Origin of the sequence: Bradyrhizobium sp. CCBAU 65884 (assembly GCF_028128835.1) — a bacterium.
Classification (GTDB): Bacteria; Pseudomonadota; Alphaproteobacteria; order Rhizobiales; family Xanthobacteraceae; genus Bradyrhizobium; species Bradyrhizobium ottawaense.
Genome location: NZ_LBJU01000120.1, coordinates 1 through 57,671, shown reverse-complemented (window position 1 = coordinate 57,671; position 57,671 = coordinate 1). Strand labels below are relative to the sequence as shown.

The 57,671-nt window shown below is 58.1% G+C and carries 45 protein-coding genes and 1 pseudogene (1 of these 46 running past the window's edge); 26 read left to right on the top strand and 20 right to left on the bottom strand.

What is annotated here, in order from left to right; translation table 11 throughout:
- Nucleotides 1–91, top strand: the end of a protein-coding gene (locus XI03_RS21320) for a hypothetical protein (RefSeq protein WP_271593212.1). 428 nt of this gene lie to the left of the window's left edge; the window shows 91 of its 519 coding nt (coding positions 429–519); its start codon lies off the left edge, out of view; it ends in the stop codon at nt 89–91.
- Nucleotides 92–497: 406 nt separating this feature from the next.
- On the opposite strand, the gene hemN is transcribed toward XI03_RS21320, so the two are convergent.
- Nucleotides 498–1,835: an oxygen-independent coproporphyrinogen III oxidase gene (gene hemN, locus XI03_RS21315; RefSeq protein ID WP_271593211.1), complete on the bottom strand. Its 1,338-nt coding sequence runs from the start codon at nt 1,833–1,835 to the stop codon at nt 498–500.
- Nucleotides 1,836–2,129: 294 nt separating this feature from the next.
- On the opposite strand from hemN, the gene XI03_RS21310 reads away from it, so the two are divergent.
- The 4 genes from XI03_RS21310 (at nt 2,130) to XI03_RS21295 (ending at nt 4,835) form a co-directional block, all read left to right on the top strand.
- A complete protein-coding gene (locus XI03_RS21310; RefSeq protein WP_271593210.1) occupies nt 2,130–2,357 on the top strand; it encodes a hypothetical protein in 228 nt (75 codons plus the stop codon).
- 47 nt (nt 2,358–2,404) lie between these two features.
- Nucleotides 2,405–2,608: a hypothetical protein gene (locus XI03_RS21305; protein WP_271593209.1), complete on the top strand. Its 204-nt coding sequence runs from the start codon at nt 2,405–2,407 to the stop codon at nt 2,606–2,608.
- A 1,185-nt stretch (nt 2,609–3,793) separates the two neighbouring features.
- Entirely contained in the window at nt 3,794–4,123 is a 330-nt protein-coding gene (locus XI03_RS21300) for a hypothetical protein (protein ID WP_271593208.1), read from the top strand.
- Nucleotides 4,107–4,835: a LuxR family transcriptional regulator gene (locus tag XI03_RS21295; protein WP_271593207.1), complete on the top strand. Its 729-nt coding sequence runs from the start codon at nt 4,107–4,109 to the stop codon at nt 4,833–4,835. The genes XI03_RS21300 and XI03_RS21295 overlap by 17 nt, the downstream gene beginning before the upstream one ends.
- Before the next feature lie 339 nt (nt 4,836–5,174).
- Here XI03_RS21295 and XI03_RS21290 read toward each other — a convergent pair whose 3' ends face one another.
- From XI03_RS21290 to XI03_RS21280, 3 genes are all read right to left on the bottom strand, one after another.
- On the bottom strand, nt 5,175–5,900 hold the full coding sequence (locus XI03_RS21290) for an outer membrane protein (protein WP_271593206.1): 726 nt from the start codon (nt 5,898–5,900) through the stop codon (nt 5,175–5,177).
- A gap of 488 nt (nt 5,901–6,388) precedes the next feature.
- Nucleotides 6,389–6,634 (bottom strand): hypothetical protein, encoded by a 246-nt coding sequence (locus tag XI03_RS21285; RefSeq protein WP_271593205.1) that lies wholly within the window; start codon nt 6,632–6,634, stop codon nt 6,389–6,391.
- Between the two features lie 1,043 nt (nt 6,635–7,677).
- Nucleotides 7,678–8,055, bottom strand: a complete 378-nt coding sequence (locus XI03_RS21280; RefSeq protein ID WP_271593204.1) for a NolY — start codon at nt 8,053–8,055, stop codon at nt 7,678–7,680.
- Nucleotides 8,056–9,299: 1,244 nt separating this feature from the next.
- Here XI03_RS21280 and XI03_RS21275 point away from each other — a divergent pair.
- Together XI03_RS21275 and XI03_RS21270 are read left to right on the top strand one after the other, a co-directional pair.
- Nucleotides 9,300–9,452 carry a hypothetical protein gene (locus tag XI03_RS21275; protein ID WP_271593203.1) on the top strand — a complete coding sequence of 51 codons (153 nt, stop codon included), beginning with the start codon at nt 9,300–9,302 and terminating at the stop codon, nt 9,450–9,452.
- Between the two features lie 144 nt (nt 9,453–9,596).
- Complete coding sequence (locus XI03_RS21270) at nt 9,597–9,953, top strand: hypothetical protein (RefSeq protein WP_271593202.1); 357 nt, start codon at nt 9,597–9,599, stop codon at nt 9,951–9,953.
- A 3-nt stretch (nt 9,954–9,956) separates the two neighbouring features.
- On the opposite strand, the gene XI03_RS21265 is transcribed toward XI03_RS21270, so the two are convergent.
- From XI03_RS21265 to XI03_RS21245, 5 genes are all read right to left on the bottom strand, one after another.
- Nucleotides 9,957–10,988, bottom strand: coding sequence for an LLM class flavin-dependent oxidoreductase (locus XI03_RS21265; RefSeq protein ID WP_271593201.1), 1,032 nt, complete (start codon nt 10,986–10,988; stop codon nt 9,957–9,959).
- Between the two features lie 590 nt (nt 10,989–11,578).
- A complete protein-coding gene (locus tag XI03_RS21260) occupies nt 11,579–12,409 on the bottom strand; it encodes a branched-chain amino acid ABC transporter substrate-binding protein (RefSeq protein WP_271593200.1) in 831 nt (276 codons plus the stop codon).
- A gap of 368 nt (nt 12,410–12,777) precedes the next feature.
- Entirely contained in the window at nt 12,778–13,494 is a 717-nt protein-coding gene (locus XI03_RS21255; RefSeq protein ID WP_271593322.1) for a MerR family transcriptional regulator, read from the bottom strand.
- A gap of 121 nt (nt 13,495–13,615) precedes the next feature.
- Nucleotides 13,616–13,825 (bottom strand): hypothetical protein, encoded by a 210-nt coding sequence (locus tag XI03_RS21250; RefSeq protein ID WP_271593199.1) that lies wholly within the window; start codon nt 13,823–13,825, stop codon nt 13,616–13,618.
- A gap of 560 nt (nt 13,826–14,385) precedes the next feature.
- Nucleotides 14,386–15,375, bottom strand: a complete 990-nt coding sequence (locus XI03_RS21245; protein ID WP_271593198.1) for a LysR family transcriptional regulator — start codon at nt 15,373–15,375, stop codon at nt 14,386–14,388.
- A 393-nt stretch (nt 15,376–15,768) separates the two neighbouring features.
- Here XI03_RS21245 and XI03_RS21240 point away from each other — a divergent pair, with 393 nt between their 5' ends.
- Complete coding sequence (locus tag XI03_RS21240; protein WP_271593197.1) at nt 15,769–16,002, top strand: hypothetical protein; 234 nt, start codon at nt 15,769–15,771, stop codon at nt 16,000–16,002.
- A gap of 2 nt (nt 16,003–16,004) precedes the next feature.
- Here XI03_RS21240 and nodD1 read toward each other — a convergent pair whose 3' ends face one another.
- Nucleotides 16,005–16,949 (bottom strand): transcriptional regulator NodD1, encoded by a 945-nt coding sequence (nodD1, locus tag XI03_RS21235; RefSeq protein ID WP_271593196.1) that lies wholly within the window; start codon nt 16,947–16,949, stop codon nt 16,005–16,007.
- Nucleotides 16,950–17,778: 829 nt separating this feature from the next.
- On the opposite strand from nodD1, the gene XI03_RS21230 reads away from it, so the two are divergent.
- The 9 genes from XI03_RS21230 (at nt 17,779) to XI03_RS21190 (ending at nt 28,129) form a co-directional block, all read left to right on the top strand.
- Nucleotides 17,779–18,405, top strand: coding sequence for a NodA family N-acyltransferase (locus XI03_RS21230; RefSeq protein WP_271593195.1), 627 nt, complete (start codon nt 17,779–17,781; stop codon nt 18,403–18,405).
- Nucleotides 18,402–19,061, top strand: coding sequence for a chitooligosaccharide deacetylase NodB (gene nodB, locus XI03_RS21225; RefSeq protein ID WP_271593194.1), 660 nt, complete (start codon nt 18,402–18,404; stop codon nt 19,059–19,061). Before XI03_RS21230 ends, nodB begins: the two co-directional genes overlap by 4 nt.
- A 15-nt stretch (nt 19,062–19,076) precedes the next feature.
- Nucleotides 19,077–20,423, top strand: coding sequence for a chitooligosaccharide synthase NodC (gene nodC, locus XI03_RS21220; protein ID WP_271593193.1), 1,347 nt, complete (start codon nt 19,077–19,079; stop codon nt 20,421–20,423).
- A 17-nt stretch (nt 20,424–20,440) separates the two neighbouring features.
- The gene (gene nodS, locus XI03_RS21215) at nt 20,441–21,076 is read left to right on the top strand and encodes a nodulation methyltransferase NodS (RefSeq protein ID WP_271593192.1); all 636 of its coding nucleotides are present in this window, start codon (nt 20,441–20,443) and stop codon (nt 21,074–21,076) included.
- A 9-nt stretch (nt 21,077–21,085) separates the two neighbouring features.
- On the top strand, nt 21,086–22,795 hold the full coding sequence (gene nodU / locus XI03_RS21210) for a nodulation protein NodU (RefSeq protein WP_271593191.1): 1,710 nt from the start codon (nt 21,086–21,088) through the stop codon (nt 22,793–22,795).
- Between the two features lies 1 nt (nt 22,796).
- Complete coding sequence (nodI, locus tag XI03_RS21205) at nt 22,797–23,717, top strand: nodulation factor ABC transporter ATP-binding protein NodI (protein ID WP_271593190.1); 921 nt, start codon at nt 22,797–22,799, stop codon at nt 23,715–23,717.
- A 3-nt stretch (nt 23,718–23,720) separates the two neighbouring features.
- Entirely contained in the window at nt 23,721–24,509 is a 789-nt protein-coding gene (locus tag XI03_RS21200) for an ABC transporter permease (protein ID WP_271593189.1), read from the top strand.
- A 313-nt stretch (nt 24,510–24,822) separates the two neighbouring features.
- Nucleotides 24,823–26,850: a carbamoyltransferase family protein gene (locus tag XI03_RS21195; RefSeq protein WP_271593188.1), complete on the top strand. Its 2,028-nt coding sequence runs from the start codon at nt 24,823–24,825 to the stop codon at nt 26,848–26,850.
- 166 nt (nt 26,851–27,016) lie between these two features.
- Nucleotides 27,017–28,129, top strand: a complete 1,113-nt coding sequence (locus XI03_RS21190; RefSeq protein ID WP_271593187.1) for a nodulation protein NodZ — start codon at nt 27,017–27,019, stop codon at nt 28,127–28,129.
- A gap of 65 nt (nt 28,130–28,194) precedes the next feature.
- Here the strand turns inward: XI03_RS21190 and XI03_RS21185 are convergent, their stop codons facing one another.
- Nucleotides 28,195–28,431, bottom strand: coding sequence for a hypothetical protein (locus XI03_RS21185; RefSeq protein WP_271593186.1), 237 nt, complete (start codon nt 28,429–28,431; stop codon nt 28,195–28,197).
- Between the two features lie 468 nt (nt 28,432–28,899).
- Here XI03_RS21185 and XI03_RS21180 point away from each other — a divergent pair, with 468 nt between their 5' ends.
- The 7 genes and pseudogenes from XI03_RS21180 (at nt 28,900) to XI03_RS21150 (ending at nt 37,618) form a co-directional block, all read left to right on the top strand.
- Complete coding sequence (locus XI03_RS21180; protein WP_271593185.1) at nt 28,900–29,736, top strand: SDR family NAD(P)-dependent oxidoreductase; 837 nt, start codon at nt 28,900–28,902, stop codon at nt 29,734–29,736.
- 257 nt (nt 29,737–29,993) lie between these two features.
- On the top strand, nt 29,994–31,745 hold the full coding sequence (nifA, locus tag XI03_RS21175) for a nif-specific transcriptional activator NifA (RefSeq protein WP_442869730.1): 1,752 nt from the start codon (nt 29,994–29,996) through the stop codon (nt 31,743–31,745).
- Between the two features lie 579 nt (nt 31,746–32,324).
- A complete protein-coding gene (locus XI03_RS21170; RefSeq protein WP_271593183.1) occupies nt 32,325–33,167 on the top strand; it encodes an electron transfer flavoprotein subunit beta/FixA family protein in 843 nt (280 codons plus the stop codon).
- 1,293 nt (nt 33,168–34,460) lie between these two features.
- Complete coding sequence (locus XI03_RS21165; RefSeq protein WP_271593182.1) at nt 34,461–35,633, top strand: GFA family protein; 1,173 nt, start codon at nt 34,461–34,463, stop codon at nt 35,631–35,633.
- Nucleotides 35,614–36,300: a 2OG-Fe(II) oxygenase gene (locus tag XI03_RS21160; protein ID WP_271593181.1), complete on the top strand. Its 687-nt coding sequence runs from the start codon at nt 35,614–35,616 to the stop codon at nt 36,298–36,300. The genes XI03_RS21165 and XI03_RS21160 overlap by 20 nt, the downstream gene beginning before the upstream one ends.
- 296 nt (nt 36,301–36,596) lie before the next feature.
- Nucleotides 36,597–36,704 (top strand): annotated as a pseudogene (locus tag XI03_RS21155) (transposase domain-containing protein); the annotation flags it as partial.
- A gap of 332 nt (nt 36,705–37,036) precedes the next feature.
- Nucleotides 37,037–37,618, top strand: coding sequence for a hypothetical protein (locus XI03_RS21150; protein WP_271593180.1), 582 nt, complete (start codon nt 37,037–37,039; stop codon nt 37,616–37,618).
- 778 nt (nt 37,619–38,396) lie between these two features.
- Here the strand turns inward: XI03_RS21150 and XI03_RS21145 are convergent.
- From XI03_RS21145 to XI03_RS21115, 7 genes are all read right to left on the bottom strand, one after another.
- A complete protein-coding gene (locus XI03_RS21145) occupies nt 38,397–39,713 on the bottom strand; it encodes a peptide ligase PGM1-related protein (protein ID WP_271593179.1) in 1,317 nt (438 codons plus the stop codon).
- A gap of 228 nt (nt 39,714–39,941) precedes the next feature.
- Nucleotides 39,942–40,205, bottom strand: coding sequence for a hypothetical protein (locus tag XI03_RS21140; protein ID WP_271593178.1), 264 nt, complete (start codon nt 40,203–40,205; stop codon nt 39,942–39,944).
- Between the two features lie 973 nt (nt 40,206–41,178).
- Complete coding sequence (locus XI03_RS21135; protein ID WP_271593177.1) at nt 41,179–42,306, bottom strand: M20 family metallopeptidase; 1,128 nt, start codon at nt 42,304–42,306, stop codon at nt 41,179–41,181.
- Between the two features lie 1,877 nt (nt 42,307–44,183).
- Nucleotides 44,184–45,194: an anthranilate phosphoribosyltransferase gene (gene trpD / locus XI03_RS21130; protein WP_271593176.1), complete on the bottom strand. Its 1,011-nt coding sequence runs from the start codon at nt 45,192–45,194 to the stop codon at nt 44,184–44,186.
- A gap of 557 nt (nt 45,195–45,751) precedes the next feature.
- Nucleotides 45,752–47,359, bottom strand: a complete 1,608-nt coding sequence (locus tag XI03_RS21125; protein ID WP_271593175.1) for an acyl-CoA carboxylase subunit beta — start codon at nt 47,357–47,359, stop codon at nt 45,752–45,754.
- The gene (locus XI03_RS21120) at nt 47,360–47,866 is read right to left on the bottom strand and encodes an acetyl-CoA carboxylase biotin carboxyl carrier protein subunit (protein WP_271593174.1); all 507 of its coding nucleotides are present in this window, start codon (nt 47,864–47,866) and stop codon (nt 47,360–47,362) included.
- 1 nt (nt 47,867) lies between these two features.
- The gene (locus XI03_RS21115; RefSeq protein WP_271593173.1) at nt 47,868–49,337 is read right to left on the bottom strand and encodes an acetyl-CoA carboxylase biotin carboxylase subunit; all 1,470 of its coding nucleotides are present in this window, start codon (nt 49,335–49,337) and stop codon (nt 47,868–47,870) included.
- 3,467 nt (nt 49,338–52,804) lie between these two features.
- Between XI03_RS21115 and XI03_RS21110 the strand changes: the two genes are divergently transcribed.
- Together XI03_RS21110 and XI03_RS40565 are read left to right on the top strand one after the other, a co-directional pair.
- Complete coding sequence (locus XI03_RS21110; protein WP_271593172.1) at nt 52,805–52,966, top strand: hypothetical protein; 162 nt, start codon at nt 52,805–52,807, stop codon at nt 52,964–52,966.
- A complete protein-coding gene (locus XI03_RS40565) occupies nt 52,948–53,367 on the top strand; it encodes a DUF7694 domain-containing protein (protein ID WP_442869729.1) in 420 nt (139 codons plus the stop codon). Before XI03_RS21110 ends, XI03_RS40565 begins: the two co-directional genes overlap by 19 nt.
- Nucleotides 53,368–54,932: 1,565 nt before the next feature.
- Here XI03_RS40565 and groL read toward each other — a convergent pair.
- Both groL and groES read right to left on the bottom strand, forming a co-directional pair.
- Entirely contained in the window at nt 54,933–56,573 is a 1,641-nt protein-coding gene (groL, locus tag XI03_RS21105) for a chaperonin GroEL (protein WP_271593171.1), read from the bottom strand.
- An 84-nt stretch (nt 56,574–56,657) separates the two neighbouring features.
- Nucleotides 56,658–56,972, bottom strand: a complete 315-nt coding sequence (groES, locus tag XI03_RS21100; protein WP_271593170.1) for a co-chaperone GroES — start codon at nt 56,970–56,972, stop codon at nt 56,658–56,660.
- Nucleotides 56,973–57,671: the final 699 nt, after the last annotated feature.

The window sequence follows — 57,671 nt, the reverse complement described above, 5'->3', positions numbered from 1 at the left end:
CAGGAAACGTCTCGGGCCGTCCAAACCACAGGGGCCTGTTTCCGTCGGAGGCGCGCCAGTCATCGCAGGATCGAAGACAGCCGAGCCTTGAGTTCTCAGGTCGCTGCAGGGGTGGTCGAGTCTCCAACTGCGCTCGATGAGGTGGACCGTAACTTCCCAAACCTGGCTCCGGCCGTAACCTACCGAAGCTTGTGCGGCCGCGGGCGTTTCCAGCGGCATATCGCTGAGATCCTCACCATCCTCGAGAGCACTCCGAAGAGAGGTGGGCAGAGCCCTTTTCGCATGATCCAGGCGTGCCCTGAACGGCGGAATCCGCTGCGCTTCTCCTCTAAATCTGCTTCCTTCTAATCAGCCCCGCCGGTTTGAGGCTGCATCTGAAGGTCGTGTCATAACACCGCCGCTGCATCCTCGAAATCTGGCCTGTCTGCCGGAGGCGCCTCTTCGGATCGTTCGCTCGCGAAGAGCTTAGGTGTTTCGGCTCTGCTCACATGCGTCGCTTAGTTGATAGGGGTACGGTCGAGATAAGTGTCGAATGCGGCAGCAACAGCACGAATGACAAACCGGTGTTCCCGCTTGACCCGAATGAATCCCTCTTCAATGTCCACTATCCCGTCTTCGGCAAGCATTCCCAGGCGGTCCGCCGAATCGAGAAGAGGAATGGGATCAAATCCGTGAGCAGCACAGATCTCTGGCACGTCGACCTGCAAATCGCACATCAGACGCTCGATGATCGCGGCGCGGAGGCGATCTTCGGCGGAGAGGCAGTAGCCTTTTGAGGTTGCCAGACGACCGGCCTGAATGTGTCGGTCATAGGAAGCGGTTGCGATCTCGTTTTGGACGTAACCGTCACGCAGACGGCCGATGGCCGACGGACCCAAGCCGATCACGGTTTTGCAGGTATCAGACGAATAACCCAGGGAGTTGCGGTGAAGCTCACCGGCTTTTTGCGCCAGCGCGAGCTCGTCGTGGGGCAGGGCGAAATGGTCGAGCCCGATCTGGCGGTAGCCGGCCGCGACCAGTGTATCTGCAATGGCCTCGGCTTGCTCAGCGCGGGCGACATTGTCCGGTAGCGCCGCCTCATCGATCTGGCGTTGACGTTTCATATAGGAGGGGACGTGCGAATAGCCAAAAACCGCAAGCCGGTCTGGCCGCATGGCCAGAGCCGTTCGCGCGGACTCCACGCAGGACCGTACCGACTGACGCGGCAGTCCGAAGAGAAGGTCGAAATTGATGCGGTTTATCCCATGCTGGCGAAGACTTTCGACGGCAGAAGCCGTCTGCACCTCGCTCTGGACGCGGTTGACCGACCTTTGAACTAGGGGGTCGAAGCTTTGCACGCCGATGCTCGCGCGGTTGACGCCTACCTCTCGTAACGTCTCGGCCATCCCGGCGGTGAATGCACGCGGGTCGATTTCTATAGCGATGGTGGCTGATTTGCTGAACGCGAAGCGGCGGCGCAGGAGCTCCATCAAGGCCAGGAAATCGGTTCGCGCAATGGTAGTCGGCGTCCCGCCGCCGAAATGCAGGTCGCTCACCGGCAGAGCGCGCGGCGCTTGCTCTGCGACCAAGCGTATCTCCTCATGCATCGCCGCCAAGTAATTGCGGATAGGTCGCTCGCTGCGAGCGAGGCTTGTAGGGAAGCCGCAATACCAGCAGATGGAGCGGCAGAACGGAACGTGGACGTAGAGCGATACGGGTTCGTCCGGCGGCAGCCGCCTCAACCATAACTCATAAGTCTTGGCACCAAACATCGCGGAGAAATCCGGTACGGTTGGGTAGATGGTGTACCAAGGCAGGCGAGCATCGCAGTACTTGTTCAGGAGCGAGGTCTGCAAGGCTTAACTTTCTCATGCTCAAACAGCATGAAGGTGACCGAGGCCCTTTCTTGAGTCTTTGCGTTATGTCAAACGCGCCTAGCTGTTCCTGAGATCTGGTCCCGCTCTCGATGTGACTGCCAACGAAGCTTAGGCGCCCGGACTGACAGCGGGGGTGGGAGCCGCTCATTGGCGACTATCTCGATGCTTGGGGGTAGAATGAACGTTTCGTATGGGCACGCTTTCAGGAAAAATCGGCAGACAAGGATGTCGAGCTTGCCCGCAAGGCCGAAGCCTCGGGCCAGGAGGAAGGCCATGCAGCGCGAGCCGATCGAGGACCAGGTCGCCTGGCGGTTAGCTCGCCGAGCGAGCCAGCTCGCCTCGATAAAAGCGAAGAAGGCTCGAGACGCTGCGGCGGCCGAGCTGATGGCACAAGCTGCCCGAGCGGCCGAGCTTCGTCAAACCTTGGAGTCCAACAATGCCAAGCTTGCCGAGACGCAGCAGGCTCAAGCCGAGCTGATCCGCAATGCGTGCCCTCGGTGAAGAGAAATGTGAACTCGATCTGACCATCAAACTGCGTACAGGTCTCAATGGGCGACATCCAGGCCATAGCCAGGCAGGAAGCCGACGAAGCCCCGCGCTTGCGTGTGCTCGAGAAGGATCAAACGATTGAGTCAATGGCCCAGACGATCTGGGAGGTGATGCGCAAGGCGGAGCATGCTCGCAGCAATCCCAGGGCGAAGTGCGCGAGCGTGAAGCGCCGTTTCGCAGCCGTTTCCTACGGACACGGCTGAGGCGATCGGCTAAGGCGCGGACGCCGTCTAGCTGCTCGAAGCTTCGATGGGTCGTCCAGCCGGTATCATCCATTGAGAATCAAAGCGCACGAAAGCAGTTTCTAGGGAGGCGACTGGCGTGTCGCCGCTTAGCTTCGATATGCGCAAGCACCTCTCCGCAGGCGCCATGAGTCGGACATTTGCGAAGCCGGCGTGTCCCGGAAATAAGTTGCTTGATAGATGAAGAGCGCCAAGTGCGCGATCGTACAACGTGACACTACGTGCGATTCAAGTGCTTTGGAGTAGATCACGAAAACATTTTTGAATTTCAAGTATAAAGTGCATGAGCCTAAATTCCGCCACGCTGCTTGTCTCATTGCCGCTAGCATCATCACGGATGTACTGATGATGTTGGGGCGGGCCCGGCGCACTTTCACACCCGGCAAAGTGCGTCGGGGCGCCTTGGCTCAGCGTTCCGTGCCGGGTCCAAGGCAGCTCACCAACTCACACTGGCGCAAATGGCCCTGTCGCGTTTCCTCCCGATGTCATGATTGCTTCACGCGCTTACCGGGCGACCACCACCTATCCGACTATAGACCCATGTTCTGAGGGTTGATTTTCGCGAAATCACATTGGTACGAGGCTTGCTAGTCCGTCCGGGATCCTCCTTCTGGAGATGCGCATGCAAAGTGTCCTCTGCATCAAGCAAGCCTCGCGAATGTGCGTATCTCCCGTTGCGCCTTCGACGTGGCCATTTTCTGCCCCTTCGATTCATTCGCACCCGACCTGCCAGACGGCCCCGCTGAGACGCCGGGTGATGATGCGAAGAGTACGGCTTCGGCTGTTGCGTATTGCTCATCGATCGCGTCCCGGACGCCGTCATAGGGCGAAAGTTCTGCCCACTGTTAGCGATGGCGATTCGCAAGATTGGGAAGAAACAAGATTGGGAGGAAACATGACGCTCCTGTTGTCTTCGTCGGCAAGAGAATGGATACCGAGCTGCCGCGGGTCGAGTCCGGCACCGCCAAGCGCATCGCCATCCTCTGCCTTCCCTGTATCGCGGAGTTCAGTGCCCAGGATGTCCTCGTGTTCGGCCTTTAGACAAGGCGAATCGTCGTCCGGACAGGACCCCGGTTGCTCGTCATCGAACAGAGCCGAGCGTGTAGCCGCCGGTGCTGTTTGGTTCGTTTCGGCAGCTGAGTCGCCATGGCTCTCGAACCTGCTATCACGGCCGACATCAGCAAGGCGGTTCAGCGTTGGGTCGGCATCGATGGCACGGCCATCAACACGGATCAGGCCACGGTGATCCCCGATTTGGCCAGCCTGTACCTTGCGTCTGCAACGGCACCTCGATCGCGGCGTGCCGTTCAGCTCGGACCAGGGATGTTGGCGGCATTTCCGCTGTTTGATGGGACGATGAAGCCGACGCATCCGGCGGAGGGGCAACGACGTAGGGACCGGTCTGACGCACCGCGCGAGCGCTCAGAATTCACAAAGAACAAACGCAAGAGTTCAGGTCATGGAACGGCTCTTTAGCTTCACGGAATGTGCGAACCAGACCCGTTCGCTCAAGGCGCTGTTCGAGCTCCTTGTAAGGTGTGCTACCGAAGAAGGATTCAGTGAAGTTGCTTACGGCGCTCTCAACTTCGTCGAGCCACTTCGGCTGGCGGAGTATCCACCCCCGACTGTGGCTGTGAAGTGGCCGGCAGACTGGTGCGAGCGATACTTCAAACGCAAGTACCATACTATTGATCCGGTGGTGCGGCGGACGCCAATGCACAAGCGGCCGTTTTTGTGGGATCAACTCGCCGACCACTACCAACTTCAACCAGACGAGAGACGGGTACTGGACGAGGCGAGAGAGGCGGGCCTGAAACATGGTATGAGCGTACCATTGTTCGGTCCGTTGGGTCGGATATCTGTGGTGTCGTTTGCATCTCCATCCGACGATGCTGATCCTCAGGACCGCATCGGTCATCTTAACGCGCTGGCCTGCCTCTTTCACACCGCCTATGGCGAGATCGCTCCTCCCTCCAACAATGATTGCGACCGAAAAGTCTCACTATCACAGCGCGAGCTCAGCTGCATGCGGTGGGCGGCCGAGGGGAAATCGTCATGGGAAATTGGAAAGATCCTGGGCGTCAGCGAGAATACAGTCAATTTTCATATGAAGAATGCGATGCGAAAGCTGGATGCGACCAGCCGGATTCAAGCGATCGTTACGGCTATTCGCCTCGATGTCATTTGAATTCATCAGTCGAACGGAAGGAGCACCGACGGGCCATTTTTGCTTCCAGATTCTGGCAAGTTCAGCATCGCACTTTTTGACCAGATCGCAGATGCAAGGGTCATCGAGACAAGCGCCAAGCGCAACCGTAGTCGTGTAACTCGAGGACCCTGGACGATGTGTGGAATCGAACGACCTGGTCCGCCAGCGTTGAACTCGCTCCATCCCGGTCACCCGGGCTTAGCCGAGCGCGGAGCCTGGTGCTTCCGAACTACCGCAGGGCTGCGCGGCAGAGGACCTCTGAAGAAGGAGCCCCGAACGTGCTCGGGGCTCCTAATTCACGCATTCGCGTGAAGATCACTATTTGGCAAACGCCGGACCAAACTTGTAATTGAGCCGTCCCGTGATGAGATCGACGTCCTGGTGAACGCGATCGGTGCCAACGGCCGTTGGGAAGCTTACGTTGCCGCGCTGCATGAACAAGTGGACATACTCGACGCCAGCTGACCACTGCGGCGTGATGCTGGCTTCGGCACCGGCGCCCAGCGCGCCCCCCCAACGCACATCATCGCTTTGGGAAAGCTCGGTGCCGGTAGCCACTGAGTTGACGTGATAGGTATTGCTGGTCACCGCAGCACCGCCCTTGGCGTAAAGCAGCACAGCATCGAACGCGTAGCCGATATGGCCGGTGAGCATACCGAATGCATCTGTCTTGGTGCCAATGGTGTTTGCTGGGAAGGCGGTGCTGACATTGGAGCCGCTGAAGTCGGCCCAGTTGCCCTGGCCTTCGATACCATAGACCGTTTTGAAGATGTGCCAACGATAGCCAATCTGGCCGCCAATGGTGGCGCCAGCTGAATTATGGCAACCCTCGGCCGTGACGCCATTGAAATCCCAGCAATTGTGGCTCGTGCCCCAGCCGCCGTTCACACCGATATAGAGGCCAGACCAATCGATAATCGGGGCTGCGACCGGCAGCGGGGATGCCTTGATCTTGACGGGCTGCCCGGCGAGGTCCGTGCCGAATGCGGGAGCGGCCGCACTGAGTGCGCCGATGCTTGCGGTCAGAATCAGAAAATTCTTCATTCGAGTGTCGTTTCCTTGAGCTATCCCCCGGCGGCGTGCGTTTAACAATATGATCGCGAATTGCTGTAGCCGCGGCACAACACGCCCTCGAAAGAAATCGGTGCAATCGCACGCCGCGTCAGATTGTGAAGCGCGCAACCGTGCGATCCGCAGCCTCGACTGAAATGCTGCGGACTGACGGTGGTCACTTGGAAGTTGCGCAAGCTCGTGTCGAGCGCAAAATCGGGAGAGAAGCGGTATGCCCTTTCCCGGCGCCAGCTGGCGGCTGTCCCGTCTCGTCGTCGACCCGCTTCGAGTTCCAGCTTACGGGTGTCGTTCGCACAAGAGTTTCACAGACAGCAGCCGTCGCGAACGTGCTCGTCTTCAGCGGGGCAGAACATGAGTGGAGGACGGTCAGTTCGACCACGCTCTGACCCTGTTGTTTTCCTGCCGCACAAAGTACCCAAGAGCCTTAACCCAACCCATCTGCCAGTACAGGTGCAAACTGCTTATCGCTCGATTGGCGGCGCCAGTTCAGCCCTCAAATTGCGTATCGCCTCGTTTGCCAAGTTTAGGGTATTGCGTTCGCCGTTCCTTATCGAACACTCAAGGACGGTTCGCAACCGGCTATGAAGGACCGTCTTGAGATTGTGCGCCAGCAACGGGTCCTTCTCGACAAATCGCCAAGCCTTATCAAATGCGACGCTCACGATAGCATCTGGCACCTGCACTTGCTCTGGTAAGAACTGATCCATCTCAACACTCCTCGACGCCCTGATAAAAGAATGCATCTTGCCAAACGCTAACCGAGAGTTTGTGGCTTGTCCCAGCAGGTAAGATGTGCGGTCTACAGTCCGTGTGCGTATCGATCTGCTCTCGGCGCTTCAATGAAGGTTATAGATGTTTGTTGAACTTCCGATGACCGAACCTCGTATTCCAGGCCAAATTCGAATAATCATGAAACGCTGGAAATGAGTACGCGTCGTTCGCGCGCTTCGTTGCCACGGTGCTGTTGTTGCTTGGAATCGGACAACATTTGCGGCTCTTCTTCTTGCGATCGGAAGAATCGGTGCCATGCCAATCACGACTAGAACCGAACATGACGACCGTTCGACTCCTTTCGCGGTTATAAGCCCAGAAGCGTTCTAGTCTTAATAGTGCTTGAGATGTCCTTTTTGGGCCGATGTGGCGTGTACGCTGATCGTTGCTTTCTGACATGAGTCCGCGGCCCGTCATCCTGTTGTTCGACCCTGCGCATGGCCTCCTCTAAGTGCGGTTTTGCTCCAGGTGAGTCACACGATGCAGGGCAGGAGATGCATCAGCGATTGCAATGCTCCCCTACCGAATTCATTGTCACGCGGCAGAGGAATGTGGGGCCGTTCGTTGCGGGTTTGTAGGAGCCAATGCCGCAACGAGGGCCGAAACGCATTTGAGCGGTCACAAGCGCGGATAGCCGTGCGATGTCTCGCACCCATGTGTTGGGTTACGCTTCCCCGCTATAAGCCCTCGGAGCGGGCGGCAGGTCGTATAAGACACAATAGCTATCAGGTGCTTCAGGAACAGCAGGGTCTAGCTGGACCAACGTGTCATCTCCGGCGCGAGCTAGGTAATAGGGCGCGCCTTTCTTCGAATTAAGTTGCGAAAAGCCAGCAGAAGCGCCGTCACTTACGGGGCGGTGAGCCCATCGGAACCCAAGCCTTGGGTCCCTGGTGAGTACAGCCGGTGGCACGCCTTTCAGCCAGCGATAAACGTTCAAAAAGCGGCGCCGTCATCCGCCCAGGAAAAGTCCAACGAAATCTCATTCCGCTGCTGCACGCGCCAGAATTAGCTTGGCGATCGTCATTTGGTTAGCGGGAGTTCGCAGCGATGCCGGTAATGCCGCCACTGCCTGGTCGAGAAGGCGACCCAAAACCTGTAGGTCTTCTGGGTAGTAAACGCCACGATCTCGCGACAATCGCCCCACTCGCCGGTCGCCGGCACAGCGACGGGTTCTCGTATCGCCGAGCTGGCCGAGCTCCAGTTCCGCCGTAATCATCTGATCTGTGAGTGCGTTAAGCAGTCGGATCGCTTCGAGCTCGTTGCCTTGTTCGCATATGAGGGCGGCCACGATGCCGAGTTGCAGGTCGATGCGATCCTGGAGATCCTGCATGCGTGAATTGGAAGGATCAAGTTCCACGGTATTGCTCCAAAGTGGTTAGGTTGAGTAACGGTGTTCGTGGTTTCTCGTTCGCGAGACGGCAGACGCGGCGCTAGAATGAATGGCTGCTGCTCCACGGTCCCCGCAAGACCTAGGGGCGGGCATGTGCCTCATAACGACAGCGAAGATCGGAATCGATGGTGTAGGGCGCTGCGAAGAGCGTTGTAGATGGCCTGTCATTTGATTGGACCTTCGAGACGGTTCCGCACATGGGGCAATGGGCGCGGCTCCAGCATCGGGGACGCCGCTAGTGGCCGCAAGTTGCGAAGGGGCTGCCAGAACTGCGGCCGGAGTGCTTGCGGCGTGGTATGGTGATCCAGATCTGACCACAGGGCTCGCCAGGCACAGCACCATACAGAGCGCTTGGCGCTGGATGAAGCTGTTGCTGAAGAGGGGCCGTTAGCGGCTCCAGAACCGGACTCCTCACCACACCTGAGAATGGTGCCCCAGCCCATGCAATGCAACCCAAAACCAGGATCCGCTACATACGTCTGCGGTTTCTCTTTGCCGCCTTTGACTGGAGATGATGCCTGGCACGCTGAACGTGCGGATCGGCTCCTGGAAGCTGCGCGCGCTGAGATCCAGGACCGGTGGATCGCACACGGCCACCATTCGTTCCGATGGTGATGTAGGGACTGCTGACAAGGCAAAACCGCGTCTGGATACCGTCGAGGAGAGTCGGCGCATAGAACGACATGGCGTTGCGTCAGTTTGTAGGCAGCACGTGTGCGCGCGGCCCGCGGAAGAAGACTGAGCGCGCGAGCGGAGTGCGAATTTGCGATCACAAGGTAAGAGGGTGGGTAAGATCGCGAGGCTGGTCTCATTACACGGATCGACATGAGTGACTCGTCTTAGGCTGGAGGATATGTGTCTTGCACTTAGGGTAGTCACATAGCGGGCTGCATTGCTTTGCTTGCAGGCCGCCGTGGCGGCGGATTGTCGACCTCGCTGCTTGGTCAGGGCGACAAGTCCATCCCGCACCGCCGCAGAGGGAGTTTCCCTGCCCAAACTCTATGTCGCGCAGGCATTTTCCCTGGCCGAGCAATTTGCGTGAGAGCCGGCCTTCTTGGAGAGCTTTAGCAAGATGGGAAGGCCGGAGGCGGCAGTGCGATAGATTGGGCGCCCGACGCTGCGAACGGCCATCCCACCGCATTCGTGCTGCACGTGCGTCGATTTGAAACATTGAGGGGTGTCGTTGGGGATGCAGCCACGAGAAGCTTCAAGTGGTCTGGGACCATGCTGAAAGCAAAGAGGATCCATTGTCACACAAGATTCGTGAAATGTGCTTCCCGGAAACCGGCGATCGCGTTATGGGGTATTTGGCTGAAATTGGTAAAATCGAAAGTGTTGATGGCATGCATCAAGTTCGTGGATAGCGCACGAGAGTGGTCTCATATTCTACATCTCAAGCGCTTAACTTGCTTCTTCTCACCGGCTTGGTTCAGTGAGCTTAAGGCTTTCAGGTGAGCCCGCCGATTCGTTGATGACCTGCCAGGATTGAGCACACAAAAGGTCATAAGTTGACCGTTTGGCCGGCGCATATAGCGAGCGCCTTGCTCGATGTAGTTGCCACCACAGCGAAAATTTGCACCGTCGATCCCGAGAATCTTGCCGTTGCCGACGTGGCCGGCGCCGCCACCAGTTCCGCTTCTGCCGACAGAATTCATTGCTTGAAAAGCGCTCACTACAAAGAATTCCCTTTTGAAAGCAGAGTCTCATCCGCCGAAGAAAGAAGAAGCGGGAATGAATGGTACATCGCTGCCATTGAGGCTGACGATCGCCTTTGCGCCCAGCGCTCACAACAACCAAACTCGCAAGCAGATTCGGACAACCTCATGCGCGGGTCTCCTTCCCAAGCACATGAGCCCCGAATGTAGACATTATCCGCCAAAGCGATCGATGATTTCAGCTTTGATTGCGCTTGCCGTGTACAGAGAAATCGCCAGCGGAAGGTTTCCAAATGCAAGCTGGCAAAGCAAGTAGTTGGCACCTGCCTCTTCCATTTGATGAAGAAGCAGCTGCCGGACGGAAGCTGGCGTTCCAACGACGCACAACTCGCTCTCAAGTGCTGCATCGAAGGTCAGCGGAAGGGCGGGCGGCGTCGGAATAGCATTCACGTCATAGAGAAACTTGAAGCTCTGCAGCCACCGTCCATATGCAGTTTTCGCCGCCGCACGAGCGTCCTGGTCAGATTTCGCGATCACGACCATGCGGGTAAGCCCGAGAAATGGCTCGCGGCCGTGTGCGGTTGTATTCCGGGCCCAACGGAAGCGGTAGGCATCCGTAACTTTCCGGACGACACAGGCGGGGCCTATGCACGCCAGATTGGCGCCATTTGCAGCGGCCCACTGCGCCGACTCAGCCCGGTTGGTCGCGATCCAGGTCGGCGGATATGGACGTTGATGAGGCCTCAAGGTCAACGGTATTTCGCTGAGGTCAAAGTGGTGTCCCTGATAAGATAGCGTATGTCCCTTCAGCGCAATATTCAGGATTTCGCTCGCTTCAGTATAACGGCCTGGAGCGGTTTCTGCGCTGATGCCGAAATAGCCCCATTCAATCGGCTGGGAGCCGCGGCCGACCCCGAGCTCCAGCCTGCCGCCGCTCAACTGGTCAAGCATGCAGATCTCTTCGAATGCGCGCAACGGGTGATAAAGGTTGAGCAACAGGACGAGCGGACCAAAGCGCAATCGCCGGGTGCGCTGCGCGAGGCTTGATAGAAACAGGTTCGGCGAGGGCCCTCTGCCATGGGGTGTGCAGTGGTGTTCGGCCAGGTGATAAGCGTAGAACCCGAGAGAATCGCAGACCTCCGCCAGCTTGAGACGATCTTCATATTGTCGTGCGGCATCTTGGCCGTCGTCATCCAAATGGTCAAAGATGCCGCACGTTAGTCTTGAAGGAAGGCCATTCTTCACTCGATCGATCTCCGATTGATGGACCAGGTGGTGAGTCCTGGTTGCTTCATGCCGTCGCGCTCAACGAGGTCTCATTCCTCATTTGACGCTTTGGGCGTTTCTCTTTGGGGGCTGGATCTGAACTTGCACGACGTGATTGGGTCACGAGAATGCGTGGATGGCGGTCCGGCTGTTACTGTAATAGAAGGTGGCGCGCCTACACAGAGCATGTGCTCGACCAGAAGCATCGTCAGTTTCGTGTTAGCCTCTTCCTGGTCCTGTCAACCGCTTGACCGCATAAACGTCCATGCCGCCGAACCTAGCGCAATTGTAGATGGCGGCTTCAGAGATCCTGTGCCTGCGAGCCGGATCAGCTCGGCGCGGCGACTATTTGTCTATCATCGGACGCAACGTGTCGTTCAGCTCGACATTGGGTAACTCTGCGAGGGCAGCAACGAACGCGACGAACGCTACGAAAGCTGCAAGTATGAGCGAGCTTGCGAGTATCGCTGCTCCAGCGTGCTGAGGGCATCTCATCATCCGTGTCACTCTGGGCTTGGAGAGGTGGTGTTGACGCAAATCAGTTCTGCTCGACAGTTTCACCACCGCCGTCACGCCAGCGGGAAGCCAGAAAACCAGGAACCGCATTGTCTTTCGTTGTATCGAACCGGACTGGCCCAATCACGGTCTTCGATCGCCGGTGAACGAAGTGCGCTAGCGGCGCGCGCAGCATTGAGGGAGCCGGCCCGGTTCATCTCCTCTGTCCGTGCTTGAACGGCGGCATAGGCGTAAAGCGTGTTGCCTTCAGCGGACAGGCTGGACCGCTCCTGCTTCTGATGGCTGGCGCGCAAACAAGCGATTTCGGTATGACAGCCGGCGATGTAGACGATGCGCACCCCATCCTTCTCCATTCTTGAGATGAGCGCTGTGAAATCCGTTTCGCCGGCTACGTAGCTCTCCCGAATCACTTGTTGACCGAACCTCTCAAGCTGTGCCTCAACCCGGTCGGCGATACCCTCGCCCGCGGTGCTCTTGTCGTCGAGGACTGCGATCTTGTCGTTGGGGTAATTCCTGTGAATGTACTCAGCGGCAGCGGTGCCATGTTGGTCGTCGCGGCCGCAGATCTGAAAGACGATCTGAAGACCGGGCTCTGTTAGCTGAGGATTTGCTGAGCTAGGTGACACCTGAAGGATGCCTGCGTCGGCATAAATGTCGGAGGCCGGGATCGACGAAGAGGAACAAAAATGGCCAATGACCAACCGGACCCGCTCTGTTGTGAGCTTATTCGCGACTGCGACAGCTTGGCTCGGGTCGCAGGGGTCGTCGGCGACACTCAACATCATCCTGGTATCGGGAAGTAGGCCGGAAGCGTTCAACGCGACGAGCGGCGCAGCCGCACCATCGCGCATTTGCAAGCCGAAAGCAGCGCTGCTTCCGCTCATTGGCCCAGCCACGGCGATATTGACCTCGGAGCCCCTCGCAGCCGAGGCGATGGCGCAGAAGAGAAGCCCTGCACTCGCAGCAGAAGCGTAACGCCTATTCAACATTGTTGAGCTCCCAATGCTCACTTGAAGCGACACGCCAGCAGCTGTGATCAGGCAAGCCTGTAGGTCGAGGCCGCCTGTCAAACGAAGCGTGCGTTAGGTCGGCCAGATTGCGACCACGGTAGAACCTACAATTTGACGTTACGTGCGGTTCAAGCCGCGTTTGTAGGGAGGCTCGATCAATGCTCAGGGAGCCCGGGTCGGCGAGGCCATTAGAACTGTCCGGTTGAATCCGGAAATCTGTCGGCCCGCATCAGAGACGCCGATCAGCCAAAGGGCTGATCCTCCAACCCTCCAAGGGCGAGATCGAGATATTGCATGAGGCGGGGATCCCAACCAGCCAGACTACGGGGGGCGCTCAATCGTGCAAGTACCTTCAAGATGATCGAAACGCGTGAATCAGCGCCGGCGATTTCGCTGATCAGCAGGCGCGCCGCAATCGCGACAGCCTTTGCCCGCTCGCCGCAAGGGTGCTCGCCCCGATCCATACAATCACGCAAGTCGTCGCGGATCCGCCGCCACCGTTCCTCGCGATCTGCAGCTAGCTTGCAGGTGCATCGGGATGTCTGACTGCGCGTCTCGACCCGCGACATGGCACTCAGGGTGGCAGGCAGCTCATCCACACTGACCTGGATCTCACTGTCGATGGTCATGTTGCGAAGACGATCTCGCAACAGAGTTGCTCGAGCGACTTGAAGTTCTATCCGCTCTAGATGTTTGCGCAGCAGGTCGGTGAGTGAGGTCGTGCCCTCCATAGCTTTGCGGATCTCGACAAGGGAGAAGCCAAGCTCTCGTAGCGCGCGAATCTGGTGAACCCGTTGAACGCTTTCACGGTCGTACATCCGGTGGCCGCCGTCAGTACGCTCTGAGGCGGCTAGGAGTCCCGTGTGTTCATAGTGATGCAGCGTGCGGACCGTTACTCCGGTCGCCCCTGCAAGTTCGCCAATGCGCCATCGACGCCTTCGTGGTGTAGCTTTGCTCATGGTGTTCAATTTCAAAGCCTACAACCTGACGTCACGTGTGATTCAAGCCATTTCAAAGCTTTAGCTGGATCGTCTTCCATTCCAGCGCGAGAGTGGTGACTATCCTCAGAATGGCGGGGGATCAACCCTTAGGGGAAATGGCGATCAACAAGTTCGTCAGGCATGCCAGTTGAGTCTCGCCAGCCGCTGTACGCTCCAGGATCAGCTTGGCGATTGCTGCGAGATTTTCCGGATTTCGCATCGATGGAGGTAGCGCGGCGACCGCGCCATCATAAAGGCGTCCCAGGATGGAAAGCTCTTCCGGATCGTACACCCCGCTACATTGCTGCAACTTTGAGCTCCTTGTTTGTCGTTGCGTCAGGGCAGGGCACGTCATCAAGACGTTTGGCCGCGGTAGGGCCAAAAGAAGTCAGACCCGCGGCACAGAGCGAAGAAGATGCGATGTACTCCAGAGCGATGCGATAGGGCAACACGTCTGCGCAATGTTGCTTCGACTCCGCAAGAGATTCCTGTCATATGCATCGCCGATGACCATCACGCTCACTGTGCGGGGTGGTACTTCCCCGAAGAAGCCGAACCGTGTCCGCTCATAGGGAGCCACTACTGATTCTGAGAGGTGACGATTACAGTCCCTTAGGTGATCTTGGAGACAGGTGCGCCCGGCGGCCTGGTTGGGGCGTGCCTCCCTGTCTCTAAAGCCAGGCCAATAGTCCAGTCGGCGCTCGCACGTCGAGCCAAATGTGAGCGTGCGAAAGAGCTGCACAAAGCCGGTGATGGCCGCCCGCTGCGACGGTATCTACCGAGCGACAATGTGTTCCAGCGAAGCGAGTCAAAATTGTGCGCATCGAAACATTCGTTGGGATAAGACGTCCGCGGACTTTGCGAACGTGCTTACGACAACGGCGAGCCAGGTGGTGCGAAAACGTCGGCACTTTCCGCTCCTTCCGAAGTGCGGTTGATGGACGGCTCTTTGGTTGCCACGCGGGTCGCCTCCTGCAACAATATCTCTCGCATCCAGAGGCTTTCTGGGTCGCTGTTGTGAAGCACGGGCCATTGGACCGCCTCCGTGAAGGCGGCGAACGGCTGCGGAAGCTCGGCAATCCGAAGAGGCATCGTACTTTGGAAATGCTTTGCGAGCCTTAATGGCATCGTTCCTATGCGGTTCGTGCCTACCAGCAGCGGCGGGATCATGCTGAAGCTCTGCACGAGCACATCGATGCGCCGATTGAGGCCGAAATCCAGCAAAAGGCTTTCGTCGACCGGGATCCTGCGCGTACCTCCGAGCTTAACCGCAACGTGGCCCATCGACATATACCGATCCAATGTAAGCCGCAGTAGTAGTTGGCTGTTCGTGCAGCAACCTACGCAGACGAGTCTCTCCTCGAACAGGGCCGCCCTGGGGTGCGCGCTAGACAAGAAGAATTCCGGCAGGATAACGAAGTCGACTTCGCCGCGGCGGAGAAGCTCGTCGTGCTGATCTGTGAGCGGCAGCAGTTCGAAGCTGACCGCGGGTGCTTCACGCGCGGCGCGATCCACGACGTTTCGGAAGAATACGATTGTCGTAAAATCAGAAAGGCCGATCCTGAATCGCCGCTTCGATTGAGCCGGGTCGAACACGGTTCGCTCAATGATAGCGAGCTCAATGTGCATCATGGCTTCGCGGACAGGAGCTGCGAGTCCTTCCGCACGTGAGGTTGGGACAAGTTCCCGGCCCCTCATTGCAAACAGCTCATCACGAAAATAGGTGCGCAGCCGGGCAACGGCCGCGCTCATCGCCGGCTGACTAAGGTTAATCTTGCGTGCCGCCGCCGTGAGATTGCGCTCACTCATTAGAGCGTCCAGCGCGACGAGTAGATTTAGATCCAAACCTTTGAAACGCATGTCTTCATATCCAACCCAAACCATGCTTGCGGTTACATCGAGCGGCCACGTCTGCATCTGGAGCGACTTTATTGTTTCGCCCGAATCGACATCGGATCCACCCTGCGATCGCAAGAAGACCATCGCGAAATGATCGCAAGAACGGCAGACAAGCGATAGGCGGACCCCTCCCCCCCAATGGCCTGAAACCGTCAGGACATCCGAAGCGGATCGGTCTTGCCGCTTCCGGCGAGCCACGCAACAGCACCTGATCAGTTCGTTAGTGTCCGGCCAGCGCCGTGAGTTCGCCAAAGCGCCCCGTAGATGGGAGTCGTAGCGCAACGTTAGTCGCGAGGGCCAACCTACAACCTGACGCGGTGTGGGGTTCAAGTGATTTTATTGGACAAGCCAAATATGATTGCACTGGAATATGCGTGCGCGATGTTGCCGGGCGTCACCTGTTTGCAGTTCAAGCGCGTCAAACCACAAGTCCCACATCAGCGTGCTCACACCCGGCAAGTCTTCGCAACCGATCGCCGCCCCACTGTGGCCTCTAGCAGCTTCGCGCCCAACACGTTGAAAAAGAAAGCCGGCAAGCACATTGAAGGACTTGGTATTTGGAACGTCGCGAGAGCAGCTTTCTGCTGAGCCTAGTCGCGCCTGCGAGTCGGCGGCTTCTGATCCCCAGATGTCATGTTGGATGCCTCCTCCAGCAATATCCGCCTCATCCAAATGCTCGCCGGGTCAGTATTATGAGAGGCGGGCCACTGCACCGCCTCGGTGAATGCGGGGAGGGCGAGCGGTGGTTCGACGATCCGCAGTGGCATCCGCTTCTCGAAGTGTCTGGCGAGCCGTAATGGCATCGTGCCGATGCGACTCGTGTCCAACAATATCGGCGGAATTAGGCTAAAGCCCTGCACAACGACCTCAATGCGTCTCTTGAGGCCGTGCTCAAGCAAAAACCATTCTTCCAGGTTTGGTCTCAGCGCCCGTCCGAACTTGGCCGTAACGTGCCCCATCGAAATGTATTTCTCGAACGTAAGCTGCTGCGATAGCTGCTTGTTCGCGGGGCATGCCACGCACACCAGGGTCTCGTCAAACAGCGTCGCCCTGGGGTGCGCGCTTGACATGAACAATTCCGGCAAAATGACAAAGTCGACCTCACCCCGGCGGAGCAACTCATCGGGTTCATCGGAGAATGCCAGCAATTCGAAGCGCACCGCGGGCGCTTCGTTTGCAATACGGTCCAAGATTCTCCGAAAGAAAACGATTGTCATGAAATCAGAGAGAATGACCCTGAAGCGCCGGTTCGACTGAATCGGGTCGAACGCGTCCCGCGATATGATCGAGAGTTGGATGTGCAGTAGAGCCTCGCGAACCGGACCTGCAAGCGCTTCCGCCCCAGGCGTCGGGACGAGCTCGCGACCTCTCATCGTAAACAATTCATCGCGGAAATAGGTGCGCAGCCGCCCGATCGCTGCGCTCATAGCGGGCTGGCTCAGGTTGATCTTGCGCGCCGCCGCCGTGAGGTTGCGCTCCGTCATCAGAGCATCGAGCGCAACGAGAAGATTTAGGTCAAGTCCCTTGAACCGCATGTCGTGAGTCTATCCATCGTGTGGATGTGTTCTATCGAAGCAATCGATTTTACCAAATTGGGGGATGTTGGATAGCAAACATCAGTTTGAAGAAACTAATCAGGCATAACACGATGGCTGCTGGACGTTCGCGGGCTGAGAGAGAAACGTCTGGACGTGCGAGCATCCGCCGCATTCTTTGCAAGGGCGGCTTTGCCCGTGCTGTGCGGGCCACGTTGGATCTTCTTGGTGCGAAGCGGGCTCGACCGGACGCCAAGCCGGTCCCCATAAACGTTTGTATGCGTATCTCATCCGTTTCCATATCGGTCGTTTACCGGCGTACACTTGAGAGCGCGTTCAACCTCAGTCTACGTTCGCGAAATAGCGGCAGGCGCGGGTTGCGGATGCCAAGTAGTGTCGGCGACTCTCTAAATGGCTCGCCTATCCACCGCATTCGGGGCGTGTCGAAGATGCATAAGAACCAGATCGATCTGATGCCATCCCGACACGCCATTGAGGCTCCTCGCATCAATAGCCTGCCCTCAGACGTCAAAACGTCGACAGCGATGTGGGATGAGGCGGAAAAGCTCCATGCCGCAGACAGGCTCTGGATTGTTCAATCGCCTCGTCGGCATCTTCCGGCATATCTCGCGCGGGGCATTGGCCGGATGACGATCGCGAAATGTGCGATCGCTTCGTCGGGAACGAAGGCGCACGGCGCGGTACGAGCTAGGGGTGCCGAGCTCCGACCGGCTATAGCGGGGCATTTCAGCATTGATCAGCGGGTCGCCGAGTAGCGAGTTCACGTGACCATCTCCGCTCAAATTCCACTTGCGCAAGGAAGCCCGCCATGAACATTGCCGTATCCCCGACTACTCCTTCTTCGCGCGCTCAAGTGCAGTGGACCCGTCGCTGGGAAAGCGAACTGGGGCTCGTCGATCATGCCGAGCTCGCCGAGTTCTTCCGCAACAGTTACGGACCGACCGGAGCGTTCAACGCGCAGCCATTTGAGGGCAACCGAAGTTGGGCCGGCGCAAGACCTGAGCTCCGCGTCATTGGTTACGACTCGCGCGGGGTCGCTGCTCACCTCGGGCTGCTACGCCGCTTCATCAAGATTGGTGGGGTCGATCTCCTCGTGGCCGAACTGGGGTTATATGCGGTGCGTCCGGATCTTGAAGGGCTGGGAATCAGCCACGCAATGCGCGTGATGTATCCCAACCTGCAGGAGCTTGGGATTCCATTTGGCTTTGGCACGGTTCGGCCCGCGCTTGAGAAACATATGACCCGACTCGTCGGAAGGCAGGGGCTCGCCACCCTCATGTCTGGCATTAGCGTCCGCTCCACACATGCGGATGTCTATCCCAATTTGTCGCCGATTCGGACCGAAGACGTGATCGTGGTGGTTTTCCCGGTTGGACGCTCGATGAGCGAGTGGCCGACCGGAACGATCATCGATCGGAACGGACCTGAGCTGTGAACGAGCTTGTCCCACTATCCGTTGTGCGCTGCGACTACGCTGACGTGAGCGGAAATCGACCTATCTATTTGACCTTCGATGATGGGCCAAATCCATTTTGCACGCCAGAGGTGCTCGATGTGCTGGCGCAACATGGCGTTCCAGCGACATTCTTCGTGATCGGCACGTACGCGACCGAGCAACCTGAACTCATTCGACGAATGATCGCAGAAGGGCACGAGGTCGCGAACCACACGATGACGCATCCGGATCTATCCAGATGCAGACCTGCGGAGGTGCTCGATGAAGTGCTGACGGCGAGCGAGGCGATCCGTTCGGCGTGCCCGCAGGCCTCGCCCAGGCACATGCGAGCACCTTACGGCATATGGACACGAGAGGTGCTCGCTATGTCAGCGAGCGCTGGTCTCACAGCTGTGCACTGGTCGGTTGATCCGAGAGATTGGTCCCGCCCTGGGGTGGATAGAATTGTGAATTCAGTGCTGGCCAGCGTGCGCCCGGGTGCGATTGTGCTCCTGCACGACGGATATCCTCCTGATGAGGGGGGACTGTGCACTGATGCCACGCTGCGTGATCAGACCACGACGGCGCTGTCATATCTGATACCGGCATTACAACGGCGCGGCTTTGTAATCCGTCCGCTCCCTCAACTTCACTGAAAAAACTGGGCACCTATGGACCTTCTCGCTACAACCAGTGCTGTCGCCGTTTCGTCTTATGCGCTGCTCTCGACTATCTATAAGAGCGCGCAAGCGCTTTATGCCCAGCCGGTGAGTAACTTATCGCTGCAGGACAACCCTGAGGTGGTTCTTCCCAGCGTCGACGTCATCGTGCCGTGCTTCAATGAGGATCCAAACACGCTGGCCAAATGTCTGGAGTCGCTTGCGAGTCAAGACTACGCCGGAAAGCTACAGGTCTATGTGGTCGACGACGGGTCCGCAAACCGCGACCTGGTCACGCCTGTACACAGAATCTATGCGAACGATCCAAGATTCAGCGTCATCTTGCTGGCAAACAACGTTGGAAAGCGCAAGGCGCAGATCGCTGCAATACGCAGCTCATCCGGGGACCTGGTGCTCAACGTCGATTCGGACACCATACTTGCTGCTGACGTCGTCACGAAGCTTGTATTGAAGATGCGTGACCCGGAGATCGGTGCGGCCATGGGTCAATTGATAGCGAGCAATCGCGGCAAAACCTGGCTGACAAGGCTGATCGATATGGAATACTGGTTGGCATGCAACGAAGAACGCGCGGCACAGGCTCGCTTTGGCGCGGTCATGTGCTGCTGCGGCCCATGTGCTATGTATCGTCGCTCCGCGCTCGCTCTTCTGCTTGATCAATACGAAGCGCAATTCTTTCGCGGTAAGCCGAGCGATTTCGGCGAGGATCGGCATCTAACGATCCTCATGCTCAAGGCGGGGTTTCGAACCGAATATGTCCCGGACGCGATCGCAGCAACAGTCGTCCCGGACAGCCTTGCGCCATATCTCCGTCAGCAACTGCGCTGGGCTCGCAGTACCTTTCGAGATACGTTTCTTGCATTACGTCTGCTGCCGGAGCTCGATGGCTATTTGACACTAGACGTTATCGGGCAAAATCTCGGCCCGTTGCTTCTCGCTCTTTCATCACTGGCTGCGCTCGCGCAGCTCGTAATAGGCGGCTCGGTACCCTGGTGGACCGTGTTGACGATCGCAGCAATGACGATGGTCCGGTGTAGTGTGGCAGCCGTTCGTGCTCGCGAAGTGCGGTTTCTGGGCTTCTCGCTCCACACACCGATCAATATCCTTCTCCTACTTCCGTTGAAAGCCTATGCGCTTTGTACGTTGGGCAACAGTGATTGGCTATCGCGCAAGGTCGCCAATGTGCCGACCCTAGGGGAAAATCAGCCTGTCGTCCCGCACCCGAGCACTGGACGAAGTTCCGCAAACATAGGAGGGCTGTGTGGTACGTTCTCGCACCGTCCATCCAGCCTGGCGGCCACGGAGAGTGTTCGCGGCCGCGATCGTTCGACTGCCTGACAATAAGTGGGTGGCTCATGACCTCGGACACAAACCATCAGCTGCTAGAGCGAGAGTTGGCGGTCGACGATCCATGGCGCCTCGACAGTAGTTCGTTCGAGCAGGAGCGATACGCGCTAATGCTCAGGATGTCCCGTCGTAGCGGAGATGTTGCGCGTGCCCTCGAAGTAGGATGTGCAGCCGGTGCATTCACCGACATGCTGGCGCCGCTTTGCGAGAGACTCACGGTGGTCGATGTCATGCCGCAGGCGATCGAGCGGGCGCAACGACGGACCAGGAAGTGGTCACATATCGAGTGGGTGACTTGCGACATTCAGCGGTTCTCGACCACTGAGAAGTTCGACTTGATTGTAGTGGCCGAGGTTCTCTACTACCTCAAGGACATTGTCGAGATGTATGCGGCCATCCGCAACCTTGTGAGTATGCTTGCGCCAAATGGAGTTCTGATTTTCGGATCAGCACGTGATTCCACGTGTCGACGCTGGGGTCATGCTGCTGGCGCGGAGACGGTGATCGCGCTCTTCAACGAGAGTCTATCGGAGGTCGAGCGTCTGCACTGCCACACCGAGTCGGCTAACGAAGACTGCTTGATCGTCCGGTTCCGGAGGGCAGGGTACTCGTCAGAACAATCAAACGTCGGTCACTTAGGCTAGGGGTCTCGTATGCGCATCTGCGGCATCAAGTTAACACATGACGGCGCGATTGCCGTCGTCGAGGACGGGCGGCTTCTCTTTTGCACCGAGCAAGAGAAGCGCGACAACAGTCCACGCTATCAATCAGTCGAGAATCTCGATGCAGTCGTGCTCGCCTTGGCGGAGCACGGCCTGGATCCGCGAGATATCGATCAGTTCGTCATCGACGGCTGGGACGGGGAGATCGAGTCGCAGTTCCAGGTCCTTAGTGGAGCTGTGCCGATCGCGCTGAAGGGGGCGCCATACGTCGAGCGCCATGTTGAGGGGCTTCTTGATTCCGTCGACGGCTTTGGCCTGATCCTCGGCGGCAAGGTGTTTCCATATAAGAGCTACCCGCACGTCACGAGCCACGTCGCGTCCGCATATTGCACCAGCCCCTTCGCCAGCGCGAGAAAACCGGCGTTCTGTCTCGTATGGGACGGCTGCATCTTTCCACGCCTTTACTATGTCGAACCTCGGGGCGCGCGGCTCATTGCATCCCTGTTTCCAATCATCGGCCACGCCTATGCAGCCGCGGGTCTTCACTTCGGGCCTTACAGGCAGCCGAACCGCTCCAATTGGGATTTGGGTATCGCCGGCAAGCTGATGGCATACGTCGCCCTTGGCGCTGTCGACGAAAGCATCGTGGCGGTTTTTCAGGAGCTCTATGAAAAACGCTTTGCGGCCGACACGGAGCAGGCTCGTCGCTATCGCGCGGATATTAATAATGCGGAATCGTCGCTTGCAGCTATCCACGATTTCTTCGAGGCGAGCGCATGGCGCCTGACGGACAAGCGAGCGGAGGACGTTCTCGCGTCGTTTCATGTGTTCCTGGAACGCCTTCTTGTCAAGGAAATGGCCATGGTTCTGCTGCGGCACTCGTCGCTTCCGGGAGCGCGAAATCTATGTATCGCCGGAGGTTGCGGTCTCAATATCAAGTGGAACAGCGCGCTTCGTGCGACGGGATTGTTCGATGATGTCTGGGTGCCGCCGTTTCCGAATGACAGCGGCTCGGCAATCGGCGCTGCTTGCGGTGCGATGGCGGCGCAAAATGGCTTCGGGGCGCTGGAATGGTCAGTCTACAGTGGTCCGTCGCTGCAGGGCAGCGAGCTTCCTTCGGACTGGGAAGCCGCGCCGTGCAGTCTGCGTGAACTTGCGGCGATTCTCGCCGACAACAAGCCGGTCATCTTCCTTTCCGGGCGCGCCGAACTTGGGCCGCGGGCCTTGGGCGGCAGAAGCATTCTGGCAGCCGCGACATCCCCTGCAATGAAGGATCATCTCAACGACATCAAGCGTCGCGAGCACTTCCGACCGGTGGCACCGATCTGTCTGGAGGATCGGGCGCCGGAGATCTTCAGCCCAGGGACGCCAGATCCTTACATGCTGTTCGATCACCAGACCCGGACGGAATGGCGTGACAAGGTCCCCGCTGTGGTCCATCTTGACGGCTCGGCGCGGCTGCAGACAATCTCGCGCAACTCTCCGCACAAAATTGCCGCGCTTCTCGTGGAATTTGAGCAGCTCACGGGCATTCCGCTGCTCTGCAACACGAGCGCTAACCTCCACGGGCGGGGATTCTTTCCGGATGCTGCGGCGGCCTGCCAATGGGGGCGTGTCGAGCATGTGTGGTGCGACGGCCTGCTCTGGACCAAAACGGCCGTTCAGAAGCTATCGTCGGCGGAACGACTTCTGTCAGCTTGAGATGAACATGTCCACGGTAGCGATCGACCTTGTCGGCGTGAAAAAGTCATTTGGCGACAAGGTCATCGTCAATGAACTGTCGTTCTCGGTTGCGCGCGGAGAGTGCTTTGGTCTGCTTGGGCCAAATGGAGCTGGCAAGAGTACGATTGCGCGTATGCTTCTCGGCATGATCTCGCCGGACGGAGGCAAGATTGCGGTCCTTAATGAGCCTGTGCCTTCCCGCGCTCGTGTGGCGCGTGCGCGCATCGGCGTAGTCCCGCAGTTCGATAACCTCGAACTCGAGTTCACCGTGCGAGAGAACCTGTTTGTTTTTGGCCGCTATTTCGGCATGAGCACTCGCGCGATCGAGGCTGTTGCGCCCTCGCTACTCGAGTTTGCGCGCCTCGAAAGCAAGGCGGACGTGCGCGTCTCCGAGTTGTCCGGTGGCATGAAGCGGCGGCTGACGTTGGCGCGCGCCCTGATTAATGATCCACATCTACTCGTGATGGACGAGCCCACGACTGGTCTGGATCCGCATGCACGCCACTTGATTTGGGAACGCCTGCGAGTTCTGCTCTCGCGTGGCAAGACGATCCTGTTGACCACTCACTTCATGGAAGAGGCCGAACGCCTGTGCGATCGGCTGTGCGTGCTTGAGAGCGGATGCAAGATCGCCGAGGGCAAACCCGAGGCCTTGATCAACGAGCATATCGGCTGCAACGTGATCGAAATCTACGGCGGTGATCCACATCAGCTCCGAGATCTGATCAGGCCTTATGCTCGGCACATCGAAGTAAGTGGAGAGACACTTTTCTGTTATGCGCCACGTCCGGAGCAGGTACGCGTGCATCTGCGCGGGCGAGCGGACCTTCGTATTCTGCAGCGCCCGCCCAATCTCGAAGACGTGTTTTTGCGATTGACCGGGCGCGAGATGGAGAAATGAGAGATGGGTGAAGGTTATGCGGCGGCAATGCCCGCTAATGCGTACAACTGGACCGCGGTATGGCGTCGAAATTTCCTAGCATGGAGGAAAGTCGCGCTTGCGTCGATTCTCGGCAACCTCGCAGATCCATTAACCAATCTGTTTGGCCTCGGCTTTGGCCTTGGACTGATGGTGGGGCCCGTTGAGGGAACGCCCTACATCGCGTTCCTAGCAGCAGGCATGGTCGCGACCAGCGCCATGTCGTCCGCCACGTTTGAAACCATGTATGCAGCCTTTGCACGCATGGACGCCAAGCGCACCTGGGAAGCAATCCTCTCTACTCAGCTCACGCTGGGCGATATCGTTCTGGGTGAACTGGTGTGGGCGGCCAGTAAGTCCGTTCTGGCCGGAACAGCGATCGGGATCGTCGCCGCCACGCTGGGTTATGCATCATGGCCATCCATCCTCTATGCGACGCCAACAATCGCCCTTACTGGCCTTGTCTTCGCCAGCCTGGCGATGGTCGTCATATCTCTTGCACCGAGTTACGATTACTTCGTGTTTTACCAGACACTTATCATCACTCCTATGGTGTTCTTGTGTGGTGTTGTCTTTCCGACAAGCCAGCTGCCCGGCTCATTTCAGCACTTTGCCAGCTTGTTGCCGCTCGCACATTCGGTCGACCTCGTGCGCTTAGCCATGCTTGAGCGCGGCGCCGAAAGCGCAGCCCTGCACGTAGGTGCGCTCTGCGTCTATGCGATCTTGCCCTTTTTCGCATCGACAGCACTATTTCAGCGCCGCCTGCTGCGTTGACGTGAGTTGAGCGAAATGGGGAAGTCAAATCTATGCAGTGTCTCGGTGCTTTCTACCGTAACTCGAGAATGACCTGGTCTGTTACAGCAGCTTCGGAAATGGTCTCAAGAGGCCGCGATCGCGCCAGGGTCTACGGCCGGCTGTTCGGTCGATCAGGCCTGACGCCTGCACCCCTATTTCTGAGCGCCTGTCGTTAGGTGCGGAGACGGACCTGGTAAAGTTGTGTTGTGCTGTCTGGGCCGCGCACCCGGCGGTACGGATTAGATCAGCGCGATGGCCGTTAGCCTTCCCGTCATGATGAATGGAGAACGGAATGTTGTGCCTGGGAGTGAGTGGCGGTCTTGACAGAATCTATGAAAGCTCTCCGGAGCTGCCGACTACATTTCTTCACGATGGCGCTGCGGTTCTTGTGCAGGATGGCCGCGTGGTTGCTGCTGTCGAAGAGGAGCGCCTCAACCGCGTCAAGCATTCCAACAAATTCCCGAGCAATTCGATCCGATACTGCCTTTCTACCGCAGGAGTTGAGCTCGGTGAGATCGACCGTATCGCGTTCTACGCGACTGAAGCCTACTGCAAAACCATGCTCGAGCGTCTTTCTGTTTCGCAGCCCGTTCCGTTGGACGCCAAACTGATGCTGCGGCAGCTGCTGGCACGGGAGTTCGGGACCGAGATCGATCCGTCCCGGGTGTCCTTCGTGAATCACCACGAAGCGCATGCCGTGAGCGCGTTTGCGATGTCCGGCTTCGAGCAAAGTCTCGTTCTTGCGATTGACGGCGGTGGCGATTTTCTCTCAGGCTTATTGGCCGTGGGGTCTGGCACCGAGATTGCGCAACTTGTAAGCTTCCCGGAACAAAACTCCCTGGGGCTATTCTATCTCGAGACGATCCGATACCTTGGCTACGGGTTGTTCGACGAGTACAAAGTGATGGGGCTTGCACCGTATGGTGATCCCGATCGCTATCGCGAGCTCTTCGCGCAGTTCTACGAGTTGTTGGACAGCGGTGGCTATCGCGTTCACCTGGATCGAATCGGTCCGGCCCTGGTCCGCAACATCCAGGTTCGGCGAAGAGGAATGCCATTCACCCAACAGCATCGAGATGTCAGCGCTTCGCTGCAGGAAGCGCTGGAGCGGATCGTGTTTCACATCCTGCGGCACTATAGTGAAACGACGGGCATGACACGCTTGTGCCTGGCTGGGGGGGTAGCTCATAATTGCACGCTGAACGGTAAGCTGCTTTATTCCGGCCTATTTGACGACATCTTTGTTCAACCCGCGGCGCACGACGCCGGTTGCGCACTCGGCGCTGCATTGATGGCATCAAGCGAGCTGGGCAGGCCAGCGCCGCGCGAGCGACTGCCGGACGTTTATTGGGGGCCCGATCTCGGGAACGAGCAAGCCGTAGAGCATGAGCTCAACGCATGGTCAGGCCACCTCGACATTCAACGAAGTGATGACATAGCATCCAGTGCGGCAGACTGGATGGCAAATGGCGCTGTAATCGGCTGGGTTCAGGGCCGCTCTGAGTTCGGCCCACGTGCGCTTGGTGACCGCAGCATCCTTGCGGACCCGCGGCCTGCGGAAAACAAAGACCGCATCAACGCGATGGTTAAGAAGCGCGAGGGCTATCGCCCCTTCGCGCCATCTGTACTGGAGGAGGATGCGAGCGAGTTCTTTGAGCTCCCGGATGGCACGCGGCAGCTCCCCTTCATGAACTTCGTGGTTCGTGTGCGTGAAGCCAAGTGTAACGTGCTCGGTGCGGTCACGCACGTTGATGGGACTGCTCGGCTGCAGACAGTATCGCGCAAGACAAATCCCACCTATTGGGATCTAATTAATGCGTTCAAGAGGCGAACGGGCATCCCAATTCTTCTAAATACCTCATTTAACAACAATGCCGAACCGATCGTGCAGTCCGTGTCAGATGCGATCACGACGTTCTTGACGACTGACCTGGACGGACTTGTCGTTGGGCCGTTCCTCGTCAGGAAGCGACCAGCATCACTGCAGGATTGGAGTGCCCTGGGCGTGTCATTGCCGCCATATGCATCCCTTCATCGTGTTCGCTCCCACACAGCGCCAGATCGTCAGGAAACGGTCTGCGAGATCCGCATGGGACATTCCACCCACTCTAGTATCCGTATCTCACACGAGCTTTTCGAGATATTGATGCGGATCGAGGGCGAAGCGTCGCTAGGCTGGCTTTTTGAGGCCACCATGCAGGACGAGCCCAAGCGTGAAGATCTCGTGAAGGAATTGCGGCTTGTATGGGAGCTGCGGGGCGTTCGCCTGCATCCGCCGCGAGCGGCTTGCGGACACAATAGGGTGCAAAGCGAAACTTAGCCGGAGCTCATGAGCAGGGCCATGCCTATGGCTGCATGTGAGAGGCCAGGCCATTCGACGCACAGGGGGCCATTGGGCATCCGACTTCGGGCACCTCGACGCAACACCGCTGAAGAAGAAACGGAAGAGTGTTGAGAGAACGCGGCAGATCAGGGACATCGTTGCGATGAAGTTCTACCGACGCAGCTCGCCGGCACCGAGACTTCAGACGGTGGCGTCGGAGGAGATGATACGCGAGATGTCTGCAAGGACGTCTCCTGTCCAACCAGGAGACCGGGAAGAGGCAATGCAGATGCTTAGCGGTTTGAGAAACGACCGGTTTGTGGTTTCCCGGCGACGTACGGGATTCGGCGACTGCCTGTGGTCACTGGCCGCAGCCTGGCGCTTTGCAAAGCAGACAGGACGGACGCTAGCCATTGATTGGCGGGGGTCGTGTTATCTCGATGAGCCTTTTACTAATGCTTTTCCAGTCTTCTTCGAACCGGTTCAAGACATTGCCGGCGTGCGGGTGATTTGCGACGACGAGATCAATCAGTGTTCGTTTCCGGGGCCATTCTTCCCGGCATGGTGGAACAAGCCATCCATCGATTGCGTCTATCGCCCGGACGAGCAGATTTTCCGGGAACGCGACGAACTCGATCAACTGTTCCAAAGTCGAAAAGATAGTGAGGCCAACACGGTTGTGTGTGACGCCTGCCTGATGTGGCGCTGCGATCAGGACGCTGAACGAGAAATCTTTCGGAGCATCAAGCCACGACCTGAAATTCAGGCTCGGATCGATGCTATCTACCACGAGCACTTTGAGCCGTACAGCGTTATCGGCATTCATGTCCGGCATGGCAACGGTGAGGATATTATGGGGCATGCTCCCTATTGGAGCGACCCGGAGGGCGCCTTGCGACAGGTCTGTAATGCCATTGATAAAGCCAGGGGTTTACCCCACCCAAAACCCGTGATGGCTTTCCTGTGCACGGACAGCCCGCTCGTGCTTGAGAGGGTTTCGGCTATGTTTCCTGATGTTTTCACGATTCCAAAACGGTTCCAGGCGCCTCAGGCCGGCCCATTGCACAGCGCCGGGCTCGGAGCCGAGGGCGGCTTTTCCGCCCTCATCGAAATGTATCTCCTTGCGCGCTGCGACACCGTGATCCGTTTCCCCCCGACAAGCGCGTTCACGCGCTATGCCCGTCTCTTTGCCCCACGCGTTATAGAATTCGATTTGAACGATCCGAGCCGATTGATCCTGATTGAAGAAACCTCGCAAGAGCTGGTGGTTTCATGAAAGTCGTAGCTCGCTTGATCGATCTGATTGTCGCTCTTTGCATCCAGCAGTACTCGCAGTGTTTTTCACGCAGGCAATTGCTGTCCAAAGGTGAGGTCGATGGTCTCGGGGCCGTGATTGGCGGCTCTGCCCGAATTTCCACGGGGGAACAGAACGATCGGGCGGCCGAATGCCTTCCGCTTAAGCGCGACCTCAACAACAATCGCCGTGACGTGCTGCCGCCCCGTTAAATAGGTGGAAACGTCTTCGCCTCGGGCGGACGGCAAGTCGAAGCTAACCGTCGACTGATCGCGGATGAACATATCGTAGGTTCTCGTTTCGGCCAGGGAATTCCGTGGTCGGGGCTGGGCACTTGCTGGGGCGGACGGGCGCACTCGGTATCCACACTTTTTGATTAAATCAGTACGCCACCGGTGGTCCGCAATCAGTCCGCCGGGGAGCCGCCATTGCTGGACACGGCAGAGCAGGGCGCGATGGAGGCAGCATTAGTTGCCGACGAATCCTAACGTACGAAGCTGGTAACGTCAGTTTTGAGTTGGCGCGGCGACCGGCCGCCGCTCTATCCCGATCGCTTGACGCAGGGCGCGTGTGCTCGCGACATGACGTAGGTGATGCACCCTCGCTGTCACAAAGCACACGCATGTTGTCTTGAACCCGCCAAGAATTCCGTGTGCGCGACATTAGGACGCGAAACCGGAGCGGATTTACGTGCAACGTATTGGCGCAAATCCTGCTACGCGTGCGTCGGCGCAACAGGAGAGGAGGCGCGCGTGGGTCTCGATCTGCCAAATGACAATCTGATCAGAGGGCCGCTGCCCGAGACACTGTTCAGTTGCGTCTTCCAGGCTCATAAAGCCCGTGTTCATCGCGGGAAACGGAAGACCATGTTGCTGACCGGGGCATCGCGCGGAATTGGCCATGCCACTGCCAAGTTGTTCGCGGAGGCGGGCTGGCGCATCATTTCTTGCGCGCGCCAACCGTTCGACAGCGAGCGATGCCCCTGGGAGGCAGCAAACGAGGATTATGTCCAGGTCGATCTCAGCGACCATCGAATGCTGCCCCGCGCGATCACCGAGGTCAAGAAACGCTTGGCCGGTGCTCCTTTGCACGCACTGGTAAATAATGCCGGTGTCTCGCCGAAAACGTCCACTGGCGATCGGATGACGTCGTTGACGACATCAACCGAGACCTGGATGAGGGTGTTCCATCTCAATCTGGTGGCGCCGATCCTGCTCGCGCAGGGTTTGTTTGAGGAGCTAAGAGCCGCGTCAGGATCGATCGTGAACGTGACTTCGATCGCGGGCTCGCGGGTGCACCCGTTTGCAGGAAGCGCCTATGCGACGTCGAAAGCTGCGCTTGCGAGCCTCACCCGCGAAATGGCGCATGATTATGCGCCGCATGGCGTTCGCGTGAATGCGATCGCGCCCGGCGAAATCAGGACGGACATGTTGTCGCCGGACACAGAAGCGCGTCTGGTGCCAACTATCCCGCTCCGCAGAGTGGGAACGCCGGACGAAGTGGCCAAGGTCATCTTCTTCCTGTGCTCGGACGCGGCGAGCTATGTCACGGGTGCCGAGGTGCCGATCAATGGTGGGCAACATCTTTGAATTGGCTAAGCTTGGCGACGCAGCTGGCTTGAGCTGCAGCAGCGGTGCTTATCCTCTCCGCTGACGAGGCGCACACAATCCGCATAAAATCAAAATGAAGGCACACTGTAAGTTTACTGTGGTGCCATGAAAATATGTCACGGTTCTATGTCATCTCGACAACACTTGGCGCTAGACCCGAGAATGACATGCCAAACGAAGGTCGCCAACCCGAACAAGGTACCAGGGAGGATGATCAAGACAACGGAGACCGCCTGATGCTGGACATCCCTTCCTCACGCGAAATACTTGCCTCGGAACCTGAGCCGGAGCGCAAGCTCTCGGACGAGCCGTTGCGTGAGAGCGCGCTGACCGGCATCTTTGAAATATCAAAAATACTGACCTCGCCTTGTACGCTCGAAGACACGTTGGCAAACGTTGTCCGTCTCCTGCAATCGTTTGTGCAGATGCGACACGGCATCGTCTCGCTGTGCGACGATGACGGCATGCCGGACATTACAGTGGGCGCCGGCCTGAGCGAAGGCAGCGACGAAGCTTACCGGATGCGCCTGCCGCGGGGGCCAATCGACCAGATCGTCGCGACAGACAGGCCTCTTGTCGCCGAGAACGTGACCGCCGAGCCGGCATTCAGCGCTGCCGACCGGGAAGTGCTCGGCGCCTCCGATGATGTCCCGGTGTCGTTTATCGGGGTTCCGATTCGTATTGATCCGAAGGTCGTAGGTACGCTGACCATCGACCGTATCCGGGACGACAGCTCAAGCCTCCGGCTCGATTACGATGCGCGGCTGCTCGCCATGATCGCCAACCTGGTGGGACACACAGTGAAGTTACATCGCTGGTTCGCCTGCGATCGCGAACGGCTGATGGCGGAGAAAGACCATCTACAAAAGCAGATGGTTGAGCTCAGGCCACCCGCTCGGGAGCGGAAGAAGCCAAACGTCCATGGGATCATTGGCAACAGCCCGGCGCTGCGCGGGCTCCTCGAGAAGATCGCGGTGATAGCTAAATCGAACAGCACGGTTCTGCTGCGTGGCGAATCCGGCACCGGAAAGGAACTCGTAGCCAAGGCCATCCACGAATCGTCGTCCCGCGCCAAGCGGCCGTTCGTTAAGCTGAATTGCGCGGCGCTTCCTGAGACCGTCCTGGAATCGGAATTATTTGGCCATGAGAAGGGTGCCTTTACCGGTGCGTTCAGCGCGCGCAAGGGACGCTTCGAACTTGCTGACAAAGGAACGCTGTTTCTGGACGAGATCGGGGAGATCTCAGCTCCCTTCCAAGCGAAGTTGCTGCGCGTCCTGCAAGAGCAGGAGTTCGAGCGCGTCGGCAGCAACCAAACTATTAAGGTCGATGTTCGAGTCATAGCTGCGACCAACAAGGACCTTGAAGAGGCCGTGGCAAACAGCGAGTTCCGCGCCGACCTTTACTATCGCATCAGCGTAGTTCCCTTGCTGTTACCAGCGCTGCGCGAAAGACGCAGTGATATTCCGCTGCTTGCCGGCGAGTTTCTCAGAAAGTTCAACGACCAGAACGGCCGTACACTGACCCTCGAGGCGAGTGCGATCGATGTACTGATGAACTGCAACTTTCCAGGAAATGTCCGCGAACTCGAAAACTGCATCGAGCGGACAGCGACGCTGTGCGCGGGATCATCGATCGTGCGAAGTGACTTTGCCTGCTTCCATGGCCAGTGTCTTTCCGCAAGGCTATGGAGAAGAACATCGGACGAGAGGAACCGCCCAGCACCCATCCCGCCGGAGCCCGCAAAGTCCATCACCCCGCTAGCTGAAGCGACCTCGCCGCTCGCGTCCATCGACAACGAACTGGCCCCACCGGCGCCTGCCGGCACTGTTCTCGTAAGTGGCGCGAAGACGGCGGATCGCGAACGGGTCATTGCGGCCATGGAGAAATCTGGCTGGGTGCAGGCAAAGGCAGCTCGCCTGCTCGGACTAACGCCGCGCCAGATCGGCTACGCGCTGAGGAAATATGGAATCGAGATAAAGCGGTTCTGAAACGACCAAATCGGCCGGAACGGCCACTATCACACTTGAGCCAAGTAGCTATTTGGCCGATCTCCGCGACACTCTCATTGCAATCTGAAGGGAATGCGTCTGCCCTCGGCGGCGATTTGGCTGTGAGCGAAACTAACGGCGCCGCTTACGAGCCTTTCTGTTGCAGACGGGCTCATCCGGTTTAGTGACAGATGGAGTTGCGCGTGGTGACGTACAGAGCGCGACATGCAAGCGCGAACCGTTAGTTGCTCGACATCTACCCAGTTGTCTTGCCTGTCCCTAGATCCAGCTCGGGCAAGTGAGCGGCAATGCTCATTGACCGTCAACCGGACCGCCGCCCGCTCGTGATTGGCGGCGGTAATCTGTCGCAACTGTCCTGGCGCCATTCAGCTGGCGCGCCTTTCGGAAACAGCGCTGTAGCAGCCCCGACGTGTGTCGGCATTCGTTCGTCATGAAGAGCTGGCAGAGGGGAGCATCAACGGTCTAAGCCTCTGTGGGGGCTAGATCATTCCAAAAGGGCGGCGATGGTACAACACTTGCTGTTGTCTTGGCAGCTGTCGCAAGTTTTGGAGCAACACCGTGCACAATGTCGTCTGCATCAAACAGGTTCCGGACTCGGCCCAGATCCGTGTGCACCCCGTGACCAATACAATCATGCGTCAGGGAGTACCGACTATCATCAACCCCTATGATCTCTTCGCACTCGAGGCCGCGCTGGAGCTACGCGATCGATTCGGGGGCGAGGTTACCGTGCTTACAATGGGACCGGCATCGGCGGAAGATTCCTTGCGAAAGGCGCTGACTTATGGCGCCGATCGCGCCGTACTACTCACCGATCGCTGCTTTGCGGGCTCCGACACCCTGGCCACAACATATGCACTTGCAACAGCCATCCGAAAAATTGGCAAGGAATATGGGCCGACAAACGTAATCTTCACAGGAAAGCAGACCATCGACGGCGATACAGCGCAGGTTGGGCCCGGCATCGCAAAGCGACTTGGCGTCCTGCAGCTAACCTACGTTGCCAAGGTCAGATCCTTGGATCTCGCCGCCCATACAATTGAAGCGGAGCGACGCTCCGAAGGTGGTGTCCAGGTGCTGCGTACGAGGCTGCCGTGTCTGATCACCATGCTGGAGGCAACCAATCGAATCCGGCGTGGCGCGATGTCGGATGCTTTGCGTGCCGCGCGGGCCCACATCGTGAAATGGAGCGCGCACGATGCCGGTGTCGAAGACGCCTCCAAATGCGGCCTCAAGGGCTCGCCAACGGTTGTCAAGCGAGTGTTCGCTCCCTCTGCCCGACCTGAGAAGGCGGCGCTGGTTGAGGGGGCCGAGCAACCGGCGCAGGCATTGATAGACGCGATCTTCAAGCGTCAGCCAAAGCTCGAAGCTGATCTTGCCGCGCTTGTCCGTGACGCTTGATCTGCAGAGTCTTGGGAAGGATAGATCGAAACAGTCAAAAGATGTACGAACGCCAGGAGGCACCCGGCGTCCAGCGAGCGCGCGACATGTAGCTACGCATCTCAGCCGGCGACCTGCGCATTCCGGTCCATGACCTCCTTAGATTGCTTGCGATCACCTCGGCACGCCTCTTGTCCATCGACTACATTGGCGTCGACCGGCGCCCGGAGCTGGCCGCGATGGTCAAGCGCACCGACAAGGGGCTGCGCTTGCGTCCAGATCCAACCCTATGATCGTGTTCGACAGCGTTGAGGCCACGAAGTCGCGCGTAGTTGTTACGAATGAATTCGGAAAACGTCGGCGACAGCATCGCCATGCTAGTGCGCCGCTGCTGCGCCCCAAGCGCTGTCGCGCGAAGCCCACCTTCATGGCAGCTTTGAAGCAATCTCCGCGCTTCGACAGCGCCCTCTAGCCATTGTGTGTGGTGGCTGGCTGCACACTGTTTGGTTTTCGACGGAGGTGCAAGGCCTGTCAAGTTCAATACACTTTCCATAAGGGGGCGGCCGCGAGCACTTTTTCAGCGTATTCAGAATGTTATGGAGGGAGTGCACGCGTTGGCACGCTGATTGCTGTAAGCGGCCAAGAACACAGCCTGGTGGTGGTGCTCGCGAACGCGAAAACTAGCGCGCTCTCTTTGGGACGCTTGTGCCGGCGAGCAGCCGGCGTTTCGCGCAGCTTGCGCCGAAGGCCTCAACAACCCGATTAGAGTCAGATTGGTTCTTGCAATGCCGTACCAAGCTCACAGCGAATTGCTTAACCTGCAGGAGCAGCAACCGCGGGGCGTGGTCCATCATGACAGATCGCGAAAGCTGGAAGCGCCCGGGCGACCAGACGCGCCGCTCGGGCATGTGGCGTTAAGCTTCCGATGGCGTGAGCGGCGCAATATCTCACCATGACTCTGCAAGCGAATGCTGGCCGTGCCGGACATTCGCGCTAGGACTACGAGTGGACCGGAATCCGACTGGATCGCCGCCGCTCAAACTGATGAAAGCGTTCCCTTGATGCGCGTGAGCAGGAGTGAGACATGCCGCTGTCTGATAGCGCGGGGGTAACCACCAAGAATGTCGCCTGGATGGTGAACGCGATCATACGCCCCATCGAACCAGAATCCCTCGTTCGCGCGGCGGCCAATAGTTGGCCCGGACGCGAGCTTGCTTCGCGAAGTGCCGTTCTCTCCTTATCGCCAGGGCTCAAATGAGATCTCAAGCGTCTCGATTTACACACAATCAGCCTCCGCATATATGCTGCGAGTATTTGACTGAACAAGCGCGGGCCCTGTTCGGCGTGCATCCGTTCGCCGCGGAAATGTCCGAAGACCAGGTCGCGAGCCTGCTGCCTGAATACCTGGCGATGTCACAGGCCTTTCCGTACCTCCAAGCCGGGTCGCAAAGGGATCTCATATTCAACGCAATGCATCACAATCGGGATCTTGCGAGGGACATTGAACTGACCAGCGTGGTTGCGAATTTCATCTGTTGGGATGAGATGGGTGGGTATGGCCGAATTCTCCAGGGCGGCAAGGCGGCGCTACCCGATATTCTGGCGACTGAAAACTTCCACTCAAACCTGTTTAGAAAGGATGCGTCGCGACTACTCGGCAGAGCAATACGGCCCAACTACAGCGCCAGGACGAAACGTTACCTGCATTCTCTCTATGCCGGATTGTCATCGAGTGACCCCTTGGTGCGTTGCGCCTACATGGTCGCGTTTGAGCTACATGCCGCGGACATGATCCAGTCGCTATGGACCACTCTGGTCAGAACCTTTAAGGCGCGGCCTGACGATCTTGAGTACTTCCGCAGTCACGTCGGCGGAGAAGATCCGGCGGAGAAGTATCACGGAGAAATGACTAGTCGTCTGATTGGCGAACTTGTCCCAGCGAACCGCAATGGTCGGTTTTTGGATGAGTTCGATCGAGCCTATCGGCTCAGCTTACAATGGTGCCGCGACCTGCTCCGTATTGTCTCACTTGGGGGAGATGGTCACTCGGAGATCGAGCACCATGGCCGTTGTCATTGTGGTTCTGTCAAGTTCTGCGTCCGAGCGCCGCGTGAGCTCTCTGCGGTTCGATGCAATTGCTCAATCTGCCAAATGTCTGGATTTCTGCACTTGCTCGTACGTGGGGATAAGCTCGGCATTCGGTGCGGCGAAGAATTCCTCTCGACGTACCAATTTAACAAGAACATCGCTCGGCACACGTTTTGCCGGGTTTGTGGCGTAAAGCCGTTCTATAGGCCGCGATCGAATCCGTCCGGATTCAGCGTAAATATTCGATGTCTGGATAAAAGGACCATCGAAGACATAAGGATAAGCGAGTTCGATGGCGAGCATTGGGAGGATGCATTCCGCTCGGTGCACCAGGGCCTGGAGTCCTGCGTCGAAGATCAAAGCGTTGGAGTGGACTCGAATGGCACGTGCAATGAATAATAAATCCCGTCTGCTTTCAGAAGAAGCGTTAACAAAGTACCGCATAGAGTTGTTGGTGAAGGGGACGGTCGTGATCGGCCCGCAGATATTGTTCACCCAAGCTGACTTGGCCAAGATCGATCAGCTGCAGGCTGAGATTCCCGAAGAAGAAGTGCGGGAGGGAGATGCCGGCGACTCGCACAATGTCTTCGTCAAACGAGTGAGGGTCGACCCGCCCGGCCGCGCTCCTCGCAACGTGAGTGGTGCAGCTCCAGGGCAGATCATGGAACTACTTGAAAGAGAAGACCGCAGCTTCGCGCTAAAAAAGATCTTGGGAGCCACCTCAGATTACGTGATTCGCCGATGCCAAATGCATCGGATGCCTCCCGGTTCCTTTGTTGGCATCCATCTGGATGCCGCGAGCGACCCGGATTTCGAGTACGCGGTCATTGTGCAGCTCGCGAGAGACTTCGAGGGGGGCGAGTTCGTGGTATACCCAACCAAGTACGAACAGCAGGTATTCCGACCGCCACTTGGCGCAGTGCTTGTCACCACATGTAAGCTCCGGCATGAGGTGAAGCCTGTGTTGACCGGGGAGCGTCGATCGCTGGTCTACTTCTGTTCAAAGCGCAGCGGCGCGAACCGCCGGATCGTCGAAAGCTCTACCGGGGACCTATCAGCTGGCTGAAATGGCTTTCGAATGACTTGGCTCAGGTGAGCTCTCAGGAGACGTTGCTAAGCGTTGCCATGCTGGTCAGATTGGAAAGCTGCTACAATGCTGGTCGGAGGCCACCCCCCGCGGTGGAAGGGCAGGCGGGCTTTGATCGTAATCGGAGCAAAGGGTCCTCAGGGTAGTTGTGGCAAGCCATCCTCGTTGCTTCGACCCGGAGGTGTATCGGCGCGTACGCGATTTTAACTCGCCCCGAGCTAAGGAAGCCCTTGTTGTCGTCGGTTCTCGACAGCGATCACACTTAAACAGCCGACAAGCTCAACGACCTCGATTCACAGGCGTGGCTCGCTGACGTGCTGGCCCGCCTGCCGGATTATCCCGTCAAGCGCTTCCACGACCTCATGTCAATTGGCGCGCTCTAGAGCGTCGCTCGGCATCGGTCCGGCGACGACCGCTACCGAGGTTTGATGGAGGATGAAGACATAGGCGTTTGACTGACCGTATGCCTAGGCCGAAGGTTTCCCGACTTGAAGTCGTTTCGACGGGGGCACCGGCCCAATGGACGTTGCGAAAAGCAGCAGATGGTCCTGGAGAGCTATGACATGCCATTTTCTGGTGTTGGCGATGGCGCGACATAGCGGGCTATGTCTGAAATGAGACGACACGATGGGCGATTCCACAGGTTTGTGGCTTAGGCTTTGCGAGTGTTACTCTGGCCTAGACCGCCCGGACCGCATTTCTGCAGGCACGTAAATTGCTGGATAAGGAGCTGGAGCTGGCGCAAAGAACGCAAGGCCGCAGCGACTATCTTCGGAGTCCTAATGAGGCTGATCCAATTGATCTTCTTCGACCTTGCTTTGAAGCTGCTTGCACCTGGACTTTCAGACACAACGAGCGCTGCCGCTGGCGCAAGTCCTCGCGCGTCAAAGCTGTGGCGATATTCAAGCAGAATGGTCCCCGAGAGATGGTACCAAGCTCCGGGAATGGCGGCCCCTGCGACAGCCCAACGACGCTAGCCACACCCGGTCAACCGACGGACAACTTCCGCCAGGTCAAGCTGGCTGGCAATTCCGCGGGGCTGGAACACACCTTTGCATGTATGATCCGCACGCCCCAACGCCCGACCGGCAATATCCCCGATGCCGCTGATACGCCGAACATCCCCGTTGTGACGCACGGGATGTGCAATCCTGCCGCCCCGCCTCTTAACCTCCTGGCTGCAGAGACGCCGCGCTCAAGCGATACAGCTATGGTCCGCGGGATGCTGATTGTCGCCTTTCTGACTGTTCTTGTCGTTATTTTGGTGGAAATAAACGGCCCAGGTGCCGGCACGTGAGAGAAGCAGAGCTGGATTATATCGCCTCGCCGCCGTTCAGCTGATCTCCCGCAACTGTCCGCTAGTTGCGAATTAACGCTCACGCCAAAAGGACCGACGGGAAGTTTTCCTCGAGGGTGCGGCAAGACCACACTCCTACGCTACATTGCTGGCATCCAGCGTCTGACGAGGTGGAGTCTGCTGGGTCAACGGCGAGATTTGGTAAGATGAGGCGATGTTCCAGCCGCTTCATCTACTCCCATCGGGTGTGTATTCAGCGGCCGATTTTTTCTGATTTGTCTATCAAGCCTACTCTCCTGTAGAACGCGCCAAACCGGAGGCGGCACGGATCAAGGTGTGGTCGAACTGCTAGGCTTGGGGCCACTGCCTGACGGCGCGCGCGTCATGTCTTTCTAGGGCGCAGGAACAGCGAATCTACCTATGTAGCGCGCAGTTGATCCCGACTTCGGCTACTTTTAGTGAGGCCCCGCTCGTGGGCCCGACGGCGCCGCCACTTGCTAAAGCTCGAGGAGCCCATCAGGGCAGGCGCTGGAGACGTCGCTCAAGAGTCGCACATATTTGACGGACCGACCAGGAACACATGCTTGACACCTCGTCGCCGATCGGCAGGCACTTCAGGACCGACCGACTTAAGGATAATCGCCATTGGAGCTGATATAGTGAGGGCCGACGAAGCCGACATTCGCGTCACGTTCTCAGGTACAAGTTTCAAGCGCGTGATCGAAAGCAGAGGCAGGGTCAAATAAATTGAGGTAAGATATGGTCGATGGGATATCAATCAGACTATTCTCAGTAGCCGGTGCTGCAGATCGCGGGCCGCGGGCCTGTCGCGCGCAATCACAAGGCACTCCACCGTGCCAGCCGCTTCGTCGGCGGCAAGCGGGATCACGCCCTCCTTGCGTGTGCGGTCGAACAGAAATCCTTCCTTGCGGAAACGATCATGCGCCGTTTGGACGGACCGTGATCGAACGTCTCTGACTGACGAAATAACGTTGCAACCGGAATAGTCGAAGCCCAGCAGCCTGACGGCAATACTGTGTAACACGGAGCCGCCACCCCAGCGGCCGTTCGCTTCATTAAACAGCAACCGTCCGTCATTCGCGAAAATCGCGTCAATGTTGATCATTCCGCGATACCCCAGGTCTCGCGCAAGCGCCACAAATCGGTAGGCGTGCGCCTGGGCAACCAACCACTGTTCGTCCCTCAGGCTGCTTGGAAGCTCAAGTCCTGTCCAGATCAGAGCTCTTTCGGTTCGATCTGCGCTTTTACGCAGACGTATGTTTCCACTGTTGATAAAAAAGATCGAGCCATCATCCTCGATTTCGTACTCAAGATAGAACATAGACCGCGCCAGGTGGTACGATTCCACGACCAGCGTCTTACACGACGCTGTCGTTATCTCAGACCAAAGCGCGTCAGGATCAAAAGACCGCCATGAAATTCGCCGGGTTTCTCTTGCCCCAGGTAGTGGATCGCTTTCATTGCAGGTCAGAATGACATTTCCGACTCCACCGGCTCCATTGTCAAGCTTTACGATCACTCTACCGGTCTCGGATCTGAGGGAAGTGATCGCTCTCAGTAGGTCGTTTGAATCCGTCGTGACAGATCCATTGGGCAGCGGAAGCGCGACGCTTGTCGCCAATTGACGGAAGTGGCTCTTGCGGTTCAACAGATCAGGCCCTCGCTGCAGAGCGAAGCCGTCGCCGGTCTGCGGTATGCCCAGCCTGGCCGCCAGGCGTGCGACGCCTTCAGTAGAGTAGCAGGGATACAGTCGCCAGTTTGATTTCTGACGAATGTGTCTCTTGATCCGCTCGACGAGAGTCTTAGACAGCAGTGTGCAGTCATCAAGCACCGGCGATTGGCGCCCGCCTTCAGGTACGAGCAGAAAAAGGGTCGATGCGTCGAAATCGAGTGTCGCCCCAATGGAGGATAACAGATCCGCGGGGATGACTACCGGGGAGACTATCACGTCGCCATGCTGAGCAAACCACGCTGAACGGTGTGCCGAGTGGGCGGCCAGCGAAAGTTGAGCTGGTGTCAGATCAGCGCCCGACATTTGAGCCGTACCGGCATTCATGATCAAGATCCGCGGCATGTGCGACCTCCGGCATCTAAACGCGATCAGGCAGCGATCGTCATGCCAACAAAATGAACTTGCTGCGTCGTGGTGAGGCACTGCGAGAAGGGTGACTTCGCACCGTCTCGATGTCACACGCGATGTAGCGGGAGAGCACGGCCCACATCCAATCCGCCGATCTCAATTGATAGCTCCTCTGGTCGATTGCCTTCACAGCAACATGTGCAACCCGGCTTTTGATGGATGTCATGCGTTGCGAATGGTGAATGTTCCTTGAGGGATTTCGGGCGATTGATCACTCACTCTGTCCTGCTCGGCGGTGGTCGTGTGCATCTGTCGGTAGTGATAGGCACACCACGAAGACAGTTTCTTGCCGCGTTTTTGATATACGGGCTCACCGCACATATAGGGCGCTCTGGCGTCTCCATCTTTGAAGCCGATGATGCAACGGCATTGACCTTCCATATGGTCGACTAACAGGACCTTTTTTACGCCGTCGGGCTCTTTCAACTTGCTGCTCCAGAATGCCAAGCAATATCTCCGATGCCGCGTGTTGGGCAGAGTGGCACTTGCAGCTCAAGCACTCTTAGAACCTGCGCAGATCCCCGGTTTGTCGTACCTTTGCGCGATAAAAAATGCCTTGCAGCCTCGGGAAAGCAGTCTGAACAGAGCGGAACGCCGGTTCGACCAACTGATTTTGGCGCGCTGTCGCGCCGCAGGAGGGCTTTGATTCAGGTTGAGGAAGCAGCGCCCCCCGCGCGCTTCGCATCGAGGTCTAGGTCGATCAATTCTGACCTCAACGGCTCTCCGGTAGTCCGGCCAAAGAGATCCACATAGTCTCCGTTCAGGAATGCCGAACGATTTAAATCTAGATGCGAGGGGTAGCGCCGTAGCCGCCACGCGCCGCTTAGCCCTTCGGAGCGACCCGCGATCGGGGATGAGGATCATGACAGACCGTCGGGGCGTGGATCTGACCAGCTGAGACATTCCCAATCCTTCACAATCCCGGCGGCAGACTAAGATCAGTGCCAACCTCACGACCGTACAATTTGACGTTACGTCAGATTCAAGCCCTTTTTGACGTGCTGTGAGAACATGGCCAAGCTCTCTGGTTGCCGAAAAGGTCGGCCGGCCGGTCTGGTCTGGCAAGCATTCAGCGTTGCGATTTGCGTCAAGAAAGTTCGTCTGCCGTTGACATCAGAGTCCTTGCCGATGAGCTATTGTCGGAAAACGCTGCCTTGCCGGGACCAGGTGCTCGCTGTCCTTGCGGCCGATTGCGCGCTGTTAGTCCGCTTCGCCGTCATTGGATAGCTCAGCCACTTCTATTTGGCGCCAACCGTGCATTGCCACGATGCGGCCGATCCATAGCTTCCGAAGATGTCGCCCTGATGGGCGGGCGCAGCCTCGTCGAGAAACGATGCGGCGAATGTGCCGGGGGCCGTCATCCACAGGTCGTGGTCACCGACTTCGACTGGTGCCAGCACTATCGCAGCGTCTGATAGAGGCGGTACAGCAGCCGCGTCCGAGGTTCAATCGATGAGATGTAGATTTGCTCATAATGCGTGTGCGCGCCCTTGCCCTCGAGGCCAAGGCCGTCAAGGGTCGCGGTATACGGCGCGGTGAAATTGGCATCGGAGCCGCCGCCACTGAACGTGTCGAGCAGCTCGTATCCAAGCTCGGCAGCAAGCTTTTTGGCGTGGGCGTAAAGCGCCGCGCCGGCGCTGGTCTTCTCATATGGCGGACGGTTCAATTCGCCTGATACCTTCACCCTGACGCCTTCGGTGCGCGAGCTGATGCCCAGAATCTTCGGCAACAGCTCGTCGGCATGGGACATGGTTGGGACGCGCATGTCGACCTGCGCATAGGCCAGTTCCGCGATCACATTCGGCCTGGTGCCGCCGCGGACGACGCCGACATTGACGGTGATGCCGCGCGGGAGATCGTTCATCGCCTCCAGAGTCTGGATCACATGGCCGAGCTCCCGGATCGCGCTGCGGCCGTCCTCGGGCCGCGTGCCGGCATGTGCGGGCGCACCCCTGATGAATACGTTGAAGCGCGCAACGCCCTTGCGCCCCGTGACGACCTTGCCGCCCTTGCGCGCCGGCTCGGTCACCAGCACGTATTTGGCCTGCCGGCCTGCGGCCTCGATCAGCGAGCGCGAGGTTGGACTGCCGATCTCTTCGTCCGAAACGTAGAGGTGGGTGATACCGAGCGGCGGGCGTACATCATCGGCGCAGATTTGCCGGAATGCCTGATAGGCGAGATAGGCGCCGCCCTTCATGTCGTAGATGCCGGGGCCGAACGCACTGTCGCGTTCGATTTTGAATGGGAGCCGTTCGATGAATCCCATCGGATGAACGGTGTCGAGATGGCTCAAGACCAGAATGCCTGGTACGCCCTCCTGGCCCCAAGATGAGCGGATGACCAAATGATCGCCGCAGCCGTCACGTCCCGCAACGCGCTCGACGCTGGCCGGCAGGTCGCGATAGCCTGCTGCGACGACATCAGCCAATTTGTTGACCTGATCCGGCCGCTCCGTCGGAGATTCGATCACGACCCAGCGGCGAATACCCTCGAGAATCGGGGCGATTTCGAATGGGTTGCTGGACATGCTTGTCTGACGCCTTGAATTCTATTGTCCTCGCTTCTGCAAGACCATGAGATCGCCCAGGTACTCACATCAGTATCGAGTCCGAGGATCTAAAGAGCCGCCAAACCAAAGGCGTGCCTCTGGCTCCGATCTTGCTGCGCCAACTTTGTACGCGACTGTCGATTTTAACTGCGCTACCTAAGCTGGTAGTTCTCGGCAGCATTATGCGGCCCCAGCAGAAGGCGGTTCTGGTGAAGTTTAATTATTCTTATCAGGACCTTCCTACGACATCCGCGCAAATCGCATTGCATTGACGAAGTGACCCCCACGCGTTTAGACGCGGGTCGTCGCTAACCAGCGCTGACATAGCACGACCGGCCAAGGGCAAAAATGGCCGGAACTGAGGAGACCTTTCAATACGGAAACTAATCTGAAACCAGGTTTAGCCCGGGCGATTGTTCGATAAGTGTCGCCGGAAGCGACCAAGGATCGAGGGCATCCAGCTACTGCTCGCCCGAGGGGATCTGCGCAACCCGCACTCAGTCCAGCAGTAAGATTCGAAGCGCGCCCCGGAAGTTGATCAATGGATTTGCCAGGGCCTTCTCGTGGCGCGATATTTGTCCGATAAAGACCGTATGTGCCAAGCACCTGTCGTCATACAAGACGCATTCGACCCGCAAAATGCATTCGGCAATAGCGGTACGTTGAGAACGCTTGATTGCAGGCGCAGTATCGAGGCGGTGAACGCGTTTGGGCCCCTCCCGACCGCCAAAATCAGGGCAAGGTCCTCCTGCCCGTCGCGGAGAAGGCTGGCTCGAAAGCTGCCGCTGGCAAGGATCTCATCACGCTTTCTCAGAGCAGGCATTGATGCACTAGGCACGGCCGCTCCATACGGATGAACGGCATAAAACTCACAATCGGTCCACATCCTCCGGCTGTCGCTCCGGTCGTCACGATGGCGACACCGCTCGCGAGAGTTCGCATGGCCTGACGGAAATCTGCCGGATGGATACAGGGCGTTTCCCGAATGGCAGAAGAGAACTGATGGCTTATGATCTGCCGCTCGAGTAGTACGCGATTCCGACTTTGGTTCGGCGGGATGCAATGGGCGCGCGGTGTCGGAATAGGTGAAGAGCAAGTGCAGATCGAGATCGGGGGGACTTCGATGTCCTCTGGACTATCTACAAGCATGACGAGACGGACATGCAGTATCTTGCCTTGTTACCCGGATCGGCGATTGCAGCGGCAGAACGGAGAATGGGCACCGCCACGAGTTTCAACAGGATGCTCCGTCAAGCAGGAAACCGCGCTGAGCGGCCTTCGACGGTAGAGTTGTGGTCGCGATCCGACCAGCTGGGCTGGAGCGTCGCTGGGCCCTGCGCGGAGGGGTGATGCCCATTGCGGTACCGGCGCGCGCCCGCCAGAGTGTCTGCGCCTGTAGACGGCATCCGCACCTAATGCACCTTTAGGAGAATACGTTTTTTTGCCTCGAGAAGATGCTTATCGAGCGTTGCGTGCAGTGCACCCCGTAGCTCCGGCGGGATCGAGCTATCTGTATCGATCAATTCCCGGAACTTCCGGATAATGTGTTCTATTACTGCAATAGATGCGAGTGTTTCAATGTGCCGCCCGAACGTCATCCATTCTCTCCTCTGGCGCGCAGCGCGCTTCGTCGCGGGTCCTCACCTCGGCGGGAACCGAGGCTGCAACAGGCTCTCATTGATAAAAAAGTCGGCTCTCGGGTCGGTTCTCAGCCCAACTTGCTTTGATCACGGCGAGCGTAGGCGGCGCACGCTCTTTGAAGTCCCGCGCAAGTGATCCGCGTTCGGGGCTCCAATACTTTCGCGCTCGTGAGCAGCAGTCTTGGTCGGAATACCGCAACATCTGTTAGCTGGCTGTCACGCGTTCGAAACCGCGATCAGGCGCTTCAGTCGAGCGGCCGCCGCGCCGCCATCAAGTGATTCTTGTCCAAGTGCTACGCCTTCCCGCAGCGTCGAGACGCGCCCGGCCACGACCAATGCCGCGGCCGCGTTCAAAAGCGCGGCGTCGCGAAATCGACCTGGCGCGCCATCAAGAACATTTTTCAGCGCAACGGCATTAGCCTCGGCATCGCTGCTCTCCAGCGCGTCCCGGCCGCGGGGGAGCCCGACGTCTTCAGGCGTCACTTCGAAGGTGCGGACAATACCTGCCTCAAGCGCAGCAACGGAGGTTGGACCGGTGAGGGTTAGTTCATCGAGCCCGTCCGAGCCATGAACAACCCATACCGACTCGGCACCAAGGTTCCTCAAGACGTACGCCAGAGGCTGGACCCATTCGGGAGAGAATACCCCAACGATCTGCCGCTTGACCCTGGCCGGATTGGACAGCGGCTCGATCAGATTAAAGATCGTGTGGGTTCCAAGTGCGGTCCGGATCTGGCCGACACGCTGCATCGCCGGATAGTGGGCTGACGCAAACAAGAAGCCGATGTCGGCTTCCTGTACACAGCGTGCAATAGCCTCAGGCTTGAGGTCGACCTTCACGCCCAGGCGCGTCAACAGGTCTGCGGCGCTTGAACCCGAAGACGTGGCGCGGTTGGCATGCTTGGCGACAGGAATACCGGCCCCGGCGACGATGAAGGAAGCACACGTCGACACATTGAGCGAATATACAGGGGTGTCACGCGTGCCAGCGATACCCACCGGGTCGCACGCCGGCTCGAGCCGCGGCATTCTATTCCGCATCGCCGACGCGGCGCCGGTGACTTCTTCGATCGTCTCGCCGCGGACGCGCATCCCCATCAACAAGCCACCGATTTGGGAGGGAGTCGCGCCACCCGACATGATATTATCGAAGGCTGACGCAGTTTCCTCGCGTGTCAGAGTGGCGCCGCTGGCAACTTTTTCGATGATCGATCGAAGCGCTTCCATCGAACTTTACACGTTCCTTGTTCAAACCTCGGACCCGTCCCTAACGAGGCATGGTTGAAGAGACCTGGCCCGGGTGCCTTGACGCAGCTGCCCGACCCATCCGCACGTGGCCGACCTGGATTGACACTTGAGGGCAGTCGTTGACTGTGGGCACCCGCGGCGAGGCTACAACCTGACGCTACGTGAGGGTCAAGCTCGACATCGTGGTGCCGTCGAAAGGAGATGGTGTTTCTTGATGCCGCGAGCGATAGAACTGTCTCGCACCCGCTTGCCGCGTCGGTAGCGGCCTCTTTACTGCGATGTTCCGGCCGGATCACCGCAAACTTCACAGCCTTTTAGCGGCGCGCGCCGCCGCCGTCGTGGATCATTGAAGCGGCTTCCTCTACCTGGTTCGGGGGTATTGGTGCTGGTAGATTCAAGTCCGATCTCACACGACTCCACGAAATAACCACACCTGATTGTAAATGAACGTGCGCAGGACAACCTTCATAGAGCGATCGACGCGTCCCGTTGATCCGCCAGCATGAGGCGGTGAGCCACCGGTGTTCGGTCCTGCCTTACAGTCGGAAAACGCCGTACTGCGGCGCATCGATCGGCGCATTGAGCGAAGCGGTTAATGCGATTGCGAGCGCAATTCTGGTATCGACAGGATCAAGAATGCCGTCGTCCCAGATTTCCGAGGTCGCATAATAAGCACTTGACCGCTCCCGATATTCTTCAAGAACTGGTACTCGAATGGCTGCCAATTCCTGCTCCGAGAGGTGCCCTCCGGCGCGAGCCAATTGTCTCGCCTTGACGTGGGTGAGAACTCCTGCGGCTTGCTCAGCGCCCATCGCGGATATCTGAGAATTCGGCCAGCTGAACACGAATCGAGGATCAAACGCGCGTCCCGACATAGCGTAAGTTCCTGCGCCGTGCGAGCTGTTGCAAATGATCGTAAACTTCGGCACGGACGCTCCGGACACCGCCATGATCAGCTTGGCGCCGTCCTTGGTGATCCCACGCCGTTCATATTCACGGCCAACCATAAAGCCAGTTACGTTCTGCAGGAAAAGCAGGGGCGTCCGGTTCTTGTCGCACAGCTGAATGAAATGAGCCCCCTTTAACGCGCTGTCGCCGAACAGCACGCCATTATTGGCAAGGATCCCAATTTGATATCCATAAAGTCGCGCGAAGCCGCAGACGAGTGATGTCGCATAGCGCGGCTGGTATTCTTGAAATCGGCTGCCATCCACCAGACGAGCGATGATCTCTCGCATGTCGAACTGCGCTCGCGCGTCCTTTGGAATGATACCGTAGAGCTCGGACGCACTATAGGCGGGCGGCTCGGGGGCTACTCGATCGATCGAGGTCTTCGCCGGTTGGTGGAAGCGAGCAACGACGTCGCGGGCAATCGCAATCGCATGGAGTTCGGAGCTTGCGGAGTAATCACTGGTGCCCGACACACATGTATGTATGAGGGCGCCGCCAAGTTCTTCGGCCGACACTTGTTCGCCGGTGGCAGCCTTCACGACCGGAGGGCCGCCGAGAAAAATTGCTCCACTACCTTCCACGATAATGTTGTATTCACTAAGTGCTGGGACGTACGCCCCTGCCGCGGTGCAGTGGCCCATGACAATGGCGACCTGCGGCACCCCCATCTTCGAGAGAATGGATTGGTTGCGGAGAATTCGACCAGCATGGTAGCGATCAGCAAAGAATTCCGCCTGCAAAGGCAGGAATCCGCCGGCGCAGTCGCACAGGTGAACGACGGGTAGACGGTTTTCGATGGCTATATCGAGTGCCCGCACGATCTTCTTGACCGAGAGCGGATACCATGCGCCGCTCTTCACGCTGGCATCGTCGGCGTGAACAATAACCTCTCGCCCCGCCACAATGCCGATGCCGACGACCTGGGCGGCGCTCGGCACCTCGCCGCCGTACGCTTTGTTAGCCGCCAGCGTCGAAAGCTCAAGGAAAGGAGTTTCCGGGTCGAGCAAGGCCGCGAGTCGCTCACGAACAAACAATTTATTCTGCCGACGCAGCCGTTCGAACTCCCGCTCGGGCCGGTGGAAGCGGGCAACGCGCTGGCGCTCCTTCAATTCGGCGGCAAGTTGTCTGTTGTGCAGGTCGTTCCGACGAAATTCCTGCGAGTTCACGTTCGCCACGGAATCGATCCGCTGCATTCAGCGCCCTTCTTCCTTAGAGAGCGTGACCAGCACAGCGTCATGCTCGAAGGTGTCACCTTCCTTGACGTGAATTCGGTCGACGATGCCATCCTGTGGTGAGCGTATGACCGTCTCCAGCTTCATGCTTTCAATCAGCATCAGTGCCATTCCCGCCGAGACCGATTGACCAGGCGAAGCCGTGACCGCAACAACAAAGCCAGGTATTGGCGCGCGGGCCACCAGAGCGTCGGTCTCGTTATGCCCGCAAGCGCACTCTCGCAACGGATCGCTGTAGCGCAAAACGCGCGTCCTGCCGCGGATGTGGAGGTGAATGAGCTCGCCCTCGATGGCGAACCTGACTGGTTCGCTCTGGTGCGCAATGGTCAAGATGCCGCTACTGTCGCTGGAATGGGTGAAAGCGACAGGTGTAATCACCTGATTTTGCAGATAGAGCCGGTAGCCCTGCCGGCTGGATGAAAGCCACAATTCATGATAGACGCCGTCGGCCTCGAATGAGTGATACACGTCAATTTCTCCAACCGCCAAGTGCTGCGTGAAGCTCGGGCACCGCATCGGCCGACTCGCGGACCGGTCTCATCAGGAGAGCCGCAGATGCCAGGAACGCAGACATTTCGGCAGCAAAGTTGTCCGCTGCGAGATGTGGATTCTCTTCTAGGTATCCCGTATGAAACTGGCCGCCAAGAAATGCCTCGTCGCGAAGAATCCGGGCCAGCAAGCTAGCGTTGGTTTCGCACCCAAGTAGAACCAGTTCGCGAACGGCGCGATGGGCTTTCAGAGCAGCCTCTATGCGACTCGGTGAATGCACGATGATCTTGGCGAGCATGGGATCGAATGCCGGCGTGATGTGCTGGCCTTGCATGATGCCACTGTCGATTCGTACGCCATCCGGATACTCGAGAACAAGTACTTTTCCGGTGGTCGGGACGTATCCGCGTTCGGGAGCCTCGGCGCAAAGCCTGAGCTCGATTGCATGCCCATTTGAAACGATGTTGGACTGCGAAACTGCGAGTTCGCGGCCCCCTGCTTGATAGACCTGTTCGGCAACCAAATCGACGCCGGTGATCATCTCGGTCACCGGATGTTCGACCTGAAGGCGTGTATTCATTTCCAGAAAGTAGAACTCTTCGCCGCTGAAAATGAACTCGACAGTGCCTGCATTCTGATAGTTCGCTGCACGGGCGATGCCGACGGCGGCCTCGCAAATCCGGGTCCGCAATTCTGGTGATAGCCCTGGCGAGGGCGTTTCCTCGATGATCTTCTGAAAACGGCGCTGCACCGAACATTCGCGCTCGAAGAGATGAACTAGGTTCCCGAAGGAGTCACCGAGCACCTGTACTTCAATATGTCGCGGGCTTTCGATGTATCGCTCAACATATACTCGGCCATCGCCAAAGTAGCGACCCGCTTCACTTCTCGCCTGCTCAATGGCTGCCTCCAACGTTGCAAGGTCACGTACAATCCGCATTCCCTTGCCGCCACCACCACCTGATGGCTTCACGAGCAAAGGGGCGCCAATAGCCAACGCTCTTGAAACGAACGTCGCCGGATCATCTTCCTCGATGGCGCAGGGTACGACTGGAAAGCCGTTGCGCTCAACGAATTTACGGGCGCGAATCTTATCGCCCATCAGGGCGATAGTTTCTGGAGTTGGTCCGATGAACGCAATCCCGGCCTTTATCACTCTACTGGCGAATTCCGCATTCTCGGAAAGCATTCCATAACCCGGATGTATCGCACCGGCGTTCGCCTTCTGGGCGGCGGCGATGATCTGCGCTATGTCCAGATAGCTTGCGAGCGGCGTGCGGCCGCTGATCGGAATAGCCAGGTCGGCCATTGAGACGGCAGGGGTTCCCCCGTCAATCTCATGGTAGGCAACTGCGGCACGAAGCCCGAGCTTGTGCAACGTTTTGATGATACGTGCGGCGATCTCACCCCTATTGGCGATCAGAACCGTGTCGAAAGGTAATTTATGCATTCGCCTATCCGGACAAGCGTGATTGAACCAGAGCGTCCATCAATTATTGGCGGCGATGCCTGACCTTGGGTGACCGTCCTGCAGGTCAGGCTTGGACTCATTTCCGTGGATGAGGCAAACGAACAGGCCGCCACATGTTCACTTCGAGTCGCTGCGTTTCTTGCCAGCGTCTCGCACGGAGATCACGTACCGACATTGCTCACTGAGGTTCGCTTGCCTGGATCGGAGGCAGGCAGTGATAGCGGTGCGATCTGGTATGTGGCTGCTACAAAAGCGGAACACGTCCCCCATGCAAGCCTCTTTCTCCTCTGCGGTCGCCACTTGATCGCGCGCGCTGGCTAGCCCGGGCATGACAGCTGTTATCGTGACGGCAAGAGCGAGGGCGCGGTAGTGGAGTTTGAGGGCCGAAGGCAGCTGAGTTCGTTGAGTGTGAGTCATGATATCCCTTCGAGTTGGTGCGGCTGCGGTATAGTTCTTCTTGCCCCGAAGCGCCAACATGATTGTCAGTCGCGAAACAGGCTGGAATTGCTTAAGTGCGGTGTCGGCAAGCTGGTTCTTCCACTCTTGCGGCCTGACTGTACGGTGCTGGTCAACTGTCCGGCACGTCAGAAACGACGCCTGCCGCACTGGCGGAGCCCTGCGAAAAGGGGAAGCGCTGGCGGCTGAGCTGGCCCAACAACTGATCATTTCGGAGCTTCCGGTCTTGTGCGGTGAGTGCATGCCTGGATGTGGCGAGGCATCGCTTGGGCGGTAGTTTGCTTAGGGACTTGGCTCAGCCGACAGCCGGCTAAGGACGGGTAGCCGGCGGGATGAAGGGCCACGACGCAGAGAGAGCAGGCAAAAGCCAGGTGCGCTCAAGTCATTGTTGATGATGCATTCGATCATGCAGAGCGAACCATGACGGCGCCTGCCGAAGCTATCTGGGTGTTCCACCTTATGTGAAGACGTCCGGTGGGGTATCCGGGATGGAGCCTTCGTCTTGCCTCCGTTCCGGTGCAGCCATGGTGATGGCAGCGCCGGCCGTGCAGATCTCGAAACGAGCGATTTCGTCTCGCCGCGACAGGAACATCCTTCGATGAAGCGCGGAGAGGCGAACATCTCAAGGATCTTATAGTCTCTATCGGGTCGTGCCAGGTGAGTGTAGAGTTTTGAGACATTCGCAATTGTCATGACCCGTCAGGAAGTGTCTAAATTGTCGAAGTTGGTTCCCACTTGTCCAGGATCGTACAATCTAACGCTACGTGCGTTTCAAGCCCCTTCGTGCGTCGGATCGTCTGAGATGTCGGAGCTGTGCATTCTTTTTAGGAGCTTCGGCGAGCGCGGACTTTCATGTTCTGAATGGCGGCTGTGAATGGCGACATTCCGCTTCGGCAACCAGGCTCGCGAGCGTCGCTGCTACGGGATTATACGGAGTGCCGGTGTCGCATTTCTTTGATCTATTAACTGCATGCTCTCGGCATGAATCCGAAAAGTATACTCTTTCAGTGCGACCACTGGCGAGGCCGTGCGGAGGCAACGCGAAAGAAGGCGGAAGCGCTTGCTGATGGCAAAGCGAGGGATAGGCTGCTTAAGATTGCCATGGAATACGACAAGCTGGCTCAGCGTGCACACATGTGGCGGACGCGCAGAAATGAGGACGATACGTGGCCTGAGCAAGAGCTGTAAAGCGCCGCTGCGGTTCGATAAACACACTCCAGCCTTTGATCGCTACTAGGCAAATGTCCCTCAGCATGCAAGTCAATGGCGCTTGCACGGACCTTGAGGCGGCACAGTCGGGCGAGGCATCCCGGCGGTCCTGTGTCGAGCTCCAGATCGCCACCCGTACATCGAGGGCGAAAGAGACCGCCTGCCCAACGGTCGCTTCAGGTCTGCTCGTCTCGTCAGCTTCTCGAAAGGTAATCCTCTTATCGGATGACGCGCAAACCTACACCTCCATTTACGATCAATGCTTCACGCTCAAGGTAGAGGCCGCCATGCCATCCGTGGCCATGTTGATCCAAAAGGCCCGTGTTTGGCACTTTTGTCGCGGCTGCAATCGAGGCCGGGAAGTTGGCAGCATATCAAATTCGAGACAGTTGCCTCATGCCTCAATATTCCGTTTGCGTTGGACGGAGGGTGGATTCTATGTCCAGGTACCCGCCCAAGTGTGGGCTTGAACCAAGTCTGTAGAAAGTCCCTCGTGCTCTTGCCGTCCGCGAGATTATTCAGATGAGCGCTGCGATGATCCAGCAGATAGCAGCCAAAAGCAGCGCATTTACGAGGAGTGCGGCCAGAAGCCCCACGTTCCACTTCCTCCGCCCGTGCCGGGGGCGACAATCGGCGCTGTAATATATGATCGTTGGGTCCTTTGGTGCGCGCCAATGTGTCATTTCATCACGCCCCGCGCGGATTCACGGAAAAAACGCCAGAGTTTGCATGCCTCGTATCACTCATACGTTTCGCGGTCCTCTTTCAAAGCGCGAGTATCAGAATCCCGGTTTGTTGCGCGGTGAGCGTCCAGTCCATGATGTGCTCGCGCATCGGGAGGTCGCGTTCCGTCACCACAGCAATCTACATGCCACGACGCAGAAGTGCTGGCACCGCTTTGACGCAAGAGCGTTCGTCGGCGTTGGCGACACGGAGCCGATGCAGGTGGTCGGATCCACGACGTGCACGTCTGAAAGAGAACACTCGCGTTAGCAGCGAAATGGTGAGCGCTTCGCGAGCGCCGCACCAGAAACAATGCGTTAGGAGTTGCATCGTGGTGACGCCGGAAAATCGGCAGCCGGTCGAAGTTGCGGTCAATCAGATCGACGGATCATTGTCTCTGATCGCTAGCTTGCAGGGAGGCAGTAGTCGATCCGCTGGATGTTATCCGCTCGAAGACAGTTCATGCCACTTGTCCGCGGCTCTGGTGCGAGCCGTTCGCTTTGGGCTCCATGCAATTCTATCGGGTTCACATAGATGGCGCGTTGACACTGCATCAGAGCCCCGAGAAGGCGGCATCGCCGCGAAGCGTAACCTGGTGTCGCCACTGGTTAGGCGCGGCATCATGCAATGTAAATGTCAAAGGTCACCACAGGGAGCATGCCATGAGGACGATCGATTGATTGAAGACGGTAACGGGCCAATTGCCGCGGACTTCATGTGCTCAAGCAGGTCGCCATGAGACACATGAATGGGCGCGGCGAGGGACGCTTGCTTAAAGCGCGATGGTCGATATTGGTGTTGCTGACGCGCGCGCTCTGTTAGCGGATGTGCGTCCAGCACTGGCTGGCACAGATGAGCAAGATGCGCCATATGAGCGCGGCTTGGACGGAGTTTGTCCGGTGAGCGAACCCGTCGGCCCACCATATGAGCTGGAATATGGAGTCCGTGGGCTGAGTCGCCCTCGGCGGATCGTGGGCAGGTCGCAGTCAGGCAATCAGGCGTCGACAGTGTTAAGCGGCGACAATGCGCGCGTTAGAAAGGCTAATAGGAGAATGGCGATGATGGACATCTGCGGCTTTCTCGGGTGGTTCGCTGACGAGCGGTACAGGAACGCCGAGGGAAGAACCGAGCCTGTTGATGAGTTGCGAGACAACGTCATTTATGTCGAGTTCAAGGCGATCCGAGAGGCAAAGGAGGCGGCGTGCGAGCACAAATCATAGAGAAGCTGGAGGCCAGCCGCGTGAAAAGCGGCCGGTTCGCTACCCTTCCTGGATCCGGCCCTTGCGGCTTGTTCTTTGTGCAGGGGCCTTGCGGGTGCGAACTCAAGATAACTGCATTTGTCCGTCCTGGCTGGGAGCATGTCGCTGTCTCGACGCCGCGGCGCTGTCCGAATTGGGATGAAATGTGCTTCGTCAAGGACCTGTTCTGGGATGAAGAAGAGTGCGTCATGCAACTGCATCCGCCACATTCCCGTTATGTGAATAACAGCCGATACTGCTTGCACCTGTGGAGACCCATTCGTCGGGACATCCCAATGCCGCCGCCGAGTTTTGTAGGCGTCGTTGGGTTAGGGCCATCAGAAGCGGCAACGTTGTTTGCCCGTATGAGCGCGGCAGAGTGATGGGCGAAGTTAACGATATCCGAGCGGAAGATGAGGCCGAGCAGATGCGGAAGCCCGTGTGGCGTCGCCGGAATGAGGCGTCACAAGCGGATATATGTCAGGACCGGTCGCCTGTTGTCACTGTCCGGCGGTGCTGAGCCTGAATTCGTCGCCCGAACGAGCCGCTGACGAGCGCAGTGATGCGGTTCAATAGATGTCTCGCATGCGCTTCGGACCAATTATATTTCGGAGGAACAAAGATTGGAATTGGGTTTTGGCGGCATTCAAGCCAGGGTTTGCGGAACCGTGCTGAACGTCGGTTTGGCGGCAACAACAATGTCTCATCCAGCGGACGGAAAGGCAATCACTGGACGGTCGATGGAGCGATTGCGCGCTCCTTGGAGCGAAAAGCATGCGCCGACCGAACGGCATAAGGCGAAATGGCGAGATCGAGACCAAAGCGACGGCCGAATTCACTTTGACGAAGGCGCTGTCCAGGCGCCACATCGGCCACGAGCCGGAGTCGCCGCCGTCACCCTGACTGAATCCGGAATTGCTCAAGCGAGGCCTGCGGGTCGCTGCGCAAGCTGTGAGCTCGTCGGCCACTAGCCCGGATCTGGAGCGAGGCCGATGAGCAGAGGCGTCGCGTCCTAAATAGCCAATCAGGGCGGTGGGTTCTTCAAACTTACTTGGTTTCAGCTTGCCGCAATAGCATTCGCAGGCAGGGCGTAAGCAGCCAGTGCTCGTTCTGAGAAGATGTACGCTGAAGCGGCAGGCGAACCGTCATGTATAATCGAGTTGGTGACCAATTCACACGCTTTAGTCAAACTAATGAACCGACACAGCCGGCAGACAGCAGCGAATTTGAGCAAACACTGACGGATCTCGCTCGAAGGGAGAGCCCGCCACGGGAATTTCCCGACAAAATGCTCGTAAAACTCCGTTTCTGGGCGGTCCAAACCGCGGTGTCGCTGCATCGGCAAAAGTTATTCCCCTTGATCTGCCTGGCCGAGTACGCAAAGACGACCTGCTGACACACACGCCCTCTAAAGCGGATATTCATGATAGGACGCTGCGGGGGAGTTGAGGGGGCGCGTAGCGGAAGCGGAGCCCGTGAGCGAGGACGAAGTGTACATGGATCATGGCACTTCCGCGGGATACCTTGCGGTTTTTGATGATGAGCATTCTCCTTGAGGGGTTTCAAACAAGCCCTGTGGCCATGAGATGTAAGGCGAGTTCGAAACTCCAGGAAAGCCCAGTTTGGCGCTTGGACTACGGGTCAGAACAGGAAAGTAGCAAGAAGATCGAAAGCGGATTGGCTGGCACCGGATGTGCCCCAGACGAAGCGTTCGAGCACTCGGATGAGCAGAGGCAGCTTCGTGAGGACAAACAGCGACAGGCCCCAGTTCCATCGCAGTGCTCGATCCGTTCTATCTTGGCCGGGGCCCTGTCTTCTGGGCCCTACCGCCGCTCGTATGGGTAGGCCGATGAGTTGGGCCTTCGGCTCGCGCAAGCTTGCCCGAAGCAAAAAACCCTGGCGTTCGTGCCAGGGTTTTTGCATGTCGTCGGCACTTTAGGAGTGTGGATCAGAAGTCCATACCGCCCATGCCGGCGCCAGGAGGCATTGCTGGACCAGCCACGGCCTTCTTCGGAAGCTCGGCAACCATCGCTTCCGTCGTAATCAGCAGCGCCGCCACGGAGGAGGCGTTCTGGACCGCGATGCGAACGACCTTGGTCGGATCAATTATACCCTTGGAAACAAGGTTGCTGTACTCGCCTGTCTGCGCATCGAAGCCATAAGAGTACTGCTCGTTCTCGAGAACTTTGCCGACCACGATCGAACCGTCTTCACCGGCGTTGATCGCGATCTGGCGGGCCGGCCAGGACAGCGCCTTGCGCACGATCTCGACGCCGGTCTTCTGGTCGTCGTTCTTGGTGCGCAGGCCCTTGAGCTGCTCGGAGGCACGGAGCAGGGCGACGCCGCCGCCCGGGACGATGCCTTCTTCCACGGCCGCGCGGGTCGCATGCATCGCGTCATCAACGCGATCCTTGCGCTCCTTGACCTCGACCTCGGTCGCGCCGCCAACGCGGATCACCGCGACGCCGCCGACGAGCTTGGCGAGACGCTCCTGGAGCTTCTCACGGTCGTAGTCCGAGGTGGTCTCCTCGATTTGCACCTTGATCTGGGCCACGCGCGCCTCGATGTCGGCCTTCTTGCCGGCGCCGTTGACGATCGTGGTGTTCTCCTTGTCGATCATCACCTTCTTTGCGCGGCCGAGCATGTCAAGCGTGACGTTCTCGAGCTTGATGCCGAGGTCTTCCGAGATCGCCTGGCCGCCGGTCAGGATCGCGATGTCCTGCAGCATGGCCTTGCGGCGATCGCCGAAGCCCGGAGCCTTGACCGCCGCGACCTTCAGGCCGCCGCGCAGGCGATTCACGACGAGGGCGGCAAGCGCTTCGCCTTCGACGTCTTCTGCGACGATGATCAGCGGCTTGCCACTTCGCCCCAAGGCCTCGAGTAGCGGCAGCAGCTCGTTCAGCGAGGAGAGCTTCTTCTCGTTGATGAGGATGTAGGCGTCCTCCATCTCAACGCGCATCTTCTCGGCATTTGTGACGAAGTAGGGCGAGATGTAGCCGCGGTCGAACTGCATGCCCTCGACTACGTCGAGCTCGGTCTCGAGCGACTTGGCCTCCTCGACCGTGATCACGCCTTCGTTGCCGATCGTCTTGACGGCGTCGGCGAGGAACTTGCCGATCTCGGCATCACCGTTGGCGGAGATGGTGCCGACCTGCGCAATTTCCTCATTCGAGGTGACCTTCTTCGAGTTCTTCTCGAGGTCGGCCACGACGGCTTCGACAGCGAGGTCGATACCGCGCTTGAGGTCCATCGGATTCATACCGGCGGCAACCGACTTGGCGCCTTCGCGGACGATCGCAGCAGCCAGGACGGTCGCGGTGGTGGTGCCGTCGCCGGCAGCATCCGCCGCCTTCGAAGCTACTTCGCGCACCATCTGCGCGCCCATGTTCTCAAACTTGTCGTCGAGCTCGATCTCCTTGGCAACGGCAACGCCGTCCTTGGTGATGCGAGGTGCGCCGAACGACTTGTCGAGCACCACGTTGCGGCCCTTCGGACCGAGCGTGACCTGCACGGCATTGGCGAGGATGTCGACACCGCGCAGCATGCGGTCCCGCGCGTCTACTCCGAATTTGACGTCCTTGGCTGGCATAAAGAATTCCCTCAATGCTTATTTTCTGTTCCTTCAAGGCGCCCGGTGGGCGCTCGTAGGAGGTGAGCTGTGCGAGCTCTTGGGTCAGGCGGCTCTCTTCTTGGAAAAAGCATCGGTGAGAACGCCGAGGATGTCGCTCTCCTTCATGATCAACAGGTCCTGCCCATCGATTTTGACCTCTGTGCCGGACCATTTACCGAACAGCACGCGGTCGCCGACCTCAATGTCAATCGGAATCAGCTTGCCGGCCTCATCGCGGCCGCCCGGGCCAACTGCAACGACTTCGCCCTGGGAGGGCTTTTCCTTGGCTGTGTCCGGAATGATAATGCCGCCAGCGGTCTTCTCTTCGGCCTCGATGCGCTTGACCACGACGCGGTCGTGAAGCGGACGGAAATTCATACAGGTCTCCTGAGCGTTCGAACAAGTTAGACATAGGCACATAGTGACAAGCCCAGCTGTAGCAAGAGTCAGGCCAAATGAGCTGAACGATCCAGGCGTGCAATTCTGATGAATCGGTGCCTGTGCCGCGCGTGTCTTTGTCTGAAATCAAACGACCTTAGATACACAGCCCGTCAAGCTGTTGCGAAAATGACATCGCGTTTTCGTCGAAACACCCGGATTGAGCCCAGCGTGTTTTCAACATTGCACGGGCGCGCGTTACAGCGATCGAAGCGCCGCGTGTTTCGACGACGGCGGCCAGACCGCACATAACTGCTTCCTCCGACGGCAACATTTAGCCTACCAAAGGAGGTCCCTGCCTCCACTCGGGAGGCAGCAGAAGTTTGACCTTTCAGGCGCGTCCATCGGAAATTCGCGACTCGTGAGCCACCACGCGAACGAGAAGGAGTTTTGCAATGGACGATCACGAGAGCCTAAGCCAACGCCAATGCAAAGAGTCACGTGCTCTTCATTCCCAAGGGTTGCAGGAACGCTGTAGGGCGAGTTGAGGCAGAAGCTCGGCGGTGTGTTCCGCAGATTGGCAATGCAGAAGGAATGCGGGTTCGAGGAGAGGCATTTGATGGTAACCGGCATGAGGCCCCCACCTAGCCGCCGCTCGGTTTGCGCTCGATACAGCCTGGCATGAGCTGATCGGTGGAG

Bases quoted from the DNA above. Each gene is read 5' to 3' on its own strand.
- XI03_RS21310 (WP_271593210.1), top strand. From the start codon at position 2,130: ATGCAGCGCGAGCCGATCGAGGACCAGGTCGCCTGGCGGTTAGCTCGC.
- XI03_RS21305 (WP_271593209.1), top strand. From the start codon at position 2,405: ATGGGCGACATCCAGGCCATAGCCAGGCAGGAAGCCGACGAAGCCCCG.
- XI03_RS21300 (WP_271593208.1), top strand. From the start codon at position 3,794: ATGGCTCTCGAACCTGCTATCACGGCCGACATCAGCAAGGCGGTTCAG.
- XI03_RS21295 (WP_271593207.1), top strand. From the start codon at position 4,107: ATGGAACGGCTCTTTAGCTTCACGGAATGTGCGAACCAGACCCGTTCG.
- XI03_RS21290 (WP_271593206.1), bottom strand. From the start codon at position 5,900: ATGAAGAATTTTCTGATTCTGACCGCAAGCATCGGCGCACTCAGTGCG.
- XI03_RS21285 (WP_271593205.1), bottom strand. From the start codon at position 6,634: ATGGATCAGTTCTTACCAGAGCAAGTGCAGGTGCCAGATGCTATCGTG.
- XI03_RS21260 (WP_271593200.1), bottom strand. From the start codon at position 12,409: ATGAGCGGAAGCAGCGCTGCTTTCGGCTTGCAAATGCGCGATGGTGCG.
- XI03_RS21255 (WP_271593322.1), bottom strand. From the start codon at position 13,494: ATGAGCAAAGCTACACCACGAAGGCGTCGATGGCGCATTGGCGAACTT.
- XI03_RS21245 (WP_271593198.1), bottom strand. From the start codon at position 15,375: ATGCGTTTCAAAGGTTTGGATCTAAATCTACTCGTCGCGCTGGACGCT.
- XI03_RS21240 (WP_271593197.1), top strand. From the start codon at position 15,769: ATGATTGCACTGGAATATGCGTGCGCGATGTTGCCGGGCGTCACCTGT.
- nodD1 (WP_271593196.1), bottom strand. From the start codon at position 16,949: ATGCGGTTCAAGGGACTTGACCTAAATCTTCTCGTTGCGCTCGATGCT.
- XI03_RS21230 (WP_271593195.1), top strand. From the start codon at position 17,779: ATGAACATTGCCGTATCCCCGACTACTCCTTCTTCGCGCGCTCAAGTG.
- nodC (WP_271593193.1), top strand. From the start codon at position 19,077: ATGGACCTTCTCGCTACAACCAGTGCTGTCGCCGTTTCGTCTTATGCG.
- nodS (WP_271593192.1), top strand. From the start codon at position 20,441: ATGACCTCGGACACAAACCATCAGCTGCTAGAGCGAGAGTTGGCGGTC.
- nodU (WP_271593191.1), top strand. From the start codon at position 21,086: ATGCGCATCTGCGGCATCAAGTTAACACATGACGGCGCGATTGCCGTC.
- nodI (WP_271593190.1), top strand. From the start codon at position 22,797: ATGAACATGTCCACGGTAGCGATCGACCTTGTCGGCGTGAAAAAGTCA.
- XI03_RS21200 (WP_271593189.1), top strand. From the start codon at position 23,721: ATGGGTGAAGGTTATGCGGCGGCAATGCCCGCTAATGCGTACAACTGG.
- XI03_RS21195 (WP_271593188.1), top strand. From the start codon at position 24,823: ATGTTGTGCCTGGGAGTGAGTGGCGGTCTTGACAGAATCTATGAAAGC.
- XI03_RS21190 (WP_271593187.1), top strand. From the start codon at position 27,017: ATGAAGTTCTACCGACGCAGCTCGCCGGCACCGAGACTTCAGACGGTG.
- XI03_RS21185 (WP_271593186.1), bottom strand. From the start codon at position 28,431: ATGTTCATCCGCGATCAGTCGACGGTTAGCTTCGACTTGCCGTCCGCC.
- nifA (WP_442869730.1), top strand. From the start codon at position 29,994: ATGCTGGACATCCCTTCCTCACGCGAAATACTTGCCTCGGAACCTGAG.
- XI03_RS21160 (WP_271593181.1), top strand. From the start codon at position 35,614: ATGGCACGTGCAATGAATAATAAATCCCGTCTGCTTTCAGAAGAAGCG.
- XI03_RS21145 (WP_271593179.1), bottom strand. From the start codon at position 39,713: ATGCCGCGGATCTTGATCATGAATGCCGGTACGGCTCAAATGTCGGGC.
- XI03_RS21135 (WP_271593177.1), bottom strand. From the start codon at position 42,306: ATGTCCAGCAACCCATTCGAAATCGCCCCGATTCTCGAGGGTATTCGC.
- trpD (WP_271593176.1), bottom strand. From the start codon at position 45,194: ATGGAAGCGCTTCGATCGATCATCGAAAAAGTTGCCAGCGGCGCCACT.
- XI03_RS21125 (WP_271593175.1), bottom strand. From the start codon at position 47,359: ATGCAGCGGATCGATTCCGTGGCGAACGTGAACTCGCAGGAATTTCGT.
- XI03_RS21115 (WP_271593173.1), bottom strand. From the start codon at position 49,337: ATGCATAAATTACCTTTCGACACGGTTCTGATCGCCAATAGGGGTGAG.
- XI03_RS21110 (WP_271593172.1), top strand. From the start codon at position 52,805: ATGATGGACATCTGCGGCTTTCTCGGGTGGTTCGCTGACGAGCGGTAC.
- groL (WP_271593171.1), bottom strand. From the start codon at position 56,573: ATGCCAGCCAAGGACGTCAAATTCGGAGTAGACGCGCGGGACCGCATG.
- groES (WP_271593170.1), bottom strand. From the start codon at position 56,972: ATGAATTTCCGTCCGCTTCACGACCGCGTCGTGGTCAAGCGCATCGAG.